A 57,465-nucleotide genomic window follows, 5' to 3' on the forward strand; every position below is an offset into this window, starting at 1 on the left:
AAATGAGTATCTTTTGAAAAAGTTCAACATTATGCGTTAGCGATTAGAAATCGCCTATCTTCTCGGGTAATGGCGTCGGCCGTGGCCGTCAGGGCGAGAATGGGAATGCCGGGGAAGTTTTCGCGGAGCTTAAAAAGCTGGGTGTATTCGGGGCGGAAATCGTGGCCCCACTGAGAAATGCAATGGGCTTCGTCGATTGCGAACAGCGAAACGCGACCGCGGGGGAGCAGGTTCTCTACTTCAAAAACCAGACGTTCGGGGGAGATGTACAGCAGTTTAAGTTCACCGCGGCAAAAGGCGCTGCGGATCTCGGAAGCTTCTTCAGTTGAAAGGCCGCTGTTCAGTGCCGCTGCGGGGATGCCGTTTTCGCGGAGACTGTCCACTTGATCCTTCATGAGGGCGATCAGAGGCGAAACCACCACGGCGCAACCATCGAAAACCAGGGCCGGAATCTGGTAGCAGATTGACTTGCCTCCACCGGTTGGCATTAGGGCCAAGGTGTCCTTGCGTTCAAGAACCTGTCTGATGACTTCGACCTGCTTGGGTCTAAAGCTGTCGTAACCGAAATATTCCTTAAGCTTCTGCTGTGCTGTATTAAAAAGAAGACTTGCCTGCTGATCACTCATGCAGGTAAATATAATATTTGGTGTACAAATGTGCAAGAGTCTTATTCGTCACGCCAGAAGGTGAAGGCCTTGCCTTCGATCTTCTTGCTGCGGTAAGTGCAGTTATCGATTCTACGGTAGTATTCCTCGAAGTCGATTCCTTCTTCGCCGTTTAGGAATGTTGCGCCCAGGCTAACAGAAATATTTAGGTTGTTCACCTTTTCGAAAGTAATCCTGCTGATAGATTCAAAGAATCTGCTGATAATCTGGATTCCCTGTTCCTCGTTAGAAACTCCGCTCACGAAGAAAATATATTCATCTCCGCCGAGACGCAATAGAATGTCTTCTTCGCGGAAAGTTTCCTTCATGGCATTGGCGACAGCGATAATAACTTCGTCGCCCATTTGGTGACCGTAGTTGTCGTTGATGTGCTTGAATTTATCTACATCGAATAGGGCCAACATACCGATTCGGTTTTCGTTGATGGCTGTCTTTATCTTGTCAATACCGGCCTGGCGGTTCAGCAGTCCGGTCATGGCGTCGGTTTCGGCTTTGGCAATCAACGTTGTTTCGATCTTTTTCTGTTCGCTGATATTTTCGACGGCGTAAATAACCTGGCTTGGCTTAACTTCGGTGTTTACGGGACCAATGGCGATAAAGCGGGCTCGGCACCAACCAAAATTCTTGCCCATGAATTCCTGGGTGATGGTGCGCTTGCCTCTGAGCCTGTCGGGTAGTGTTTTGGTGTTTACGAAATCCAGAATGCGGTCCAGGTATTCGGGAGCTGTGGTTGCCGTCATGGCCAGCGTTATTTGTCTGCTGAAATTTTCGTTGAAACTGTCTACGCTAGAATCAATAAAGTTGTTTGTTCTAATTGAGAAGAACGTGTCCGAGTCCAGGTTGATTTGGTGCATGGAAACGTAAATGTCCGAAATGGATCTGAGGTTGTGGGTAAGCTGATCCTTGGTGCTGAACTGGGATACGCGATTTTCAAAAAGCATTCGTTGGCATTTGTCGCGGACGTTGAATATGCCGACAATCATGCCGATGCCGCTATAGACGATGCAGTTGACGATTTCTGTTCCAACAATTTCGGCCGGCTTGACGGAACCGCAATAATAGAGGAAGATGAAATCGGCGATAATAGTGATAATTACGATGTGGATTGGTCGCATGACAAACAGCAGCGGCGAAACCACGTACATGGCCAATAGGGAGGTGGAGGGTTCGTCGCAGGATATCACAAGCGATGAAAACAGGCCGAAGCATAGGAGCATGGGGTAGAAGATGTGACACAAGATTCCGACAACGGTGTGATTTTTCTTTCCGACAGCAAATGCTATGGCGAGACTTACAATGGAGAACATGGCGAACCCTGCGTAGATGGGGGCCTTTTCCAACATGGCGGGGAGTCGGGTTGCAAAGGCGGCTATGCAGGTGAACGAAAAAAAGAAAGTCGATATGGCTGAATATACCAGCAGCGCTCTATGGTTATGATTGGTTTCCTTGTCTCGGATAGTATACAGATCCGAGTTGGTGAGGCTGGCTCTTATCAAATAATCAATGATATACTTAATCATAATTGCTCAAAATGTAAGACCATTTAATTTTAGTAAAAAGATAAATATCCACGTTTTCTATCTTTGATGTTGATGAAAAAAATGAACGTTTTAATCCTTGCCGCGGGTCTTGGAACCCGTTTGCGCCCGTTGACCAGCGATGTGCCGAAACCCTTGGTTCCGGTAGTTGATGCTTCTATATTGGAGCAGCAGGCGGTTAAAGCTAACGGTATTGGAAACGTAAGACTTCACGCCAATGCTCACTATCTGGCCGAACAGGTGGTTGCCGAGGGTAAACGCCTTGGTTTTGAAAAAGTGTGGGTGGAGCCCGAGATTCTTGGAACTGCAGGCCCCTTAAAGCGAATCTATAACGAAGGATACCGTGGGGGCTTGCTGATCATGAACGGCGATGCCTACTGCAGTTTTGACCTGAAGGCCTTTGTGGAAAATGCCAAGCGCACTTTTGCCTCCGCTCAGGACGGCTCTGCCCCTGGTGTGGCCCTGCTGGCTGTGGATTTCCCCAAGGTGAATACCTTCCGTGTGAATAAGGATGGACGTCTGGTGGGAATCGCTGGCCGTTTTGGTTCCGAAGAGGGTGCCGCCGCAACGTTCTCCGGAGTATCCTATTACAGCGACGAGGCTTTGGCCCGAATTGCTGACGGTGAATTTGACATCCGTGAATTCTGGAAGCAGGAAATTGCTGCAGGACGTCCACCTTTTGTGGACATGAGTCAGATGAATGCTACCTGGATTGACATGGGTTCTCCTGAAGGTCTGATGGCCGCTTGCCGTGCCCGCCTTGATGAACTTGGAGTGGATAGCTGGACTGACGAACGCGTTGCTGTGACCCGCGATTCTATCGTGTTTGCAGGAGCCACAGTGGGTGAGGGCGAAACTGTAGAAAATGAAATCCGCGGTAAGGGATTTAGCTGGAAGATTTAGATTTGTGTTGGAATGGTTGAATTGGCTGCGCGTCATTCTGAGCGTAGCGAAGAATCCATAGAAGAATTTGAATGATGAAGGATTGAAATGAGAAAGTTTAGAGTAGTGCTTGTTGAACCGGAACATCCTCACAACGTTGGCTTCGTAGCCCGCGCCATGCATTGCTACGCCCTGGATGAACTGTACATCGTTTACCCCAAGCGTAACAAGGTGATTGAAAATTCCTACCACACGGCAGCCAACAGCCATGACATTCTGGACAAGGCAACCATCGTTCATACCTTCCGCGAAGCTATTGGGGATTGCTCCTGTGCAGTCGCTTTCAGCCGTCGCATTTTCGGTAGTGCTATTAAGCATTGCATGGTTCCCGATCTGTCGGGCATGCTTCCTGATGATGGAACCATCGCTCTGGTGTTCGGTCGTGAATCCTGCGGCCTGGCTCTTGAAGAAGTGAACGCTTGCACCTACCAGTGCGAAATTCCCGTACCGGGCTTGATGAGCTTGAACTTGGGTCAGGCTGTTTCTATTTCTTTGTATGAACTGTGCCGTTCTGGTGCCTTGGCAAACGGTGAAGGCCGCGCCAAGCGTGGTTCCAAGGGAGCCTGCGAAACTCAGCCCGCAACCATCGACCAGATTAACGGATTCAAGAAGTTCCTGGACCGCTATCTCACCGGTCAGTATCATGATCAGGCCTGGAGAGATAACTTCCTGAACACTCTGCTCCAGAGACTACACCCCACCCGCAACGAACTTTCGGCCCTGTTCGGTTTGCTCCGTAATGTAGCCGGTAAGCCCGCTCGCCTGGAACAGGCCGAAGACCGCGCTGCAAAGGCCGCTGCCGCAAAGGCCGCCGCCGAAGCTGAAGAAACTAAGGCTGCTGCCGAAGAAGGAAAGGCCGGGTAATAACGCCGAACATTAAGAAATTTGAAAAATAGGTTACTAAACGGAGGTTTTGAGCCCTTTTAGTAACCTTGGTTTTAAATAAAGTAATGCTTTTGGGGCGAAATTTCTGTTCTAGAGGTTACTAAATTGCTGTAAATTCTGTTCTAGAGGTTACTAAATTGCTGTAAATAATGCGTTTAGTAACCTTGTCAAGAAAAAGAATTTGAAAAAAGCACAATCTTTTTGAAAATAAAGTAATAAATGGGTTACTAAATGGGTTGTTGACTTGGAAATAGTAACCCCATAACGCAAAAAGGCATCATTATGGCAATGAAAATCACCATCCAATATCTTGATGATTCCATTCCTCGTCTGGAATATGTGGGCGGTAAGTCCGACTGGATCGACTTGAGCGCCGCGGAAACCGTTACCCTGAAGAAGGGGGAGTTTCGCCTGATTCATTTGGGGGTGGCTATGAAATTGCCCGAGGGGTATGAAGCCCATCTGGCCCCCCGCAGCTCCACCTTCAAGAACTTCAAGATTCTGCAGACCAATTCTGTTGGCGTGGTGGACTCCAGCTATTGCGGCGCAAACGACTGGTGGAAAATGCCGGTCTATGCCACCGAAGACGTGACCATTGAGAAGGGCTCCCGCATTGCCCAGTTCCGCATTATGGAAATCCAGCCTACTCTGGAATTTGAGGAAGGCGAACTCTCCGACAAGGACCGCGGCGGCTTCGGCAGCACTGGCGTGAAATAAATTCGCTGCGTTGTCGTGAATTTGCTTTGGTACGGGGCAAACTTGGTTGAGGAAATAATGAAAACACTACTGATTCTTATGACGTTTGTAGTGGCGTTATCTTTTTGGGGGTGTGCGAGTCATGCGCCATCTGCAGCTCAGTTTATGAACGTAAAGGATGGTGGCAATGTTGTCGTTGGAGGGACGTTTCAAGTTGGAGACGTTTATAGTGGACATTATGTAAACGAGGATGATTATAGAGCTGATGAAGGAAAGGGTTTCCTAGATTTATCCCTTTATTTTACTGCGAAAAATTTTGTATTCGGACTCTCTTCAGAAAACGTGACGATTCAGAGTTTTGTTGGCTATCGTTGGAAAAATTTTGGATTGCTAGGCTGGTTTGATTTTAATCTTCCGGAAGAGATTGAAACTCCGATTTCTGGGGGCATGATGCTGGTTGAAGAAATCCATGTGACAGATAAGTTTAGAGTTGGTTTCAGCGAACACCTCTCAAGGAATGGCTATGCTGTAGATTTAAATGGGGGGGGCTTGGGTTCTCCTGCAACAGGTTATTATGCTGAGGTTGGCGCAGGAACTTATTTAGCTTATGGTGATTTTTCACTTGAAGTAAAGTATGGGCGTGACTTTACGGGTGCTATGAATCGATTTTACCTCATGACGCACTATAAAGTTTTGAATTAAAATTTTTCGTAAAACGATGTGATAGGTCTGCAAAATCATTTGCAGGCTTTTTTCTTTTTACAAATGTTTAACGAAAATTTTGGTGCAAGTTCCCTGAAAAATTCGTGTATAAAGGAGGTTCTAAACAAAATATAGGTGTATTGACAAAAGCAATACGTAAAGGTATATTATACATGAATATAAAATTCAGTGAACATGCAAAACAACGAATGCATGAACGAGGCATAACCGAAGAACAGATAATTCATTTCTTTGTGACGAATGAAGGCCTGCTAGGATTGAAATTGAGTGACAAAGATGAATCGAATCTTTTGGCGGATGCCTTGATTGACGGAAAGAAGTATCGCCTAGTTTATAATGCAGTAGAGGATATTCTTGTAACGGTATTCCCGTTGAAGTAGAGGTTTTATGAAGAAAAGTAAATCGAAAAAAAGTGCTTTGGATTTTGAGAAGGAATACGAAACTTTTGGGGATAATGCGGGAACGAAACTGGACTGCGGTTCTGTTGCAGAAGCTTGTGCCGAAATCAAGAAACGCATGATTTCCATGCGGGTGGAAACGGTCGTCATTGAAAAATTGAAGGTGAAGGCCAATAGGGTAGGGATCCCATATCAGACCCTGGCGGCAAGTGTCCTGAAACGCTACGCGGAAGGTAATTTGGATATCGAACCCGCTTGATGACTGCAGGTGTGGCGGGATCTCGGTGAAAACTGGAAATAACCCCAAAAATGACTAAAATACTACTTTACGAAAAATGTAAAACAAAAAGTGTAAAAACGTCTATTTTTACATAAAACGTAAAGAAAATGGTCGAAAATGGTGTTTTCTATCCAAAAATTGACAAAAAACTTGTGGTTTTGTTTTTCACTCTTTGTTATTTTTCAAGCGCAAAAATTAAAATAAACGATAAAAAAGCCTCTCTATAAGGACTTATTATGGCAAAAATCGCTATTCTCGGTTATGGTAACTTGGGCCGCGGCATCGAATGCGCTGTCAAGAAGACCAAGGACATGGAACTTGTTGCTGTGTTCACTCGTCGTGATCCGGCTACTGTCAAGATTCAGACCCCGAACATTCCCGTTCTCAACGTTTCTGAAATCGAAAAGTGGGCCGACAAGATCGACATGCTGGTGATCTGCGGCGGTAGCGCTACCGACCTTCCCAAGATGACTCCGGAAATGGCTGCAAAGTTCAACGTGATCGATACTTTCGACACCCATGCAAACATCCCCACTCACTTCGCCAACGTTGACGCCGCTGCTAAGGCTGCTGGCAAGATCGCTATGATCTCCGTGGGTTGGGATCCGGGTATGTTCTCCCTGAACCGCGTCTATGCAAACGCAATCCTCCCGGATGGCAAGGACTATACCTTCTGGGGCAAGGGCGTTTCTCAGGGTCACTCCGACGCTGTCCGCCGCATCAAGGGCGTGAAGAACGCCAAGCAGTACACCTGCCCGGTTCCCGAAGCTCTGGACGCTGTCCGCAGCGGTTCCATGCCGGAACTGACCACCCGTCAGAAGCACACTCGTCTCTGCTACGTGGTTCTTGAAGAAGGTGCTGATGCAGCATACGTCGAAAACGAAATCAAGACCATGAAGAACTACTTCGATGAATACGACACTACTGTAAACTTCATCAGCGAAGAAGAATTCAATGCAAACCACAGCGGTCTCGCTCACGGTGGTTTCGTGATCCGTACTGGCAAGACCGGCATGAACAACGAACACACTCACGTGATCGAATACAGCCTGAAGCTGGACTCCAATCCGGAATTCACCACTGCTGCTGTTATCGCATTTGCCCGCGCTGCTCTCCGCATGAAGGCTGAAGGCAAGACCGGTTGCTTCACTGTTCTCGATGTTCCTCCTGCATACTTGAGCGAACAGAGCGGCGAAGAACTCCGCGCTCATTTACTGTAGTTCGAAAAACGCATTTTTTACGCTCGGCACCTCCTTTAATGACCGCGCGGGTCTAGCGACCCCAATAGGTCATGCTGACGGAGGTCGGCATCTGATTTTGCGAAAAAGACCTGGGTTTTAGCCCGGGTCTTTTTGCTTATGCATTTGCATATGGTGTTCGCTTTTATTTTTCCGGGAAGACTCTTAGGTAGGGGTCTTCCATGGCGGTAACCGGGATGGTGATTGCCTGGTCGTTTTCGTCTACGATAATGGCAACGCCGGTAAGGTAGTTGATCCAGTAGTCGTAACGGCTTTCTTCATTTTCGTGTTTGTGGAATCGCAGGTCGATGGTATTTCGTTCGCAAACCGAAATGATGAACGGAATCAGGAACTGGTCATGGGAAATGGCGATGGTGATGTCGTGCATCTTGCTGTAGGTGAAGTTGTCCTTGATGAATTCCTGGATGCGGTCGTCTACGTCGTAGAATCCGGCCTGACATTCTCTTGAGACGTCCTCCTCGTAAGCGAAGTAGGAATAGGCGGACCAGCTCCAGCTATGCTGATTCTTGCAGGCGTTAGCCTGGGATTCATCCTTGATGAAATAGCTGTCCAGCAGGTCGGTTCTCTGTTCGTGATCGTCTGCGGAGGTGGCGGTAAAGGGGATGGAACTTTCTGAAAATTCCTGGCCTTTTCCTTCTGCGATTTTCAGCACGGTTTCCATGGTCCGGTAGACCTTGGTATGCATAAAGTAAATGGGGCCAAGGGGTGCCAGTCTTTCGCCCAGTGTAACGGATTGTTCACGGCCGTTATCGTTTAGACGTCCCTCCGTACCCGTGCTGCTCTTATTGCGCTCGGCATGCCTTATGACGTAGGCCACCTTCTCGTTTTCCATGACGCAGTTTACCACATCGGTCAACTGGTGGAATTGGTCCCTTGTGGCGCGGATGTTTTCGCATTCCGTGCTCATCTGTTTGCTTGAACTAGATGGGATTACCACGATAGGTTCGTTAAACTGGTATGAACTAGAGGAACTTTCTGGGGCAGGTTCGTCGAATAGGAAATAGCTGGAAGAGGATGGTTCTTGTTCGGGCTGATAAGGCTCGCTATATTGGGAAGAACTGGATACCTGCGCGCTGGAAGGTAAACTTTGCAGGAAGTCTTTGAAAAAAGGCTTTTGTGACGAGTCTGTCTGGTTGACTTCTAGGGAATCCTCGGTGAGGGAATCGTCTGAGACGATATTCGGATTGTAATACGAAAGTTCGTCGTCACAGGCGGCGAGTAAAAGGCATACGGCAAAAACCGATGCTATATAACAAGCATTTTTTTTCATTCAAGAACCCTTTGCTAACACCGTTCATAAAATTAGTATGAGTTCTTGGAAAAAGTTTTAGTTTTCCTGAAAATTTATAGATAAAATGGGGGGCGTTTAGCCGTTCGGGAATAAAAGTTTCACCTGTTCCGGCAAATCGGGGGTGGGTTTGCCGTTTTTCAGGAAGCAATGTTCCGAAGTTCCTGTGGCGCACAGCTTGCCCTCTACGCTCAGCTTGTAGGTGAACTTGAAGTGGTATTTGCCCTTGCGTTCCAGGGTGGTGTCGATATCCACGGTCTCGCCGAAGTGGGTGGAATTGCGGTACCTGACTGTCAGTTCCAAAACCGGGCAGGCGTACCCTTGTGCTTCAATTTCAACATAGCTGGAACCTAGGGACTTGAAAAATTCCAGTCGGGCCTGTTCAAACCAGATTGGGTAAACGGCGTGGTGTACGATGCCCATCTGATCGGTTTCGGAATAGCGGACTTCTATGTGGCTAGTGTGTTTGTGACTGCAAAGTTCCATAATCTTTTTTACCTGTCAGATTGCCTGCGTTTAAAAGGCCTGGCGTACGTTAAAAGAAATTCCCAGGTGGTCGAAGTCTACCCATGAAAAGTCGGCTCGGGCGAATAATCCTTCGCTTAGGTTCAGCCCCAGCAGTGCGCCTGCGCCCAGGGACTTGTGCCATTTGTTCCGCCAAAGGTCGCTGAAGTAATCGCCTGCCTTACCGCTTTCAAAAAATAGGTGGGCTCCCACGCGGTAGGCGAAGTACTTGCGAATTTCGGACTGGGAAATAATGGCCTGGTTGCCGTTGAAGTAACGGCTTTCTACTCCGCGGAATCGCTTGACCCCGTCGGGGCCGGCCAGCATGTCGAAGGGAACGTCTCCGTTGGTGCGCTGCCAGAGTAATCCCTGGGCGAAGGTGGCTCCCCAGAGTAACATGGTGTAACCGCGCAAATCAATGGATTCAACATCGAAGGTGTAGTCTCCCAGCTTGTCGCTGTAGAATTGCTGCTTCCATTGGGCCAGGAATCCGTGCTTTGTCCAGTTGATGTTGTATCGGGAGTCGTAGCTGATGGTGTAGCCTATGCCGTTGCGCCATCCAGAATGGGTGTCTGGTAATTCTAGACCGCTTTGGTTTTCGTTGAAGTCAATTTGAGAGTCTTCAAAATGGAATACAACGCCGTACTTGATTCCCCTGGGCATGCCGATGGAAGATTCCCAGGTGGATTCTAGATAAAATAGTTCTCGGTCGTAGTTGGTGAATATGTCAATGTCGGGGTTGTTCCCTGCGCCGAAATAGCTGGCGAACCAGTCCTGATAACGTAAGATGGTCCAGACGCTGATTTTGTCGTGGAACAGGTAGAAGATGGGCTCGATGTTGACCTGGATCTGGTCGCGGGTGGTGCGGAACATCGTAAGTCCGATTTCGTGAACCTTGTCGCCCCCTTCATTGGGTCTTAGAAACAGAAGGAACATGGCTCCATACTGTAGTTTCGTTTCTTCGGTGTAGCCCAGTACCGGTACCAATGAAAATCGCTGGAAGTCGTCTTGCACATCCTGGGCGTGGGCCAGGGAGAACATACAGAATATGGCGAAAATCTTTGTGACAAATTTCATTGTGCCCAAATATAGAATGTATGCCAAGATGTTGAAAATTTTTTTCTACATTTGACCTCCGTTGATGCAGACAGAAATGAAATTACCGCAAAATTTGACGGCGGCAAACAGCAAGGAATTGCTGCGCTCGTGTAGAAGGGCGCTCCGACAGGGAGCTCTTCGTCTTGATGGTTCTGAAATGACCTTCATGGACTATAGCGGTGATGCTTTTTTTGCCCTGCTGGCCGAGGTTTCTGCCAAGACTGGAAACCGTCTGGAGCTGCTCCATTTTAACGATGACATTAAGCAGCATCTGTCTGACCTGCGTAAGTTTACCATTCCCGAAAAAGACCGTCGCGAAACTACGAATATTTTCGAGGCCTTGGGTGGAGTGGGTTTTGACTTCATCAAGGAAGTGGTGCAGGTGTTCATCTTGTTGAACATGTGCATTTACTGGACCTTCCTGGGACCTTTCGACAAGGGCAAGCTTCGTTTTGGCGGCGTGGCCAAGCAGATGTTCCGCCTGGGTAGCGAGGCTACCGGAATCTGCTTCTTGATGGTGGCGCTGGTCTGCTTGACCATGGCCTTGCAGAGTTCCGTGATGCTCAATACCATCGGTGCCGGTTCTTATTTGGCCTCAGGTCTTGGATTCCTGATTTTTGCTGAAATTGGTCCGCTGTTGACCACCATCATTCTTGCAGGCCGTTCTGGTTCCTCGATTGCGGCTGAAATTGCCAACATGTCTGTTTGCGAAGAAGTGAAGGCTATCAAGACCATGGCTATTTCACCGGTGCAGTATCTGGTGGTTCCGAGATTTTTGGCCATGAGCGTTTGCACTCCTATCTTGAATTTCTGCGCTTCCATTTTCGGATGTTTCGCCGGCTTCCTGATTGGCTATTTCTGCTGCGACATTACCTTTACCAACTACCTCCAGGGTATCCGCGAAGGGATCGACCCCATGGTGTTTGCGAAGAGCTCCATTAAGGCTCTTGCTTTTGGTTGGCTTGTTACTCTTATTTCCTGTAATAAAGGTTTGAATGCCAAGGGCGGCGCCGAAGCCGTCGGCCTAGCGACAACCTCTAGCGTGGTGACTTCCATTGCCAGCATTGTTATTGCAGATACACTTTTTGCCTTCATTTTCTACTAGGGAGCAGTTATGGACGAAATTCTCAAAGTGGATCATCTGAAGGCGGGGTACGGTGGACGTACTATCCTCCACGACATTACCTTCGGTGTGCGCAAGGGCGAAATCCGTATGATTCTCGGTAGTTCGGGATGCGGTAAGTCTACCTTGTTAAATAACATCCTTAAGCTGTACAAGGCCCAGAGCGGAACCATTACCTATTTCGGTAAGACCTTCGGGGCCCAGGATGGGCTGGATGCCGAAACCCGTATGCGTACCGGCGTGCTGTTCCAGAGTGGCGCTCTGCTTTCGGACTTGACTGTAGCCGAAAACGCCATGCTTCCCCTGAAACGCAGCATGCCCTATATGCCCAAGAGCCAGATGGAAGCCATCGTTGCCGACCGTCTGGAAAAGGTTCATTTGCTGCATGCCTTCCATAGGTATCCCTCGGAACTTTCTGGCGGTATGAAGAAGCGTGCTGCCCTGGCCCGCGCCATTGCACTTAAGCCGGAACTTCTGTTCTGCGATGAACCGTCTACGGGTCTCGATCCGGTAACCGCACACTCTCTCGATGAACTTCTGCTGGAACTGCGGGACACCTTGGGCGTATCCATGGTAATCGTGAGCCACGAACTGGAAAGCATCAAGATCGTATGTGACCGTTTTGTGTATTTGAAGGAAGGCTACGTCCATTTTGACGGCACCTTGCAGCAGGGCCTGGATTCCGAAGATCCAATTCTTAAGACATTCTTTAGCCGTAAGAGTTCAAAGGAACCGAAATCCGATGACACTTACCACTTTAATTTTATTGACTGAGTCGGAGCATTAGATGGAAACCACTCGTTCTGAAAGAATCAAACTTGGCGTATTCATGTTCATATGCCTGGCGCTGATTATCGCCTTTTTGGGTTATGTGCTGAATCGCTTCATTAGCGCCGAATACGACAACTACTACACCGTGTTCAAGGGATCGGTCATCGGTCTTTATAACGAAGCCAAGGTCAAACTGAACGGTATCGACGTGGGTAACGTCACCGGAATCCAGATTGATTCCTCTAGCCTGGATCAGGTGGTGGTGAGCTTCAAGGTGAAGCATGGAACTCCCATTAAGCCGGGTACCCGTGCCGGCATGACCAACGGTCTTTCCCTCACTGGCGAAAAGCACATCGTTCTTTCGGGTGGTCACTTTAGCGAACCTAATTTGCAGGAAGGCGGTTTTGTTCCTGCTGAAGCTTCTTCTTTCGATAAGTTTGCGGACCAGGCTGGCGGCATGGTTGAAAAGGTCGACACCTTGCTCTCCAACTTTAGCAGCGTCTTTACTGCAGAGAATGCCGAGAACATCCGCATCACTCTGAAGAACATGGCCAACATGTCTGCGAACTTGAACCGCACCACTCGCGAAATGGCAAAGCCCATCGAAAGCGTGACCAAGACTGCTGAATCCATGCAGGCTGCCGCCGAGTCCATGAAGTCTGTCATGGCCAGCGTCGAAGAAGCAAAGATCGCGGCCAAGGCTGGCGAGAACTTGGATCTGCTCAAGGAAAAGCTTGATGCCATCGATACCAAGAGCATGAATGACAATCTTGCCCAGGCCATGGAGTCCATCAACAAGCTGGCCCAGCGTCTGGATGCGATGGTCTACAACAACCAGGATCAGGTGGGCGACGTGCTGACGGAACTGAACACCGTGCTTGAAAATCTGGATGAATTTAGCCAGAAGATCAAGAATAATCCCTCTGCCCTTATCCGTTCCGAAAACAAGAGCCGTAGACAATAAATTTTTATGATGACTGTGGGTAAGGCCTGCAGACTGTAAAAGGAAGGTTTGAAAATGAAGTTTGTTAAAGTCCTGACCGCCGTATTGGTAAGCCTCGTGGCCGGCATGATGACCGCTTGCATTGGCGGTGGTTCCAGCGAACCGACCCGCTATTACATGGTGGATGTAGAAAACATTGGCACTGTAGGTGCTGGCAATGCTTCCAAGACCGTTCAGGTCCGCAAGTTTACCATTGACCCGGCATACCAGCGCAGCAACATCGTATACCGCGAATCCGCCTACACCTTCATGTTCTATGATTTGGACCTGTGGGCCTCTCGCCCCGACCAGATGCTGAACAAGACTGCTGTAAAGTACATCGACCAGAGCGGCCTCTTTGCCAAGGGATCAAAAACCGCCAAGCCCGACTACGAAATTCTGGGCAACATCGATGCTATCGAAGAAGTGGATGAAGGCTCCAGCCGTTACGCCCATTTGGATATGACCTTGACCTTCCGCAAGACCGAAGGCGCTCCGCTCTTTGAAAAGGAATACAACGAACGACTGACCATGGACGGTTCCGAGCCCCAGCATGTGGCCCAGTCCATTTCTAAACTTTATGGCCAGTTCATGGAAGACTTCTTGAAGAACGTTTCCCAGAACATGGGCGAATAAGCGGGCGCAAAATGGGGAACCTGTACCGCGATGCCTTAAAGGCGCTGGACTGGGGCGAGGGAGCGGTTGTCATTGGACACAAGTCTCCCGATGGTGACTCTGTGATGTCAGCCTTGGCTTATGCCAAGCTGATGCAGTCTCTGGGATATAAGGCCGAGGCCAAGATGGCCGGAAAGCCGAACAACGAAACTTTGTTTGTGGCTAAGGTTCTGGGAATTGAACTGCCCGAAAATTTGCCTAGCGTTTCGTCTTGTTCGTTAGCGGATAGAAACTGCGGACCTGCTCGTCTAATTCTCGTGGATCACAGCGATTACGCCCAGGCCGTAGACGGGGCCCGCGATGCAAGAATCCTCCAGGTGCTGGATCATCACGGTATCGGAAACATTTCGGAATCCAAACTGCTTTATGCCAAGTATATGCCTGTGGGTTCTACCTGCAGTATCGTGTATACAAGCTACAGGGAACTTGATGTCGAAATTACGTCTGAGGTGGCGAAGATTCTTTTTGCGGGACTTCTGTCGGATACGTTAAACCTGAAGAAGGTGACCGTGACTGATGTAGACCGTGCCATCTACGAAGACCTGCTGGAAATGCTGGCCCGCGACTGGAATCTGGATAAGGATTGTGCCCGCCAGAAGGCGTCTGAAATTTTTGACGGAATGGTGGAGGCTGCCCACGACTTTAGTTCCATGACCTACGAGGACATCTTTAATTCCGATGCCAAGGATTACGTGATGGGAACCGCCAAGTTCCGCCTGGGTAGCCTGGATTGGCGTGACGTTTCAACCATCGATGAATTTGCGGATCGGCTGTTGGCGGTAATGCCTAACGTAGCCAAGGCTTCGGGATGCAATATGGTTTTCTGCCGTGTGGGTTTTGAAGAAAAGACCTACATGCTTTATGGCGGTGTAGATAGTACGTCTGCCCGGTTTGCCAAGGCCATTGCAGAACGTGCCTTCGGAAAATCTAAGCGGGAAGGCATTGTTTATTGCGAACGTCGCCTGAGTCGCAAGCTTGATGTTGTGCCGATGCTTGCCAAGGCCCTGTCCTAAAGGCAGAGAATCCCCTTCGCTAGCAAAAAATTAGCTGTTTTACCCCCTTGTAAACAAATTTTACAGTACAAATTCGCTATATAAATCTAAATTCGGGGCATGAAATTCGGATTTTATCGTTCCTTGTTAGTTTTCGGTGCTGTTTTTGGTCTTTCTCAGGCCTTCGCTGCTCCCGATGCCACCCATATTGAATATTTTGACTGCTGGATGGAAAAGGGTAGCGCCCTTGTTCCCGCTGAAAAGGCCCGTTTGAAGGCTACAGACGATTCCGGCATCTGTGGTTGCTTCAAAGTTCGCGAAAATGGCGGCTTTGGCTGGCGCGGTAACGATGATCCCAAACAGATTCTCAAGGTCTACGACCTTCCCAAGCCGCACGTCATGAAGTGCGACGACGGATCCTGCCTCAAGGGCAAGGCTCTTGAACAGTGCATGGATAACGTGCGTCAGACCGCTTTTGCCCTGTCTGAATTCGTCGATGGTCATCCTCTGGCCGGTGCCGTGCCTCTGGTCTTTGATGAAGGCTGGGATATGACTCCCTTTGGCGAATACTTCAACCAGCGCAAGGAACGTGCCCGCGAAATTACCTGCTTCCTGAACGTGCATGGTCGCCCCGATCTCCCTAATAGCGCCGACTGGAACAACTCCGGCATCTTCCACATGAAGGGCCTGCCCAAGAAGTTGCTTCCCGAAACTATCGCTCGCTTTAACGACTTTAGTGATGCCCGCTGCCTCGATGGAAACGAACTGACCGGCTTTGCCTACAACGGCTATAAGGAAAATGTTCGCCACGTAGACGACAAGGGCATACTGCAGGGTGAAGAAATCGGTTACATGAACGACCCCAACTATCCTTCTAAGCAAGGTGATGAATGGGGACAGGTGGCATGGACCGCTAACTATAAAAATGGTATGAAGGAAGGTACGGCTGTCTTCTATAAGTCCAGCGTCATGGACAAGGCCGAAAAGCCTTACTACTTCAAGCACCTTGAAGTCCCCTACAAGCAGGGCTATGTTGACGGTACTGTCCGTATGCTCAGCGACAAGGGCTTTGTCATGGCTGAAGTCTCCACCAAGCGAGGCGGTCTCCACGGCCGTACAACCGTGTTCAACCCCTTCAAGAAGAAGAACCTGGCCATTACCTACAATGCCAACAACCTGGATGGCTTTGTGGACTTTGGTGACTTCGGCGGTGTCTTCAAGGATGGTTTGCCCAACGGCATGATTACTTTCTGGTCTGTGAAGGATACCTGCTATGAATGGCTTCCCGGTTCCTCTGTGTGCTATACAGAACGTCTCAAGAAAAAGCAGTGGGGCGCCTACAACATGGGTATGCCCAAGGGCACCATGGAATGCTGGAATGGCAAGAAGGGCAAGGTTGATATGGACTGCCCCGACCCGATCCAGGATTCTCTGAGCCGCGACCCGCGTCAGATCGCTATCCGCGCTCTGGAACAGGTTGAAAAGGCCAAGAAGGAAGCCAAGAAGGCTCACGATGCTCTGGCCATTGCCGAAGAAGCCGTGGCTATCCGCAAGCAGGATGCTGCCATCGCCGATTCCAATGTAATCAAGGCAGAACGTGCCGCTGTTGTGGCCGATAGTCTGGCAAAGATTTCTGAAGCTGCCGCCAAGAAGGCCGCCGAAGAAAAGGCCAAGGCCGAGGCTGATTCTGCAAAGGCTGCCGGTGTGAATGCCGCCGCCGAAGCTGCTGCTGCTCCTGCTGCTGAAGATCCGAAGGCTGCCAAGAATGTCAAGGGCAAGAAGGGCAAGGCCGCTAAGGAATCTAAGGCTGCACCCAAGGCCGCCAAGGGCAAGAAATCCAAGAAGTAATCTCTCTCTGTCTTGGACGACGACGTGCCTGCGCGCCGGTGCCATGCCTGCTAAAAGTTTAAAAAGCGAGGTTCAGCCTCGCTTTTTTCGTCTGCAAAATTCGTCTGCAAAATTCGTCTGCAAAAAAAATGCGAGGATTTTTTCCTCGCGTTTTACAAGTCTTGAAAAGACCTAGTCGTGAATGGAATTTTTCAGATTCTCGATCATTCTTGCGAAGCTGGGATCTGTTTCCATTTCCTTCTTGATGCTCTTGATGGCATGAACCACGGTAGAGTGGTCCTTGCCGCCGAAGCGGGAACCGATGCTCTGGAGGCTGATGGGGGAGCATTCGCGCATCAGGAACATGGCGACCTGACGAGCCTTGGAAATTTCCTTGGTTCCGCGGCCGGATTCGATAAGCTTGGATTCGGGAACTTCGTACTGGTTAGAAACGGCACGGAGAACGGCGTCCAGGCTGACGCGACGGCGGGGGTTAGGTGCGAATTCGGTAGCCACCTTCTGAGCGATATTCATATCGATGTCGTGGCTCATGAGGCTAGACTGCAAAGTCAGCTTGATAATGGCACTTTCCAATGCACGGACGTTGCTGGCGATATGTTCTGCCAGGTAATGCAGAACTTCGTCGCTGATTTCCAGGTGGCGTTCTTCGGCCTTCTTGTGGAGAATGGCTTCGCGAGTGTCGACGTCAGGGGGCTGGATGTCCACGGTAAGGCCCCAGGCGAAACGGCTGACCAGACGGTCGGACAGGTTCTTGACTTCGGTTGCGGGAGCGTCAGAAGAAAGAACGATCTGCTTGCCGCCCTGATGTAGGGCATTGAAAATGGAGAAAAATTCGTTCTGAAGTTCGTATTTGCCGGACCAGTTCTGGATATCGTCGATCAGGAGGATATCCACTTCGTTGCGGTAGAAGTCGCTCATTTCGGTGATGCGCTGGTCGCGGAGGCACTTCATGTACTGCTGGGAGAAGTCTTCGGAAGTCAGGTAGCGGACTCGCTTTGTGGGGTCTTCTTCCAGGATGTAGTTACCGATAGACTGGAGCAGATGGGTCTTGCCCAGGCCGGAGGGGCCGTAAATGAAAAGCGGATTGTACTGGGTGCCGTCGGGGTTGCGGGCTACAGACAGGGCGGCGTTGAATGCCAGCTGGGCCTTGTCGCCAGGCACGAAGTTTTCAAAACGGAAACTGCTAGATAGGGGGATGCTAGACTTGAAAATGCTGTTGCTTTCGTCACGGACGGCGGTTACGGTAGGCTGGGGAGCCGCTTCCTGATTCTGGAATTCAAATTCCATGGGAGTTTCGTCGTGGCTGACTTCCTTCCAGGCGACGCCGATCAGTGCCTTGTAGGCGGCATAGACTGCAACATCAAGACCGTGGGGAACCGAAATGACAGCGTGACCGATGGTCTGGTTGACCAACTTGGTCTGAGCAAAATATGTCTTGAAGACTGTGTCCGAAAGCATCCCATGGAGATAGCTCAAACATCTTTCCCATTCGACTGTCATGATCTTCCTCTTCCTCGATAAGCAGCAACGCTTAATACAAATCTATCAACAATTGGCTTATAAATGTAGTAAAAATTGGATGGACTGTTGATAAGTTTGCTAAAAAATGGGAAAATTTTTATAAAAAATTGGGCTATAACTGTTTGATATTCAATAAGTTAGGCTATCGGGCCGGTGGGGGAGCCGGCTTTTTGGGGCGCTTGGCGCCGGCTTCAAGGGGTGCCCCTATGCGGAATTTTTTAAATTTGCCGTGTTATGGACATTCTTTCTAGTTTGGATTACTGGTTCTGGACCCCGATTTTTGCCTGGGTAGGCCTCTATCGTTGGTTTAATCGAATTTCTTACCCCACTTATTTTAAAAGTCAGATGCGCAAGGGCCAAAAATGGGCCTACATCCCGGCCTGGAAGGGCTATTGGGCTCTGTGCGACAAGGTTTTTACCCTGGCTGCGGCCCTGTTGTCGGCGCTTCCCGCCATTTGGATCGTAAATAGGTGGACTGATTCCCCATGGTACATGGGTTTTGCTTCTTCGCCCCTGTTTTTGGCGGTTGGCTTTGTTCTTTGCAGGGCCGCCAAGAACAAAACGGCCAAACTTTACCAGAGTGCTTACTTCCTTGAGTACCGCAAGGTGCGTTACAAGTACGAAGTCAAGGGAAACTTCAGGAACGAGGCTGACGTACAGAATCAGACTGTCTGGAGCTACACCAAGAAATTGAAGAATGCCGAGGCCCATGGTCGTCTGTGGAAGTATGTGAACGCCATGGCCAAGACTAAGAAGATTCCCCCCGACATTTACGCGGAGACCATGTATGTCTAACATTCTCGACCAGGCTGGTATGGGCGAGGCTGTGCTGACCGGTAAGGAGGCATGGGCCTATTCCGAAGACATCCTGCTGAAGGTATCCAGGACGTTCGCCCTGAACATTAATGTCTTGAAGGGTAAGCTGCACAAGAGCATCTTGCTTGCCTACCTGTATCTGCGAATTGCCGATACGGTAGAAGACGATCCTGATATGGTTGCCTCGGAAAAGGAAGTCATACTGGAAAAGTTCGCCAAGATTTTTAGATCCGCTGAACTGCGTGAAGAGGCCGTTTCTGAATTCGAGGGTTCTTTGCCGGCCAGCTGGCGTGCCCGCGCTACGGAACCTTATTTTGATCTGTGCCTGCATACCCATGTGGTGGTTCCCCTGCTCAAGGAACTGCCCGAAGTCTATGCCGCTCCGGTCCGTGATGTGACTGTTGAAATGTGCGGTGGTATGGCCAAGTTTGCCAAGCGTCAGGAAGCCGCCCTCAGCTCCGGCTGGTTCACTCTGGAATCCGTTGGCGATCTGGATGAATACTGCTACTATGTTGCAGGTATCGTCGGCAAGTTGCTGACTCACCTTTTTGCCGCAGACACCTGCCTGATTAGCGACGCCCGCAAGGCCGAAATGCAGAAGCTGGATGTTAGCTTCGGCCTGGCCCTGCAGGTTGCAAATATCGTAAAGGACTGCCGCGAAGATTCTGAACGCCGCGTGTGCTTTGTTCCCGAAGAAATCTGCCGCAGGCACGGTTTTGCCCATAGCTACGACATGTTCGTGGGCGAGGCCGGTTCCGCTCCCGCTGCAGGATCCGCAGGATCTGCCGACTTCGAAAAGCGTCGTGCTGCCGTCATGGGTGAGCTGGTGCAGAAGGCCTGGAGTCATCTGGATGATGCCATCGCCTATACCAAGCTGATTCCCAACATCAAGATGCGTACCCGCCTGTTCTGCCTGTGGCCCCTGTTCATGGCCGCCGAAAACATGAAGTTGATCGGCGACGGCTCCGCCATCTTCGCAAGCGACAAGAAGGTGAAGATTTCCCGCGATACCGTCAAGCAGATTGTGAAGTCCACCATGAAGCATTTCTACAGCGATAAGTGGATCGACCGAAAGTTTAAAGAGGTTCGAACCTAATGAAGTTCTATAACAAGTTGCCGTTCCATATTGCGGTTATCATTTTTAGTATCGTTTCTGACCAGCTTACCAAGCAGTGGGCCTTGGCCCGATTCACCAACGAAACCGGCGCTCCCAATCATGAAGTCATTAACGTGATTGGCGAACTGGCCCGATTCCAGCTGGTGTTCAATAAGGGTGCCGCCTTCAGTAGCCGCCCTCAGGACCTGATGCCCTTCTTGCCGCCCTGGCTGTTCTTCTTGCTGATTTCTGTTGTGGCTGCGGTGGTGCTGTTCTGGTTCTACAGAAGCATCGACAAACGCGACTATCTGAGCCGCCTTGGTGTGGTGATGATCATCGGTGGCGCCATCGGAAACTTTATTGACCGTATGCGCCTGCAGATGGTGGTAGACTTTATCGACTGCGATTTCCCCGACTTCATCATGACAAGATTTCCCACCTTTAACGTGGCGGATTCCTTTGTGACTGTGGGCGTCGCTCTAGTGATTCTTTCTCCGGTAATTTTACGCAAACTGCATAAACAAATTAAGGAAGAAGAAAAGGCCGCCAAGGAAGCTAAGGCTACCAAGGCGGAATAAGCCTAGTCCTTTACATTTTGCATGGACTCGAATTTGACCCAGGCTTCGGCCGGGGTCTTTTCTGTTGCTGTAGACAGCACGTTGTAGTCGACGGCGATCTTGTCGGTGTTGGTCAAGTCAAAGGCCAGGTCGTTCTTGTCTATGGTCTTGACCAGGTGACCGTTTACGAAGGCCTGTATGTTGCCGGAATCGGTTGTCTGTACCTTGACCTGGTTGAATTCCCCGATCTTGATGAATGAGGAATCGGCCGACAATTTCAAAATGTTCTTGCCGGGGTCGTTGATGGTGAACTTTCCGTCGGCGTGGACGTCAAAGCGGTAGTCATCATAACTGTTTTTCTTGAACAGCTGAATGCCCGCATAGTTCATGTTGTCGCCTATCTTGATTTGAGCCACAAAACCGCAGGCCACAAAGCGTGTGTAGTTGGCACTGAGGATCCAGTTCCTGATACTTTTGTTTGCCTTGCCGTCGCCGCTGGTAACGTGTATCACTCCGCTTTCCATTTCGAAGTTAGGGGAACTGTCGAAAGCGAAATCGACAGAAGACACATCTTCGCTAACGAAGTTGTTTGTGGGTTCACCCTGGGAGGGAATGTCGACGGAGTTTCCGTTGGCCGATGTGGAACTTTCGCCGCTGCAAGCAATAAGGAATGCGGCCAGTAGACTTAGATACTTGCTGTTCATGACGATTCCCTTTGTGAGACTGTTACTTGATTTTGATGGCGCGGACGCTGAACTTGCAATTCTTGTTTGAAGATAGTTCGGCGAAGGTTTCGTTGTAGTAACTCAAATGTCTAAAGTATGCCTTTTCCTGGTCCTTTTCTTCGTCGGTCCAGAAGTAGGCGTAATTGTTCAGATAGTTGAAGACCTTAAGGCTGCTCTGGGATCCTGCGGGCAATGCCTTGAATCCGAATGAGTCCTGGCCGGGAATACGTGTCCCAAGCATGCCGGTTTCGCACCAGTGCTCTGTGTTGGACTTTAGGGCTGTACCTGCCTGCAGGCCCGTGCTCTTCTGACAGAAGTTTTCCAGTTCGACAAAATCTTCGCGGGTGGGGAGGCGGAAGCCTTCGGGTACGGCAAGCTTTGCCTGTTCCCAGGTGTACAGCAGGCCGTAGGTGGTCGCCTTTTCGGAACTGTTGTTGTACGGGTTGGCGCCTTCTACCACGAATGCGAGATTCTCTGCCATCCATTCCTGGTTGCCGATGATGACCGTCTTGTAGGTGCGGCCGTCACGGGGGTCGGTAAATTCACTGGAAACCTTGTTGGCTTCGCTGGCGATACGGTTGAGCTCTTCCAACTTTTCGGGCGGGAGAATGTCCTGGTTGTTGGCTCCACAATGGGGGCAGTAGTTGAAATTGAAGGAAATATCCTTATGGCATTTCTTGCAGCCCTTGATCAAGGGGAGCGCCTTTTTACAATTCATACAGAAATGAGTTGTGGCGTCAGTAATCTCGGCATAACAGTTGGGGCATAAAATCATGATTTTCTCCAGTTCTTGTGCGCTCTTCTTAAAAGCGTCTATAGAAAGGAAAATAATATGTTTTCCCCCAAAAAAATCTAACGGACTAAAATAAATAACCCATATAATTGACTTTTTGAGCCGATCACACCCAAAATGGCACCCCATCGAGACCTGCTCCTGAGCGAATCAAAAACGAAAATTCTCCGCAGGCAATTGAAAAGACGGATGCTGGAATTTATCCGCCAGGCGGACGCTTACGGTATCGACATCGTCATTTCCTTTGATATCGAGAATGCCAATGCCGATCAGCTTGAACGCACGATGAACGATCTGGAGATGATTGATGCGACCGTAGAAAACGAACCTTGCTGATTTGAATATGAAGTGGATAATCGGATCGCTGATCGCCTAGAGAAGGGGTTTGTTTGATAAATATTTTTTCTATCTTTACCCCGTATGAAGAATGTAGATACTATTGCCGTTCTTGATTTTGGTGGCCAGTATGCCCACCTGATCGCAAATCGTGTCCGCCGCCTCGGCGTTTTCACCGAAATTCATTCCCCCAACTGCGACGTTTCCGAACTGGAAGGCGTCAAGGGAATCATCTATTCCGGTGGTCCCTCCAGCGTTTATGCTGCCGACGCTCCGGAATACAATCCCGAAATCTTGAACCTGCCGGTACCCAAGCTGGGTATCTGCTACGGTCATCAGCTTATCGCCCAGCAGCTGGGCGGTCACGTTGAACCGGGCAAGGTAAAGGAATATGGCATTGCCGACTTGATCGTTGGCGACGAAAAGTGCCCGATTTTGAAGGACCTGCCCAAGGCCTCCCCCATGTGGATGAGCCATGGCGACCAGGTGACCAAGCTGCCCGAAGGCTACCGCATCGTGGCAAGCACCAAGGACTGCGAAATCGCAGCAGTCGCTTTCGACGAACGCAAGATCTACGGCATCCAGTTCCACCCCGAAGTGACCCACAGTAAGTTCGGCATGAAGCTTCTCGAAAACTTCATCGACATTACCGGCGCACAGAAGACCTGGAACATGCACAGCTATCTGCCCCTGATTACTGCACGTATCCAGGAACAGGTGAAGGACCGCAAGGTGTTCCTGCTGGTTTCCGGCGGTGTGGACTCCACGGTGGCATTCGTTCTCCTGAACCGCGTGCTGGGCCCCGAAAAGGTTCTGGGTCTCCATGTGGATAACGGCATGATGCGTCTGGGCGAATCCCAGAAGATCATGGACTTCCTGAAGGCCGAAGGCATGAACAACCTTCAGATCCGCGACGCCAGCGAACACTTCCTGGCTAAATTGGCTGGCGTGACTGCGCCGGAAACCAAGCGCGGCATCATCGGTAAGGAATTCCTTGTCGTCAAGGACGAGGAAATGGCCAAGCTGAACCTTGACCCCAACCAGTGGATGATGGCTCAGGGCACCATCTACCCCGACACCATTGAATCCGGCGGCACCAAGAACGCCGACAAGATCAAGACCCACCACAACCGCGTCCAGGAAGTTCTGGACCTGATGGAAAAGGGCCTTGTGCTGGAACCGCTGGCCGACCTTTACAAGGACGAAGTTCGCGCTCTTGGCGAAGAACTGGGTATCCCCCACAATCTCGTCTGGCGTCACCCCTTCCCGGGCCCGGGTCTGGGCGTCCGCCTGCTTTGTAGCGATGGCGTCCTGAAGGACGACATGGTCGCATTCGACGACGTGAAGGACACTCAAGGCGGCAGCCTCGCCGACTACCTGAAGGCAAACAACATTTCTGGCCGCATGCTCCCCATCAAGAGCGTTGGCGTTCAGGGCGATGGCCGTACCTATGCACAGCCGTTCCTGCTGACAACCGCCGGCCTCTCCTGGAAGGACTGCGAAAAGTTCTCCACCGAACTTGCTAACCGCTTCAAGGCCATCAACCGCGTAATCTACCAGATCGGTACCGTGGCCGACGAAGACCCGAAGCTTGTGGAACAGTACGCAACCCGCGAGAACTTCGATACACTGCGTAAGTTCGATGACATCTGCACCACCTTCCTGCAGGAAAACAAGCTGTACGAAGAAATCTGGCAGATGCCTGTGGTATCCGTTCCGCTGCGCACCGCTGGCAAGCCCTGCATCGTCATGCGTCCGGTGAACTCCACCGAAGCCATGACCGCAAACTTCGCCGAAATCGACCAGGGCATGCTTGCAGGTCTCTGGCGCAAGTTCGAAGCAGAAGGCGCCGGTTCACTTTGGTACGACGTAACTCACAAGCCGCCGGGAACCATTGAATGGGAGTAATTTTTACTCTTCATTAAACATTAAAGCCGCAGGAAGAACTTCTTCCTCGGCTTTTTTTATTTATACGTATCTATACTATATTTGTGAAATGCATTCGCTTAAAAGAAAAACATTCCCTCTTTTCATCGCAACTCTTTTGATGATTCTAGTCGAGTTCTCCGCATGCAGTAACTCATCCGAGCCCGACGACATTAGCGGAAATTCAACAACCGAGCAAGGTTCTTCTAGCCTCATTGAAGCAGATATTCCAACATCCTGCCCCGAGAAGCTTGGTGAAAATGAAATTTGCGACCCTCGCGATTTCAAGATTTACCACACCACGGAAATTGGCGCACTGATCTGGACATCCGAGAACCTTCGTTACAAGGTCGAGGGTAGCCGCTGTTTCGAAGACAATGATTCAAACTGCGTCAAGTTCGGCCGTCTGTACAATTGGACGCAGGCCATGGATTTTAAACCCTATTTCCTGCGCAACACAGCCGAGGATTCCATCAAAAAGCCCTACCATCAGGGAATCTGTATGCCGGGTTGGCATGTCCCCGACACTCTGGAATGGAAATACCTGATGAGCTATACCGACATCATGAAAGAAGACCCTTACGGTTTCAAGGTTCTCCATGGCGGTTTTTACAACAACTATTTTTTCTCGTACTGGCCTGACGCAGACAGATTCATCACTTCTACCGAAAGTGATGAAATGGACTATTATGTAGACTACAATCAGGATACTTTCTTCGACGAAACGGTACCTCAATCAAGAGTGAACAGTTTCGGCGTCGACCCAAAAGACAACTCCATCAACGAATCCTCCAAATCCCACGGATTTTCTTTACGTTGCGTCAAGGATACCTTGCTCATGGAAATGATCATTCCCTCCAGTTCCTCCGTCGCATCCAGTTCCTCTATTGAGCTGTCCAGTTCATCAGAAGACGCCCCCTCATCCAGTGAAGAAGTCTGCGCCAGTGTACAAAAAGAGAGCTGGAAGTATCTGAGCTCCAAAGTAAAGTATGATGTTTTCCAGGATGACCGAGACGGCCATTGTTACAAGAGTGTCAAAATCGGAGACCAGGTCTGGATGGCAGAAAACTTAAACTATGTTGACTCCATCGCCCACCCCTTCTTTGCAGGGAAAACCCATTGTCTAGGCAACGACCCCGACAGCTGTGAAATTTTTGGACGTTTTTACACCCAGGTGGCGGCCATGAAGGCATGCCCCGAAGGTTGGCATCTTCCGTTCAGTGATGAAATCTACACCCTTCTGGAAACAGTAAGCGACGCCTCCCTTAAGTCAGCGGAATGGACTTGGCAAGAAAGCCCAGCAACAAACGAAAGCGGATTTTCCGCATTGCCCCTTGGAATATTCGTTGACGAGGCGAGCTATTGTGGCGATGCTTGCGACGTGATAGAAGAATATTTCTTTGGTTACGGAGAACTGGTAAATATTTGGAGCCGCCAAAAGTCTTTTCTCCCTGACGATGAATTCTCTTCCTATCTATTAATGTTCGATTACGCCAAGGAACCCGCAAGAGTCGACCTCGAAGAACGAATCATGGGAATGAACGTTCGCTGCGTCCACAACTAATTTGATTTTTGGGAGAGAAGGTTGTTTATATGCTAAACTATACGAAAAAGTCTTTTTGCACCTGCCTGCTTGCATCGATCCTTGCATCGGTCTTCCTTACAGCCTGCGGCGATAGCGACTCAGGAAGTCCGAATTCGCCGGAGGAAAACCAGGCTAATTCTTCCAACAGTCTGTCTATAGCCCAATGCGAAGATCGTTATGGCATTTCTGGAAGTAACTCCTGGTCGAAAACGATCACCGACTCATCCTTGATCAAGGACGTTGCCTGTTCCAAGACTACGGAATTCATCGACCAGAAGGGAGGCTTTCAGACGGTTTGTCACGAATTAACATACAATTCCGAATATAACCGCCTGGAGATATTCCTTTCGTCTGAATATGGCTATAGGAAAGTCTGGGTTACCCTTGACGGTTGTAAATACAAGTTAGGAAGCGACGGCGACTTCAACACCTTGATCGCAAAGGCCCCTGAATGGAAACTGGACGGATGCCTCTGCAAGGAAGAAAAGGGCGAGACCTATTATCGCAACAGCGCACCGAAAATCTTAGCGGAAAGTTCCAGTTCCATGGCCGAAGAGGAATCTTCCTCAAGCATGGAATACCCCAGGGAATCTTCCAGCAGCATCGCCTACGTGCCGCCCTCAGAAGCTGTCGCTGGAACCATGGTCGATAAGCGGGACAATCGCGAATACAAAACCGTGACCATCGGCAGTCAAACCTGGATGGCCGAAAATCTTGCATACGCCTATACGGAACCCACAAAGACACAGGACTCCTCCAGTTTCTGCAACAGTGAAGCTGAAGGAAATTGCGAAAAATACGGCCGTCTTTACCTATGGTCTGCTGCCATGGATTCCGCAGCCGTATTTTCAGAAAGCGGTAAAGGCTGCGGCTACGATTACAGGAAATGCGCTAACGAAGATAACAAGGGCACAGTCCGTGGAATCTGTCCCGAAGGCTGGCATCTGCCCAACGTCAATGAATATCAGGTCCTATTTACCGCCATCGGAGGACATAAAATACCGGGATATCCTGATTGGACCAATGTTGAAAAATCACTGAAGTCCCTTGATGGCTGGAGTGAATACAACAATCGCGACGCAAACGGTTATGACGACTACGGATTCTGCGTGCTACCGGCCGGCCGCGCCGATGACATAGGAGAAATCAATCCCTATGATCAAGGTGGCGTAGCCTTTTTCTGGACATCCGATCGCAGAAATGATTTCGTGGCCGAAATCATAACATTCGAAAATTGGACCCCGAACGTTAGCAATAGCGGAGTAGGCTCAGATTCATTTCTTTCTATTCGTTGCATAAAGGACTAGCAAATTCTATGAAAAACATAAGGTGGTTTACACTTGTTTCCTTTTTGTTCTGCACATTTACGGCCTGCACAGACAGCGGCATGACCCCCGAAGAAAAGGAAAGAGAAAAGGAACTGGAAGCCTATCGTGCTGAGCGAGATCTACTCGACAGCATCGTTGGAGGGATGAGTTCCGTCATTCGATTAAACCATTCCAGCGGAGGCAACGGAACACATATTTCCGATGGATTCCGCCCCTCCCGCAATACCGATACCACTATCGAAATCAATAAGTTCGTCAAGGATATGATCGTAGAAATTCGCTTTAGCGATCCTACGGTCTGCAATTACAAAAACACAAAGTTTTTATTAAACGGCAAAGAGATCAAAGGTGAACAATCTTCAGACTCTTACGGAGGACTCCTTTTCAGCGACATTTTCGAAAAGCAGGATGAAACACATCGTCTGGAAATTCAGTTGGATTCCGCCAACTGTGGAAACCTGAAGGAAACCTACACGTTGGTTCCATCAAAAAATCCAGGTGAAGCTCACTTTACAGAAGTCTGCTACAACTACGATGACTATTTTAGCACTTACGTAGAGGGATATTTCTACTCCAGGGTCATTCCATGCTACTACGGAGGTTTTTATTCCACCTACGTAGATACACTCCAATCCAGATGTTTCCTAAAAACCGAATCGGAATCCATGGAACTGAAGATTGATTTTGAAAAAGATTACGACATCATGAATTCCAGTCGCTATCAGAGAGGTGAAGTATCTCTTGACAGCGCCACCTTGGTCAACTTCCTGAATGGCGATACCAGCGCAACGTTGTCCTGCGCGCTCATTTTCCAGGACTGGCTTGTACCCGCACAGGTTAATAAGGAATTCAAATACTACAATCATTCCATCCATTTCAAGAAAGCGGAAAAACTTCGTCTATTAGACCTAGTCGTTAATGATTATAATATAAGTACAGTCGAGCCCTCCAATTTGGTGAGTTTCCTATTCACACGAACCACCGTAAAGGGGGAAAAGATTTTCGCTTCCGAATCCTATGGACTGTACCATACAACATCTCTTGGAGTCATGCATCAAATGCGTTGGAAAGATGTCTATGACGGACTCATCGACGAAAGCACCTCCGAAGACTCGGTGCAAGTCCTTGCAGTCGCCTGGCCCACAGGCGCCACCACAAAAGAAGAAGATGAACTCTTTACTATACTTAGGTATATCCGCTCGGAAGAAGATTCCTCCGTTTTTGCCACAACCCTGGATTCTGTCATGAACGTGGTAACCGACGAAGCCGGCAACATCAAGGACAAGTTCTACTTTATGGACGCCAGACGTATTCCCGGATACGACATAAAGGATTATCAGTAGCAAGACATGTCAGCCTTTACACCTGTAATCATCATTCTTGTTTGCATTCTCGGCCTCCTGTTACTGCCCGTGGTTCTAGGCTGCGGGCTACTGGTGTTCTTTGTTGGCAGCCTCAGCCTGAGCAAGACGCAAATACTCAGCAGATAAGTTTCCGCACCCAAGGTCAATACACTTGTCTGTCTCATGTACGTCGTACTTGTACGGACTGCCGCGATCCAAAATCGCGGGTATGCATTGCCAATTTCGAGCAGCGGACGCATCCAAATGCCGCCACCAATCAAATTGGCTAGCAACCATTTGATACAAAGATGCGTATGTGCTATTGACGTCACACGGCATCACAGCCATCAATACATTATTCAGCATAGGCTCGACCGAGCCGCGCGACTAGCGCTTGAGCAAAGCGAAAGCGCAATGGGAAAAATTTTTCCCCTTAAAGAGAAAGCCGCTGGATCTGATTGATCCGCGGCTTTTTTTACGAGTTCAAATTCTCGAATTTATGCCAACAGTTCGTCGGCCAGCTTTTCCATCTGGGCGATGTTTTCGTCCTTCATGGCGATTTTGATGCTGACCTTGTTCTGGGCGATGGTGATGTCCTTGGCGGCTTCGAACATAGTGGCCATGTTCTTGGCGGCGGCGGGGGCCCAGGAACCGTTTTCCATGAAGGCGATGGTGCGCTTCTGGTAGTTGCGTTCCAGCAGGTGGTCGATGAATTCGCGCATCTTGGGGAACACGCCGGTGTTGTAGGTGGTGGTGGCCAGAACCAGCTTGCCGTAACGGAAGGCGTTCTCGATGCATTCGTAGGTGTCTTCGCGGGCAAGGTCAGAGACGACAACCTTCTTGCAGCCCTTGGCCTTCAGGATTTCTGCCAGCTTTTCTACAGCCTGCTTGGTGTTGCCATAGACAGAGGTGTAGGCGATCATGACGCCTTCAGATTCCACGTCGTAGTTGGTCCAGATCTTGTAGTAGTTCAGGTACTCTTCTACGTTGCCCACGATGGTGGGACCGTGGAGGGCGCAAATCTTTTCTACGGGAATGTCAGAAAGCTTTGCAAGCACAGCCTGGGCGTTGGCGCCGAACTTTCCTACGATGCCGAAGTAGTAGCGGCGGGCTTCGCAGGCCCAGCCTTCCGGGTCTTCAACGTCGTTAGCGCCGAACTTGCCGAAAGCGTCTGCTGAGAACAGAACCTTTTCGCTGGATTCATAGCTCATGATGACTTCGGGCCAGTGGACGTTGGCGGCAGTAACGAAGTTCAGGGTGTGTGCGCCCAGTTCCAGCTTGGTGCCTTCGCCGGCTACAACCTGACGATCGGCAAAGTCGGTTCCAAAGAAGTTCTTCATCATGGTGAAGGCCATCTTGGAAGAGACGATCTTTGCGGCGGGATACTTTTCCATAAACAGTTTGATGTTTGCGGAATGGTCCATTTCCATGTGGTGGACCACCAGGTAAGCGGGCTGCTTGTCGCCAATGGTCTCGGCGATATTCTTAAGCCATTGTTCTCCAAAATTCTGGTCTACCGAATCCATCACGGCGATCTGTTCATCCATGATGACGTAGGAGTTGTAGGCCATGCCCAGGGGCACTTCGAACTGGCCTTCGAAAAGGTCAATTTCGTGGTCGTTGACACCAACGTACTTAATAGAGTCGGTCACTTTCATTTCGTAAGAGAACATGGTTAAACCTCCTTGTATTCTTCGGTTGTTTCAGATGCTGTAGACATGCGGCGGGCAAGTTCGATAAGGGTCTGCACGCCAAAGCCGGTGGCACCGTATTCGGTGTACTTCCACTTCTTGGTAACGAAGGCGGTGCCTGCAATATCCCAGTGAGACCAGGCGGTGTTTTCGGGTACGAATTCCTGCAGGAAGAGGGCGGCGCTGATGGCACCGGCGTCGCTTCCGGTGTTCTTGAGGTCTGCAAACTTGTCCTTCAGGGCATCGGCGTATTCTTCTTCCAGAGGCATGCTCCAGAACTTTTCGCAGCAGGCTTCGCCGGCGTTGATGACGTTCAGGGCCAGGGCATCGTCGTTGCTGAAGAATCCGGTAACGGCATAACCCAATGCGCGGACCATGGCGCCTGTGAGGGTGGCCAGATCGATAATGTGGGTGGCTCCGATGAGGCCTGCTTCGGCCAGACCGTCAGAAAGTACAAGGCGGCCTTCGGCGTCGGTGTTGTCTACCATGACTGTCTTACCGTTCTTGGCGGTAAAGATATCGCCGGGGAGCACAGACTTGTTGCCGATGGCGTTTTCGGCCAGGCAGCAGATGGCGCTGACCTTCATGGGCAATTTCAAGGTGGCGATGGCCTGGATGGCTGCCAGAGTGGTGGCGGCACCGCTCATGTCGCTGATCATTTCGGGCATGGATTTGGGCGGTTTGAGGCAGAGGCCGCCGGTATCGAAGGTGAGACCCTTGCCAACGATGACCAGGTGGTCGGCGGAGCTGCGGTCTCCGCGCTTGCCTGCTGCAGCCTTGGTGCCGTCGTAGGTCATGGTAATCATGTGGGGTTCGTGGGAGCTACCCTTGCCAACGGTAACGTGGCCAATGAAGCCTTCCTTTTCCAGCTGCTTCATGTCGCGGACCTTGATGGAAAGGCCCGGAGTATACTTGGCGATGGTCTTGGCGCGTTCGACGAACTCGGCGGGGTAAAGGTCGCTGGCGCAAGTGTTGATCAAGTTCTTGGTCAGGGCGATGGCCTTCTGTTCGATGGCTACGTCTTCGGCGATGGCCTTGAATTCGGCAACGTGTTCGCCGGCGACGATTTCGAAGGTGACCTGGAAGTTTTCTTTCTGCTTGCTCTTGTAGGCGTCAAACTTGTAATCGGCGTAGTGGAGGCCGTGGGCGATGGCCTTGAACTGTTCGGGGGCGGCATCGGCAAGCATGATGCTTACTACGGGAATCTGGCGGGCCATGGCCTTCTTGGCCAGGCGATAGGCGGCCATGCGCAAGTGGTCCAGATTAGAGATGCCACGCTCCTTGGCGGCGTTGACGAAAATGGTGGAGGTGCCATCGATTTCCAGAAGTTCCAGGTCTTCGAAGGGGCCTTCCTGCATGCCGGCCAGAACGGATTCTACCTGCTTTTCGGCGGTTTCGGAAAGGACGTTGGAGAACTGGATGGACTGCTTGACAAAAAGAAGGGCGGACACATTGGCCTTGCCCGACGGAGTTTTAACAATATTCAATTTCATATGTCATTAATGTAGTTAAAAAATGCTATTATATTCCATGTAAGAACAGGAGGTTTTATATGAATCTTAAGTATGTTGGAATTGTGTCTGCACTGGCTCTTTCTGCAGCCTTTGCCCAGGAAACTGCTGCTCCTGCAACTGAAGCCGCTCCCGCTGCCGAAGTGGCCGCCCCTGCTGAAGTTGCCGCTCCTGCCGTAGAACCGGCTGTTGCCCCCGCCGAAGCCGCACCCGTTGCAGCCCCGGCTCCCCAGGTAGCTGAACCGGTCGCTGCCCCCGCTCCCCAGGAAGCTGAATCTGCCGATGTGGCTGTTGCCCCCAAGGCCGTCCGTGGCGAAGATGCTGCCCCCGCAGCAGAAGTTGCTGAACCCGTCGCTGCCCCTGCCGCTGAACCCGTTGCAGCTCCCGCTCCCCAGGTAGCCGAACCCGTTGCGGCCCCCGCCCCCAAGGCTGTCCGTGGCGAAGATGATGCTCCCCGTACCGTTTACTACGAAACCGTCTACACCCGCGAAGATGGTACCCCCGTGCGCACTGTCTATGTGGCTCAGCACAGGTCCTCTTCTAAGGATACCGTTTCTATGGATCAGCTGATGGGTCTTGTTCCCATGCAGTTCAAGATCGGTGCTCATGGTTCTATCGGTTCCTATTACCTGACCGGTGACAAGTGGGACGATGATGACTACTATGGCATTTCCTGGCGCGCAGGTTTGATGTCCATCATTCCCCTGAATGATTACACTATGGGTATCAAGCTGGGTGTAATCTTTGAACGCAGCAAGTCTAGCGAAACTTACGACTACTACGACAACAACAACAAGGCTGTTCCGGTAAGCTTCAACTTCGACCAGATGAAGGTGAACATTCCGGTACTCTTTACCTTCAAGGGTGCATCTTCCAACCTTTACTTCGATCTGGGTGCCCAGATTTCTATTCCGGTGAAGGATGAACTGAAGGTGTCTTACAAGAACGGTCAGGAGAAAATCAAGGAAACGACTGACTTGATGGATGAAGATTACCGCACGAACATGGACTGGAGCCTGGTCTTTGGATTCTCTGTCATGGCTCATAAGCGCCTGTCCATCGACGTGAAGGCCGATGTGGGCCTGTCTGACCTGTACGAAGGTTACAGCGAATTCCCCAGCCTGGACCTGAGCTGCTCCTCCTTCGGCATTGGTCTTACCTTCTACCCGTTCTAATAACTCGTAAAAAAGGAACGATCGCTTTATGATCTTGCCTATCCTTGCCCTGGTGGCTGGCATTGCCGTTCTGGTCTGGAGCGCCGACAAGTTTGTGGATGGCGCCGTTGGCGTTGCTGAATTCTGTGGTATGTCTACGCTCCTGATCGGTATGGTGGTGGTGGGCTTTGGTACCAGCGCCCCCGAAATGGTGGTGTCTGCCCTTTCTGCCTTGCAGGGGAATCCTGAGCTGGCCTTGGGTAACGCATATGGCAGCAACATTGCGAACATCGCTCTGATTCTGGGCGTTACCGCCCTGATAACCCCGCTGGTAGTCAAGCGCTCCGTTCTCAAGAAGGACTTGCCGATCCTTATCGGTGTGATGGCCCTGGCCATTATCCTTGTGGCCGACGGAAGCGTGACCCGCATGAACGGCATTGCCTTTTTGGCTGTGTTCTTTGCTGTCATGGGCTATAACATCGTAAGCGAGATGCGCGGCTCCAAGACCTTGAACGCAGACGCTTCTGCAAGTGCCGCGGATGATACCGACAACGGTTCTTCAAAGAGTCTGGGCAAGTCCATCTTCTGGTTGCTTCTTGGCCTGGTGCTTTTGGTGGTCAGTTCCAAGATGCTGGTGTGGGGCGCCGTTGAAATCGCCCGCAGCCTTGGCATGAGCGACTTGCTCATTGGCCTTACCATCGTGGCTATTGGAACCTCTTTGCCGGAACTGGCCAGCTCCATTGCCGCCGCCCGCAAAGGCGAAGACGACCTGGCCGTAGGAAACATTATCGGCTCCAACCTGTTCAACACCCTGATGGTGGTGGGCATCGCCGCAACCCTGGACCCCATGGAAGCCGTGGAACGAGACATGGTGACCCGCGACCTTCCCCTGATGGCTGTACTCACCCTGTCGTTGCTGGTGCTGGGCTTCCGCCGCAAGGGCGATGGCCGCATTAACCGCATTGCCGGCGGTGTCTTGCTGGCCATATATGTGGGTTACCTTGGATTGCTTATTGCCCAGGCCTCTGGCGCGATTTAATTTGAAATAGGCTTCGCCTTTTTTGGGGTGAGAGTCAGAATAGAAAAGCATACTTTTAAACAAAGGGCTCCGCAAAAGGGCTCCGCAACTGCGGAACCCTTTTAAAGTTTATGGAGCAATAGGAGCGTCTATAACGCTGACGTGAACTGCCTACGGAACCGCTACATCGGCGGGAAGAAGATGTAGGCGATGGCGATGGCTGCCATAACGCCCACGGCATCGGCAATCAGGGCGCAGGTCACGGCATGGCGGGTCTTCTTGACGCCTACGGAACCGAAGTAGACTGCGATGATGTAGAAGGTAGTGTCGGCGGCTCCCTGGAACATGCAGCTTAGGCGGCCGGCGAAACTGTCGGGGCCCAAGGTCTTCATGGCGTCGATCATCATGCCGCGGGCACCGCTTCCGCTAAGGGGTTTCATGATGGCGGTGGGCAGGGCCGGAACCACATCGCTGCCGACACCGATCATGTTCAGCAGGGCGGCGATGCCGTTCATCAAGAGGTCCATGGCGCCGCTGGCACGGAACACCGCAACGCCTACAAGGATAGCTACCAGGTTGGGAATGATCATGACGGCGGTGTGGAAGCCGTCCTTGGCGCCTTCTACGAAGGCTTCGTAAGCCTGCACTTTCTTGTAGCAGGCCAGACCCAAAAAGGCCACGATAACGCCGAACAGTACGAAACCGCTAATGAACAGGCTGCTGGCGCCAATGGCTTCTGCTGTCAGGTGGCTGAAGTAGACCATGATGGCGATAACGCAGGCCGAAAGACCGCCGAGCCATGCCACCGTTACAGGGTCCTTCAGCTTCACCTTCTGGAAAAAGCTCAAGGCCACAATGCCCGCGATGGTACTGAAGAATGTAGAGAGCAGCAGGGGGAGGAATACGTCACTGGGGTTGGCCGCTCCCATCTGGGCGCGGTACGTCATGATGCTGACAGGGATCAAGGTCAACCCGCTGGCGTTCAGCACCAGGAACATGATCTGGGAGTCGCTTGCCACGGACTTGTCTTCGTTGGGGTTGATTTCCTGCAGTTCCTTCATGGCCTTCAGACCCATGGGGGTGGCCGCGTTGTCAAGGCCCAGCATGTTGGCGCTGATGTTCATGAGCATGGTGCCCACCACAGGGTGACCCTTGGGAATCTGGGGGAACAGTCGGCTGAACAGCGGCTGCACGATCTTGGCGAGAATCTGCACGGCACCAGCCTTTTCACCAATCTTCAGAATGCCAAGCCAGAGGCTGAGAATGCCGGTGAGGCCGATGGCTATTTCGAAGGCTGTCTTGGACATGTCGAATGCGCCCAAAATGGCTTTGTTGAAAATTCCGGTGTCGCCGAAGGCCAACCATTGAACGATACAGGCGACGAATGCACCAAAAAAGAATACGAGCCAGATAACATTTAAAACCATGGGCCTAATTTTAGAAAAGATTGCACAAAAAAAATGGAACCGGTTTTCACCAGTCCCATTTTTGAAGTTTAAACGATTCGATTTAAAGTAAAATACTTATTTCTAATCGTATAGGCCAGAAATTGCTGCGCTTACAATCAATTCGAGTTCTGCGCAGGAGTATTCGGCAGCTTCACCACCTACGTATACAGTGGCACCTTTGATTTGGCAGGACTTGCTGCCCTTGCTGGTGCACTTACCAGAACCCTTGCTTCCTTCGAATGCTTCGCAGAAGGCACCGTACTGGTTGTAGATTTCTTCAGAGGCTTCGACGCAAATGGAGAAGTCTTCACCGTTTGCACTGCAGTTGACGAAATTTGCGTTGCTTCCGCCGTCAAAATCTTCGTCACCTGCTGCAGGGACGTCTTCGGTAGGACTGCTAGGAATGGTTTCCTGGAAGTTGCCGGAGGCCTTGGACACATCACCATCACCGGAGCAGCCAACGAAGGCGGCCATGGCGGTGGCGACAGCGATTGTTACGAGAACTTTCATGACAACCTCAAATTAGAAGTGGATGAAGGCACCCAGGTTTCCTGCGAAGTTATCCAGGGAACTGGTCTGGCTAACAGAAGCTTCGAGGACGAAGTTCTTGAAGGAGAAACGAGCACCAGCGTTTGCGTATGCAGTGGAAGTTGCAAGACGAATGGTGGAATCGTCTTCGGTATGGAGGTTAGCCTTGTTTTCTTCGCCGAGACGGTCGAAGATGACCCAAGTGAAGCTTGCGCCACCGAAGAACATCCAGTTGTCGTTCAGGGTGATTTCTGCCAGCATGTTGGGGGTAGTGTAGAGACCGAATTCAGAACGGTTGTTCTTGGAGTCATCATCCTTGATTTCATCGTACATCACGATGGGGAGGTAGGTGTTGGTACCGAGGAACAGCTGAGCGTTAGCTACGCTTGCAACGGGGAATGCAAGGTTGAAGTTGGGGGTGATTGTGAATCTGGATTCCGGGTTGGTGACTTCGGTAGACTGGTTTCCGGTAGAGGTTTCTTCGGTGCTTGCATGGCGGATGAGAGAAAGACCTGCAGACCAGGCGAGGCTCTTGGCGGAAGGTGCGTTAGAAACGACGGCAGAAATTCCGATATCCCAATAGTCGCGGTCGACTTCAGTCTGATCGTTTTCGGTGTCGGTTTCATCCTGGAAGGTTTCCCAGAATGCGTGTGCGCCGAATTCCAATGCGCCCAGGTTCATAGAGAAGTTCACGCCGATGTTGTCGCCTGCGCCGGTGGTAGAGGCGTCAGATTCAGCGGTGCCTGCCTGAGTGGAAACTTCGTGGGAGGTGAAGGTCTTGCTCAGAGCCAAATCAACGGTAACACCGAGGCCACCAGTTGCGATACCGGCGGTGAGCATTGCGGGGCCGCCGTTGTTGGTGTACTGCATCAAGTAGGTCATGCCACCGCTAGCGAGAGAGACAACGCCTTCTCTTGCAGACGGCTGAACGTACAAGAGGGTACGGCCTGCCATCTTGTGAGGCATAGACATATCGCCATTGATGGTAGCTGCAGCAGCTTCGTTGCCTACAGCGTTATAGGCATTGGCATGCAGAACGTTGAAACCGGTTGCAGGAGCTGCGGCTGCCTGTGCGGGAGCTGCTTCTGCAGTCTTGTCCCAGGAATCTTCTACAGCGGGAGCTGCGGGTGCCGGAGCAGGTGCCGGAGCGGCTTCAGCCTGTTCTTCGGCAGCGGCGGGGGCTGCTTCTTCATATTCGTCGTCATAGTCCTGAGCGACGGCTGCGGAAACTGCAAGAGCTGCAGCAACGGAAACGAGTTTGAAATTCATATATACTCCTTAATTAGTTTGAGCTACAATTTAGCATATAATTTGCTTTTTTTCGAGGTTACGGAGAAGAAAAAAAACATTACGGGCTTTTTTGTAGCATTTATCAACAAAAAACGATTTTATTTGTGTTTTTTTACAAAACAAAAGCGGAACTCCCTAGGGAATTTCGCCTTTGTAAATTGGTCTAACGAAGTGATTACTTCTTAGGCTCAATCTTTTCCATGCCGCCCATGTACGGACGCAGCACTTCAGGAATCAACAGGGAGCCGTCCTTCTGCTGGTAGTTGTCGCAGATGCCCACCATGACGCGCGGAGTAGCAAGGCCAGAACCGTTCAAGGTGTGGATGAAGGTGTTCTTGCCGTTGATCTTGGTCTTGATGTTTGCGCGGCGGGCCTGGTAGTCTTCGAAGTTGGAGCAGGAAGAAACTTCAAGCCACTTCTTTTCTACAGGGGCGTAGACTTCAAGGTCGTAGCACTTTGCAGCGCCGAAACCCAGGTCGCCCTTGCAGAGTGCCAGACGGTGGTAGGGGAGGCCCAGCTTTTCCAAAAGCATTTCGCCGAAGCGGGTCAGTTCTTCGTGATCTTCGTAGGAGTGTTCCGGATGAGCGAAGTAAACCATTTCAACCTTGTTGAACTGGTGCAGGCGCAGGAGGCCGCGGGTGTCCTTACCGTAGGAACCTGCTTCACGACGGAAGCAAGCGGAGTAGGCGCAAATACGCTTGGGGAGTTCGGATTCCGGAATGACTTCGCCAGAGTAGAGGTTGGTCAGAGGAACTTCTGCAGTGGGGATGAGGAACAGATCGTCATCCTTGTCGCAGCGGTACATGTCTTCTTCGAACTTGGGGAGCTGACCGGTACCGCGCATGGTGTTACGGGTAACCAGGTACGGAGGAGTGAATTCTTCGAAGCCGGCCTTCTGGTGTTCGTCCAGGAAGAACTGGATGAGGGCGCGTTCCAGGCGGGAACCAAGACCACGGTAGACCGGGAAGCCGGAACCGGAAATCTTTGCGCCACGTTCAAAGTCGAAAATGCCAAGACGTTCGCCGAGGGTCTTGTGGTCGACGCGGGCGAAGTCATCGTTCTTGGTGTAGTAGTCGAAAGGAATCGGGCCGTCCTTTTCGACCTTATTGTCGCTGGAGTCCTTACCTTCGATGGAGCGGGGAGCGATGTTGGGGACGTGCATGAGCATTTCGGTCTGCTTGTATTCCAGATCCTTCAGCTTCTTGTCCATTTCGTCGATCTTGTTGCCCAGTTCGCGGGTAGCGGCCTGAGCGGCGTCGGCATTTTCGCCCTTCTTCTTCAGTTCACCAATGAGCTTGGACTGAGCGTTACGTTCGCTCTTGAGGCGTTCCACTTCGGTGAGGAGGGGGCGGCGTTCTTCGTCGATGGCGAGAACATTGCGCAGGCTCACGGTAGTATACTTCTTTTCGGTTTCAGCAATATAATATTCCGGATTTTCGCGGATCTTCTTAATGTCAAGCATTTTATGCCTCGGTTAGATAAAAATTTTCGGATGTAATAATAGCAATTATTTTAGGATAATTTTCTGCGTATTCCGTCCCGCTTTCACAATAAACGTTCCTTTATGGCCAATCTTTATGTCTAAAGAACCGTTTGCGTATACCTTTTTGATGTAATTCCCATTCAAATCAAAAATAGAGACGTCTCCGGTGTAGGTTTTTAAGGCCGTGGTCTCGTGCAAAATTCCTGTTTCTTCGTTGTCCGATACGTTATTTGCAGAGGAACTGCTGGAAATGTCTGCCGAATTGGAACTGTTGGCGGGTGTTTCGTTGCCGCTGGCCGGTCTGATTGATTTCGCAATAATGGCTGCCAGTTCGTATGCCCCATTGGCATTGGGGTGGACGTTGTCATTCAGCAGCCATTCCGGCTTATTGAAGGATTCGTGGAGGTCGATGAGTTGTACGCCCTTGTTGGTGGCCACTTCCTTGATCAGGGGGTTGATGACGTTCACGATAACGGTGTCTGTAATGAACCAGTCCCAGTTGTTGGCGTAGGGCTGCAGGGTGGCGTAAATGGTGGGGGCCTGGGGCTGGTGGGCGAAGGTGTCGATAAGGGCCTCGTAGTCCTTCTTCATTTCGTCCAGGAGGTCTGCCCGGGAATAGCCCTTGGAATCGTAGGCGTAGTAGTTGTACCCCGTGGAACTTCCTGCACCGTCGTGGAAATACTTGCTGTCGTTGGTTCCCAGTTCAATGACCACGATGTCGGGCTGGAATTCGTAGGCTTCCTTGAATTTGGGGGACGTCCAGTAGGATTCGTTAGATTTTTTATGGAACATCATACCGGAATGCCCGAAGTTTCCCACTTCGAAGTCATCGCCTAGCATAATCTGCAGGTTTTGCGGATATGTTTTTTCGTCCCAGTTTAAGCCGTATCCGAATGTGATGCTGTTGCCGACGCAGGCCACCTTTGTGGCGAAGGCTCCAGATGCCGTGAAAATCGAGATGGCGGCGATGGTGGTAAGTTGTCTTAAATCCATAGAAATCCTCATACGAAACAGAAAATAAAAAATGGCTGCGGTGTTGTTGAGGTTTACATCATTTTTTTATAGGTAGCAGTAATAATTTGAATGCCTACATATATATTCCAAATTGGAATGGGAATTTAAAAGGAGTGCAAAAAATGAGAATTCTTCCCCTGCTAATGATTGCCGCAACCGTTTCTTTCGCCCAGTGGGGTGGTGGCGGTGGAAAGTCCATCAACGATTATAAGAAGGTGTCTGTTTCCGGGCGCGACATCCATGTGTACGCCCCGTCGAATCTGGCGCCGAAGAGCCCGCTGCTTCTTTCGCTGCACGGCATGGACCAGGATCCCAATTACCAGCAGGATATGACCCACTGGGAAACTGTGGCCGATACGGCTGGTTTCGTGGTGGTGTACCCTAGAGGCGGTACGGGAATGTCTACCTGGGATATCCAGGGCGATAAGGATACCAAGTGGGTGACCGAAATTATTAACCAGATGGTCAAGGATTACGATATCGATACCAAGCGCGTCTACCTTTCCGGTTTCTCTATGGGAGGTATGTTTACTTACCACGCCATGAGCAAGATTGCCGACAAGATCGCCGCTTTCGCTCCCTGTTCCGGCCCCAATGTGTATGGTGCGTCCAAGGCCATGCGCCCGGTTCCCATTTTCCACCCTCACGGAACCAATGACGATGTGTTGCAGTATAGCTCGCTGGAAAGTTTCCTGAAGAATTATCGTGACCAGTTTAACTGCCCGGCTCAGGCCGAAGTCACGGAAAACTATCCCAATAGCGAAAACCGGGCAACCCTTTACAGCTGGGGCCCTTGCGATGATGGCGTCTATATCAAGCACCTGAAACTTCAGGGCCGTGGTCATAGCCCGTCCAAGGCCGATGTTTCCGACATCTGGAATTTCGTGAAGCAATACTCCCTGGATGGCGTGGCTGAACCGATCGTGGTTCCCACCAATAGGGATACCGTTTTCAACGGTACTTTCTCTGATTCCCTGAAGTTGGCTGGTTGGTCTCTGACCGTTCATAGCGGTGACGGTACTTTCAAGTTTAACGAAGGCAAGGGCGAAATCAATGTGACCAAGGTGGGTACCAACGCCTACGACGTACAGGTGATTCAGAACGGCATGCATTACGAAAAGGGCAAGAGCTACAAGCTGACCTTTGATGCCTATGCTTCCGTTGCAAGGACTCTCGAAGTGAACCTGGAAAAGGATACGGACCCGTGGACCAGCTACCTGGGCGAAGCCGCCACCTTCGACCTTGGCACAACATCCAAGACTTATGAAATCATGTTCACCATGAACGAACCTACCGATGAAAATGGCCGTATTTCCATTAATGCTGGTCTTGCCACAGGATCTGTGTTCATCGATAATGTCAAGCTGACCGAAGTTACTTCTGACGAGGTGGGCTTGGCCAAGAACCGTCTTATGCTGTCTAGCGAAACCTCGTTCCGCGTGTACAACTTGAAAGGGGCTTTTGTATGTAAGCTCAATTCTCGCCCCGGTGAAATTCAGACTCGACTGAATTCCATGAACCTTAACAAGGGCTTGTACATTGTGAAAAACGGCGCTCTAAACAGGATATTCTCTGTAAAGTAGGTTGTTTTAACTAAATTTAAGAGCGATGAAGTATTGCCTGAAAGTCGCTCTAGCTTTTTTGTGGCTATGCACCCTGACGGTTCTGTCGGGGTGTTATAGCTTTACTGCGAGTACGCTTCCCAGTCATATCAAGACGGTGAACATCCATGAAGTTGACGATAAGACTCTGGATCCGGTGCTGGCAAACGACATCTATACCGCTGTCGTAGATATGTTCAAGAAGAATGCCGGTGGCGTTCGCGTTATCAAGTCCGAGGCCAATGCCGACTTCGAGGTGACCCTGCTGTCTTATACCAACAAGCCCATGGACTATAACAGCAACAGCGATGTGGAATCTTACCGCGTAACGATCCGCGTCGGGGTCAAGTTCTACGACAACGTCAAGGAACGAATCATCTACGAAAACAAGTCTCTGTCTGCCGAAGGAACCTACGACGTTCAGGCCAACGAAACCGAAGACCGCCACGGTCAGACAAGAGCCATCGAAAAACTCCAAGACCTGATCATCACCAACGCCCTGGCAAAGTGGTAGTCGCTCCGCGACGATTTTAAATGAGGGCTGCCCTGGCAAAGTGGTAGTCGCTCCGCGACGAATTTTTAAATAAAGTCTTCGACTTTTACGGGGGCTTCGTTTAGGAGGGCTTCGGTCAGGGTGCTGCCTTTGTAGGTCAGCTTTAAGCTGAAGAAGGGTTCGCCGCGTTCCAGCAGGGCCAGGAATATCAGGTCGCCGTCCCAGTGGGGGAGTTTCGCCACGTCGGCCTTGGGAACCCATTCCAGATTACCTTCGTCGCATTCCTTGATTTCGCCAGTCCATTGGGTGGCGGTAAAAAGGTGCATGAATTCCGTCTGGTCCATGCCATCGCTAATGAAGGTTACGATACCGCGATACTTGGGGCGCACCAGGGTAAGCCCGGTTTCTTCCAGGGCTTCGCGCTTGATGCAGTCTTCGGGGGATTCCCACTCCTCGAACTTTCCGCCGATGCCGATCCACTTGTCCTTATTGATGTCGTTCTTTTTCTTGACGCGGTGGAGCAGCAGGTACTTGTCGTCCTGTTCGATATAGCAGAGAGTGGTGTTTATCATGGACCCAAATTTAGCTTAGTGGGTCACCTGGCGGTAATAAGCTTCCAGCTTTTCGCGGCAGTTCACGAAGCTTTGCTTGAGGCGGGGGTCAAAATGCGTACCCATGGAACCCATGATAATCTCGTTTGCATTGGAGAAAGACATGCGTTCCTTGTAGCAACGGCGACTGACCAGGGCGTCGTAAACGTCGGCCACGGCCATGATGCGGGCTTCGAAGGGAATCAGTTCCCCGGCCAGTCCATGGGGGTAGCCACTTCCGTCGAAACGTTCATGGTGGTAGTGGGCTACGTTACGGGCAATCTGCACCAGGTACGGGTCTTCGATAGAAGAAAGCAGGTTCTCTACGATGACGGCGCCCTTGGCGGCATGGGACTTCATGATGTTGTATTCTTCGTCGGTGAACTTGCCCGGCTTGCGCAAGATCATGTCGTCGATGGCGATCTTACCGATGTCATGCATAGGGGCGGCAACGATCAGAGCCTCATAGAATTTCTTGGGCAAGTTGAAACTGGGGTCTCGCTGCATCTCTTCGGTCAGGATGGCCACAACCTTGCTGGTACGCTTGATATGGCCGCCGGTATTGGAGTCGCGGCTTTCGACCATGCTGGCCATGTTCACGATCATCTGTTCCTGGATGGCGTGAATCTGGGAGGCGTTGCTCTTGGCCAACTGCTGCAGACGGTTGTTGTCGCTACCCAGCATCTGCACGTAGCGGTGGTATTCCGTATCTTCTTCGATTTTGAATAAAGTTGCGTAATCCCTGTCGGAATTGCCGGACTTCTTGACGGTGCACTTGAAGTGCCGGTCGCCGGTCTCGAATTCCTTTTCGTGGATGACGTTACCCTGGCGAATTTCGTTTGCCCATTCCTTAAAGAACTGCACGACACCGGGTTTGTTAGGCAAGGTATGGTCTACACGGCATTCCAGCAATTCGGGGAAATGGTTGTAGGCGATCTCGTTTCCGCCCAGGAATTTTTCGCTGGTAGAAATGGAAGCGTAGCCGTTGGCGTTTCCTGCTTCCAGGGAGCGGAGTACGCTTTCGCTGATGTCATAGTGTTTGACACGTTCGCAGATATACAGTAACAGGAACTGGTCGAATACATAGACCGCCGGCATGATCAGCATATCGTTTTCCATGAAGCGGGCCAACAGGAAAGAAGCGATAGTGGAAGTTTCGATCAGGGCCAGGGCGAACAGGCTCTTGTAAGAGACGTTCTTCTTCTTGAAGAAGGTGTGGACGATAATGCTTACGTTTGCGACCAGGTAGACAAGGAGCATGACGTTGAACAGGTCATGACCCCAGCCGTAGTTCTGTACTACATAGTTACCCACACCGCTGGCGACTGCATAGGCAAAATCCTTATAATAGAGGTCGCTGTAGCCGATGGTGCAGACCATGCCGAAGATGGCAAAGCTGAGCAGGAACAGTACCAGCTGATAAGCCTGCTGGAAACGGACATGGCACACCTGCAAGATGGCGCAGAACAAGAAGAAGGGGAGGAATGCAGAACCTGCATAGCTCATCTTGACGGCCATAATGGCGCCGTCGGCCGTCTGAGACAAAGCCAGGAGCAAAAGTCCCGCGCAGCAGATGAATAGAGCGAAGAATAACAGCGAATAAAGATGCGTGTTTCTTCCGTAGTTACGGAAATGCAGCACGTTGTTGATGGCTGCCAGAACGCACATTGTTATTAAATACCCAATAATCATACACAAAACTTCCTGAAATCAAATGTAAAAATTCAAAAACGAAAGTCCGCCTGCTTACAGAAATATGTTGCTAATATTATGTGTTGAGAAGTTTACAACACTTGGCCGCACAAACGATTGACTAGCAAACCACTTGGTTCTTGCCGTTTTTCTTGGCTTGATAGAGCAACCGGTCAGTCCTTCTAATCCACGGTCCCAATGACTCGTTGGCTATGTGCATCGAAACACCCACAGAAATGGAAAAGTGGAAATTTTCCGTGTCGGAATGGACTTCTCGCTTCCTGATTTCTTCAAGCAAGGTCTGCATGATTTGTGGAGATACCTTGGAATTATTGCCGCTGACCAAAAATTCCTCGCCACCCCAGCGGCTGATAACGCAATCCTTGCAAATCTTTTTCATCTGGTTGGCGAGAATCATCAGAACCTGGTCGCCAATGTCGTGACCGTAGGTGTCGTTGATTTTCTTGAAGTTGTCTACATCGATCATGGCCAGCCACTGATTGGATGCCGCATTCTTATCGGCTAAAATCGGATCCAGTCTTGACATCATGTAGTATCTGTTGGCAAGCCCGGTCAGGGCGTCAAAATCAGCCTGCTTGATCAGCTTTTCTTCGGTCTTGATAATCAGTTTAGACGTTACCTGTGAGAAGCTGACCAAAAAGAAACACACCGCTCCCAGATTCATGCACAGAAACGCCAGCTTGACTGCCCCGCCGATCTGGTAGATTGGCCCTGCATAAACGGAATAGAGGGAGGAAACCATGCAGGAAATGACGATGAAAACCGAAAAGAGATTGGGCTTCGGATCGGGCTGCTTAAACTTCTTGGCCATGTACCGGATGTGGTAAATCAGGGGGATGGTGGACATGGCGTACAGCTGGAATCCGTAATCATAGCCGAGACATATGGTACAAATGAACATGTACAAGGTAAGCATGGTGTAGGTGGTCCATGTGACCTTGGTAAACTGTTTTTTGCGGATCCAGTAATAATGGAAAAAGTAGAAGCAGGCTACCGGGATGGAATAGTAGGCGAGGAACGTGGCGCCCATGAAGTAGTAAAAGGCCATCATCACGATGACCAGCACCGTAAGCACGGTGTTCACGACAAAGGCTGCCTTCTTAAGATCGTTTAGATTGGAAAGCATTAGACGACCACCTGGTTCTTGCCGTTTTCCTTGGCCTTGTACAAGAGCTTGTCGGCCCTGGTAACCCAGGTATCCAAGGTGTCGTTGGGTGTCTTATGGGTAACGCCGACCGAGATGGTAAAATGGATGTTACCGTGAGGGCTCTGTACAGAAACGCTCTCGACTTTTTTTACCAGATTTTCTAGAAGGGTCTGCGGATCTCCCTTGCCGCAAATCAAGAATTCCTCGCCGCCCCAGCGGCTGACTTCGCAGTCCTGGCAAACCTTGCGCAATGTTTCCGCCAACTTTTCAAGAACCCGGTCGCCGGTGGCGTGGCCGTACTTGTCGTTGATTTTCTTGAAGAAGTCGATGTCCAGCATGGCCACCCAGATGTTCTCGGAACTGTCGGTGAATTTGTTAGCCTGTCCGTCGGACTGTTCCTGGGATTCAAAGATTTCCTTCAGGTAGTCCTGCATCCTGTAACGGTTGGCAAGCCCGGTCAGGGCGTCAAAGTTAGCTTGCCTTCCCAGCATTATCTCAAAATCGATAATCTGGTTGATGGTGTTGCTAGAAAAGAAAATCAGGAAGTAGCACACAATGCAGATGTTCATCCCCAAAAAAATCAGGGGCGGTAGGCCGCCGATATGGTAGATGGGCCCCACCTTCACTGTGTACAGCGAAGAAATTAGGCTAGAAAGGAGGATGATGATGGAAAATCCGGCGGCCTTGGGGTCCCGCTGGTTGAATTTCTTGGAAATGTACTTCAGCTGGAAAATCAGGGGGATGGTGGACATGGTGTACAGCTGGAACCCGTAATCGTAGCCCAGGCATATGGTGCAAACGACCATGTACAAGGTGAGTAGGGCGTAGGTGCTCCAGGTGGATTCCACCATCCTGCGATTCCGGATCAGCAAGAAGTTGAAGGCGTATCCCAGGGCGATGAAGATGGAAAAGGTGACCAGGATATGGGCGCCGATGGCGTAGTAAATGACCATCATGATTAGCGTCAGGGCGATCATGAGGACGTTCATTCGGTTGGCGATTGTCTGGTTTTCTTGCAACCCTTTCTGGTTGGTGTCGGACACGATATGCATCTCCTTTCTTCTTGTAAAGAAAAGTAAATAAAAAATGACGGAAAATGGAGATTTTTGGGGGCCTGCATAAAAAAAGACCCGCCAAAGACGGGTCTTTTTAACTGTCTAACTGTTAATATGTGATGTTTATCAAACGCGAATGGTTTTCTGCGTTTTTGTTAATGCACTCCGTTGCCTTCGGGGACGTCGCAGGTGACAGCCTTGCCATCGATTTCCAGTGCGATGGGGGCGGCGCCTTCGCCTGCGGTGCAGAACACTTCGCCGTTCTTGACGGAGAGAGCGATCTTGTCGAAATCCTTCAGCTTCAGTTCGCGAGGTTCGCTGGGCTGAACACCCTTGAACAATGCGCGGTCACCGGGCTTTGCGCCTTCGGGTACAGCCACCAGGCGGCACTTGTGGGATTCTGCTTCCAGGTCGCCTGCGAAGAGCATGCCTGCGCTCATGATACCGCGGAGGGGGGCCGGCTTCAGGTTTGCGAACAAGAGAATCATACGATCCTTAAGTTCGGATGCTTCGTAGCTAGCCTTGAGGCCGGAGCAAACGGTGCGGAGTTCGCCTTCGCCTGCGTCCACCTTCAGAACGTAGAGGGATGTTGCATCCGGATGGTCAGCCACTTCAACGATCTTTGCGGCGCGGAGGTCCATGGCGGCAGGAACATCGGCTGCGGTCAGGGGCTTGTTCTGCTTGGGCTTCTGCTGCTGTTGCTGCTGCTGGGGCTTCACTTCTTCTTCGATGCGGGGGAACAGGGGCTTGCCTTCACCGAAAGCTTCGCCACCCTTCATGAGACCCCAGACCAGGTCTTCAGCGCTTTCGAACTTGGTGCCCAGCATCTTGAGGCCTTCTTCAGCCTTGGTGGGGATCACCGGCCACAGCATGCAGAGGCTGAGGCGCACGGCTTCTGCGGCCACGTAAAGAACGGTAGCCAGTTCATCCTTGAGGGCCGGGTCCTTGGCCAGCTTCCAGGGAGCCTTGATTTCAAAGTAGCGGTTGATGCTACGGACCAGACTCATGATATTTTCGATGGACTGGGACAGGCGAGCCTGGGGCAGGTCCTGCTTGATGTCTTCGATGACCTTCTTGGCCAGGTTCATTACGTCGTTGGCGGCGTCATCCATGACCACGGCTGCGGGGAGCTTGCCTTCGAAGTTGGTGAGCACCAGCTTGTGGACGCGGTTCAGAACGTTACCCAGGTCGTTTGCCAAGTCGGCGTTAATGCGACGGACAAAGGAATCGTGGGTGAAGTTTGCGTCCTGGCCAACCACCATTTCGCGGGCCAGGTAGTAGCGGAAGGCGTCGTCGCCGTACTTTTCCATGTAGTCCATGGGCTTTACGACGTTACCGGCAGACTTACTCATCTTTTCGCCGCCGTTCACCAGCCACCAGCCGTGGGCCAGAATATGCTTGGGCAGAGGAATGTCCAGAGCCATGAGCATGGTGGGCCAGTAAACGCTGTGGGTGGTCAAGATGTCCTTACCGATCAGGTGGTAGGTGGCGGGCCAGATGGGGGTGCCGTCAGCAAAAGTTTTGTGGAAAGCGGTGGAGGCGCTCACGTAGTTGAGCAAAGCGTCGAACCACACGTAGGTCACGTAGTCGCCATCGAAAGGCAGAGGAATGCCCCAGCTAAGGCGAGCCTTCGGGCGGCTGATGCAAAGGTCGTTCAGCGGCTGACGGAGGAAGCCCAGGATTTCGTTACGACGGTAGTCGGGAACGATCCAGTCGGGATTGGCGTTCAAATGGTCGATGAGCTGCTGCTGGTACTTGCTCATCTTGAAGAAGTAGTTCTTTTCCTTCAACCATTCCACCGGGCGGTGGCTAATGGGGTCGCACTTGTTTTCGTCCAGTTCGTCTTCGCCGAAGAAACGTTCTTCGCCAACGGAATACCAGCCTTCGTATTCCTTGGAATAGATTTCGCCCTTGTCCCAGAGCTTCTGGAGGCATTCCTGAACGTAAGCCTTATGTTCGGGATAGGTGGTGCGGATAAAGAAGTCGTTGCAGATGCCCATCTTCTTCCAGAGATCTTCGAAGTGATGGTAGTATTCATCCACATGGGCCTGGGGGTCCACTTCGCGCTTGGCGGCAGCACGCTGCACCTTCTGGCCGTGTTCATCGGTACCGGTCAAAAAGAAGGTCTGGTAGCCAAGAATCTTGTGGAAACGAGTAAGAATGTCTGCAAGGACGGTGGTGTAGGAGTGCCCGATATGGGGGGCATCATTCACATAGTAAATCGGGGTAGTAACGTAAAAGTTCTTCATATGCGCCCAAATTTAAAAAAAGACCGGGGGCGTGGCCTCGGTCCTATTATAAAATTAGCTTTTTATAGTTGCTTAACCCATTAGAAAGTCAAGTCTACGCCAATACCCACCATCTGGTTTTCACGATCGTAGTTGTTCTTGCCGTAGGCTTCCTTGTCGCCCTTCCATTCGTAGTAGAAACTGTGGAAGTAGCCCAGGTTGATCTTCATCCAGTCGGTGGCCTTGAAGGCGATACCGCCGCCGTAGCTGTTGGCATCGACGTTCATGTTCATTTCGGTCAGGTACTTGTCGCTGACTCCAATGCGTGAGAACTGGGCGCCTGCGCTAAGAGTCAAGCGGGAGATGATATCCCATTCGAAGCCCACCAGCATTTCGTTGGTGCTTTCCAGGTACTTGTCACCACCGTTTGCGTAGTTGGCGGCGGCATCAAAGAACCTGTGGTAGCCAAGTGCGCCGCGAACGCCCTGCACGAATTCGAACTGGGCGCCTACAGAAAGGTAGCTAGGCATGTCGGCATCGGTCTTTACGCCGTCTGCATAGTTGGGGAAGGAGGCGGCCAGCTGCTTGGGCATCTTCTTGGTGTCGTTTTCAAGTTCCATGCGGGTGCGGTATTCGAACTTGGCGGCGACAGTCAGGCGCTTGTAGCGTACGTCCATGCTGAGGATCGGGGTGACGCCGTAGCCGGTCTGGTCCACGTCCATTTCGGCTTCGCCCATGCCGAGTTTGGAAAGGTCTGCCTTGACCTTGTAGTTGTTGGTGGCGTAGTTGAAGCGGGCGCCTACGTAACCTGAAATGTAGTCGTTAAAACGGTAGGCGGAACCCAGGGTCCATCCGAAGATGTAGCTGGAACCTTCAAGTTCGGCGCTGCCGCCGATGTCGCTTAGCAGCATGCCCTTGGTAAGGGGATTACTGAGGGTGAATGCGTCAAACATGGGGAGTCCGTCATCGTAAGTGACGGTGCCGCCACCACCGGCGATGGTGAATGCGCCAGAAACGGTCACGTTGTTGTGGTGCCATGCGGCCAGGAAACTGGGCATGCTGGGCACGAAGGCTTCGCCTACATATTCCTTTTCGGCGCCGGTGGCGAAGGTGGTGTTGATGATTCGCTTCTGCCAGACGGTCTGGCTGTTCAAGGAGATGTTCCAGGTCTTCTGGAATTCGGTGGTTCCTGCCGGGTTGGTGTAGACGGCGTCCACATCGGTGGAGGCATCGCGGGCGATACCACGTACGAAATGGGCGGTCTGGTTGGTGTTATGGGTGAGGCCGCCTGCAAAACTGGGGGTAATGGCGCAAGGAATGGCCACGAGGACTGCCGCAAATAGCTTGGAGGTGCGGTTCATAAGGATGTTTCCTATGGTTGAAAAGTCGTTTTTGATGGTCAAAAACTCTCGCCAAAGATAGAAGAAACAGCTGATATTAATAATATAGAATGCTTATATAAATATTACGTAAGAAACAAAACACAGTTTCCGTGAAAAAAGTAAGAAACTGGCGTCAGGGTGTAAATTCGATACAAAGTGCCCCAAAAGTTCTTTTAACCGGCTTTGGTTCATTTCCCATCAGTATCTTGAAAATCTAGTTGCTAAATTTTTCGCTCTAATTGTTTTTCTAACTTGTCCTTTCGTGGATAAGATTAGAGATATTATTTCTGAAAATACTTTGATGGGGCAGCTGGTTACGCTGTTCTTGGTGATTGTGGCCATTATCATTCTTGTTTGGTCCTTTCACAAGGTGATCGGTCGTATGACCAAGCGCGGGCTGGACCCGGCGGCGGTGCCCCTGATAACAGATCTGTTCAGGTATTCCCTGTATGTAATAGGCCTTCTTGTAGGGCTGAATATTTTTGGCGTGAATACCAATGGAATTTTGGCCATGATCGGTGCCGCGAGCCTTGCCATTGGCCTTGCCCTTAAGGATACCCTGTCAAATGTGGCTTCGGGTATTTTGCTTTTGTTCCTTAACCCTTTCAAGGCTGGGGATTACATCGAATGCGGAAATGTCAAGGGAAAGATCGGTGGTATCGGGTTGTTTAATACGACCCTCAAGACGACGGATGGCCTGTATGTCTCTGCCCCGAACAGTTCCCTGTGGGGTGCTCCCATTGTGAATTTCAGCCGCAATAAGGTTCGCCGACTGGATTTGTCCGTTGGGGTCGCCTACGGCGCTTCCTTGGACGAGGTGTTTGATATTTTCCGCAAGATGGTCGCCGCAGAAGATCGTTTCCTGAAGGATCCTGCCTCCGCGATCTTTGTTGAGAATTTGGCCGACAGCAGCGTGAACGTTTCGGTACGCGTGTGGGTTCGTGCCAGTGATTTCCCGAGCCTTAAACGGGAATATCTCGAGAAGATAAAGAAATTGCTGGACGAAGGCAAGATTGAAATCCCCTTCCCCCAGCAAGTGGTTTACCTGAAACAGGATTGACTTTTACTCTAGACTACATTTCGTGGAGGTTGTAGCCTAGCATGACTCGGCCGCCGTTGTTGGCAAATCGGGAAATCTCGATGGTGATGGGATCGTTTGTGACGGTCTCGAATTCCACCATTTCGAAGGTGTTGCCGTAGGACATGGAACGGTAATATTTCTTGGAACCGTTTGCCTGGGGGACAGCAACACTCAGGTCCAGATCTTGCTGAATTCGACCGTTTGCAATCTGGTAAATGCCGGAGTTCAGCCAGGAAATGGCGAGCTTGTATTTTTTACCCTTGACCAGGTTCTTCTCGACGAACTTGATGGGTCCATTTTTGAAGAAGTCGTTGTTGTCGCCGATCCAATAGCGGGAACGGTTGCCCTTGATCATACCGCTGAAATTGGGACGGAACATGCCTACTTCAGACCCGCCTCCGTTATAGTTGTCCTTGGTGTAGCGGTTCCTGAGGATGTCGCTAAGGCCGGATGTGAGCAGCAAGGCCTTGACAACTTCGGGATGCCACTTGTAGAACGGATTCTTGGAAATCAGGTCGGTCACCATGGCTGCGGCCAGGGTGGGGGCGGCGCTGGGGTTGGCGGTAACGGCATCGTGGTCTACGAACTGGCCTGTCATAATCTGGGTCACCTTCTTATGACCGTTCAGGTACAGGTAGGTCATGGCGGAGATTTCGGGCTTGACATAGCTGTATCCGTTCTTGAAGTACGGGTTTACATCGTCGTGGGGGAGCATTTCGCCATTGTAGTATTGGTAGGGGGCTACGGAAATGGCGTTGTTGGCCAGGGCGAAGTTGTTCCTTTCGGCCATGGTTGCGAAGTCGATGGTTCTGTTATGGTAGATGAAGTCGTCCAGGATGGCGGCTTCTTCGTCATAGGTCAGCTTGTAGGCTTCGTTATCCTTGAAGATGTAGCCGAAGTAGGAATAATCGTGGACGCCGACGGCAAGGTCTTCGTTTCTGGGGCTATCGGGAAGATAGGTGTAGAAGTCCACGCTGTTGGCGCATGCGGCGTCAAAAAGGTACACGTTGGCAAAGGGCGCGATGTCCATGGCCAGAGTTACGTTGTAGGTTAGTTCCTCGGTCCTGTTGTAGCCGCGGCTCATGCTGAGGTTACATCCTGTCTTTTGCGTAAAGTTGACGTAACCGGGGAATGCCGTACCTTGGCTCATAAAGAACATCCTGGTGGCGACACCGACATAGCCGTTGTCATGGGCGTAGTTTCGAATGCCGTAGACGGAGTTCAGGCCGTTCTTGGTCATGTACATTTCGTTGTTGACCCTGTAGAAGCTGCCCTGGTAATCGTACATGTCGGCACCGAACATGACGGAGTAGGGTGTGGTCTCGTAGGGATATATACCCCTGTAACGGACCTTGATCTGGGGCGTATCATAGTCACCGACTACGGAAGTGTAGTGGTCTTCGAAGTCCTGGACCCTGGTCTTGAATTCGCTAAGGGGAATGTTGGAGCGTTCGTTGAAATCGAAACGATCCGCGTAACCGGTACTGTTGTCGTTGGTGAAGGAGGCGACGACATATCTGCCCAGGCTGGGCTCCTGTTCATTGGGGTTGTAAAGGTCTGCCATGCTGTTGTACAGGCCGCTGTATCTGGTGGCCAGTGGCGTAGCTTCCTGGACCTTCGCCTTTTTCAGAAGGACGGGCTGTTTCTGGTTTGAACCCAGGGCTCGTCCAAGGACGTCCCTTTTTAGCCGGACAGTATTTTCGGAGGCGGAGGCGCACAGGGCCAACGAACCTACGACTACCATTGTTGTAAGTTTTTTCATCTTTGTTCCTTTGTTTGTTACCCTACACAAAAAGATGTGTAAAAACTAATAAATTATACAGTTGTTTCTTAACTTGTACTAAACTATACGTTGTTTTTGTTTACAACAAAGAAATAGAACTTCTGGATGGGCGCAGGATTTTTTTGGGGAAAAAGAAAAAGGCTTCTGGAGTGAACCAGAAACCTTTGAAAATACCCGGATCGCGATTCGAACGCGAGTCTGATCCTTAGGAGGGACCCGTTCTATCCAACTGAACTATCCAGGCAACAACTACGGCGGGGCCTTAGGCCTACTGCCATAAGCGCAACCAAATATAGTATAATTTTTTTGTGGGCGGGAGAAAATACTATCTTTTTGAACGTGAAGAAATCCTTTGTTGTTCTTATCGCGATTTTTGGCGTATTGCTCCTGCTGCCCTTTACTGTGCAGACGGTGGTTGATTTTTGTGGTACCTCCGATGAAGAGGCTGATTCTTCTGTTTCTGGCGGTCCGCGGCTCTTGTCCTTTGACATTTTCAAGGATACTTTTTACGGGCCTTTCAAGCGTGAGGCATCCATGGTGGATAACGCCCGCAAGTTGAAGGCTGCCTGGCATGACGCCCGTGAGAACGTTGCTGCCGGCTCCAATGAGGGGGAACTGTCCCAGAATCTGGAACCTGTGGTAAATGCCCTTTCGGATCTTGAATCTGCGACTTTTGCGGTAAATACTTATGCGCAGCTGGACACGGCTGACGATGACTACAAATTGCTCCGCCGTGCTGACACTCTGTTGTATGTTCTGGAAGATGAACCGGAACATTTCCCGGAACTGGATTCCTGTTTGCGCGTGATTACGGAACGCTTTAGTGATTTTTCTGTATTGCGCGCCTTGGATGGTATTAGACGTTATGGTGTCTGGAAGGGAAGCTATCTCAGGGCTTTCGAAAAAACTGTGGAAAATGAAAATGCCTTGGTTCTGGCCATTCGTCCCAAGTACCAGCTGACGGTGTGGAAACTGTTCAGTGAGCCGGGCGAGAAGGTGGTCCTGGGGAATAATCCAGCAGATCTTTCTTCTGACCCGTGGCTTTATTACCGCCAGGATGTGGAATTTCTGGTTCAGCCGTCTCCGTTTGATGAACGCGCAGCCAAGTTAGACGATCCCATTAAGGCAATCCAAAAATTTAGGGACCAACTGAAGGCCAAGGGTGTGGAACTTCTGGTGGTGGTGGTTCCTGGTAAACCCAGCATCTACCCGGAACGACTGACCGGAGATAATGATATTAAGCCTGTGATGGGTGGCGGCGACTATAGAGGTCATGGCAAGACCGTTCTGGATAGCCTTACTGCCCTGGGCTTCAATACGGTAGACCTTTACACTCCCTTGTGGGCGGCCAAGGCCAACGATGGTGAACTGGGTGCCCTGTACTTGAATGACGATACCCACTGGACTCCTCGAGGCGCGGAACTGGCTGCCTGGGAAATCTACACCAAGGTTCAGAAGATGGTGGAAGATAGTCTGGTTGATGTGGGACCGGAATCTATAGAGTATGATGTTCAGGATAGTGCCGCAGACCGTATGGGTGACATCGGAGAAATGAGCGGCCTGAACAAGTTCAAAGTGTTTAAGTCCCAGAAGGTGATGGGCCATGTGGTTGTCCCATTCAAGGATGATTTCCGCAATGCGAAGATCCTGATTCTCGGGGACAGTTTCAGCCGAATTTACCAGACGGATTCCCCGGTGAACGCCGGCTGGATCGCACATTTCGCCAAGGACATGAAGCGTCCGGTGGCAAGCATTGTAAGCGATGGCGGTGCAAGTACTTTGGTCCGCGAAAAGCTGGCTCGTCGAGCTGGTGTGCTGAAGGGCAAGAAGCTCTTGATCTGGGAATTTGTGGAACGCGATCTGCGCTTTGGCGCAGAAGGCTGGAAGACGGTAGACTTTTAATCAAGGAAGTTGTGTATGGCAAGACGTGGAACTCCCACTCCGGGACAGGCAATTTTGGAAGGCATCGAATGGCTTAAGATGGACAAGGCTGAATTCGCCCGTCGCATCGGCGTGTCTATGGAAATGTTGGAAGCCCTGATTGCTGGAACCCAGCCCATTACTGCGGACCTGGCTTCTGCACTGGAATCTGTAACCGGCAGCCCCGCCGCCTACTGGAAAATGCTGGAACGTAAGTCCCGTTGTGCTTTTGCCAATGCTACGTCTGGAGCCTCGAACTTGGAGCCGAACAAATGAATATTACTGATGCTGTATCCTACATGTGTGACTTGGCCAAGAAAGAGGCTCAGCAGTTTGATGTAATTGCTTCTACTTCCCATTCCGAAGGTCTGTCCGTTTTTCAGGGACAGGTACAGAATACAGAAATTTCTGACTCCGTCGGTCTCGGTGTCCGCGTAATCAAGGATGGCCATCCGGGTTATGCCTATACGGAACGTCTGACCAAGGAAGCGGTGGCGCAGACTTTGAAGGATGCTCTCTGTCATACTCAGTGGACGGAGTCCATCGATATCCAACTGCCCAAGCCTGTGGAAATGCCGGATGAATATCCCAACTACAACCCGGCCCTGGAATCCCTGAACTTGCAGCAGATGAAGGATTTCTGCATCGATCTGGAAAAAGAGACCTTCGCGAAGTCCAAGGAAATTGAAAATATTCCGTACCTGGGTGCGGATATGACTTCGGGTTCCTCGGTAATTGCAAATAGTGAAGGCGTGTTTTATAAGGGCAAGTCCAATTCTGCATCCGCAGGGGCTGGCGCAGTTGCAGTCCGTGATGGTATCAAGAAGCTTGGAAACTTTGTGAAGTCCGGTCGCGACTGGAAGCAGTTCAGTATCGATGAAATCGCGACGAAGACTGCTGACTATGCCACGGAACTTTTTGGTGCCAAGAAAATCGAGGGCGGCAAGATTCCCGTGGTGTTCTCGGAAAGAGTTTCTGCCCGCATTGTGGGAATGTATTGCTCCGCTTTCGAAGCCGAAGCCATGCAGAAGGGACAGTCCCGCCTGGCCGGCATGGAAGGTCAGATGGTGGCTGGCGAAAAGTTCTCCATCGTTAACGACCCTCAGGGCGAATTGTTCCAGCACAAGTACCGCTGCGACTCCGAAGGCTGTGTGGCCAAGCGTGTGGAAGTGGTAAAGAACGGCGTGTTCAACGAAGCCCTCTACAATCTTGAGACGGCGGCCAAGGCTGGCCGCGAGACCACCGGCAACGGCGCCCGCGATTTCGGCAGCAAGATGGGGACTTCCTTTAACAACTTGCTGGTTCCCGCAGGTGAACTGACTACGGCCGGTTTGCTGAAGCTGTTCCCCAAGTGTCTGCTGGTTGTTCGCCTGGAAGGTGGCTCCGGCTGTAACGCCATTAGCGGTGAACTGTCTATGGGCGCTCACGGTTTCTGGTGCGAAAATGGCGTCATCCAGCATCCAGTAGATGGCGTGACCCTCAGCGGCAACTTCTTCGACATCATGAAGAACGTGGTGGATGTGGGTAGCGAATACCGGGACCCCTTCGGAACCTACATGGTGCCGGCATTAGCCGTAAGCGAACTCAGCGTTAGCGTTTAAAAAAACGAGCCTGCGGGCTCGTTTTTTTTTAGTTATGAGTTATGAGCTGTGTGCAGTTAGCTAAAGTAAGGCGCCTTCGGCGCTATTATAATGACTCTTTGCTCAATGCTGAAAACTGATGGCTGAGTAGGGCGCTTCCGGCACGATTATCTAGCTCAAAGGAGCCGCAGGCTCCGCCCCCATCCCTCGTACCTCACACCTTTGCTTGCTTCTTCTGACGGTAGATCATTACGATCAGCCAGATGAGGCCGCTAAGGACCATGACGCTGCAAAGCGTCTGGCCTCGGCTCATGCCGAAGAGGTCGTTACGTCCAAGGTGTGCGTCAGACTTTCTGAAGAACTCGATGAAGAAGCGGAAGAGGCCGTAGCCCATCAGGTAGAGGCAGGGCATCTTGTCTTTGAGCAGCGGGATGCGCCTCAGGTTGTACAGGAGCACGAACAAGATAACACCCTCGAAGCACATTTCATAAAGCTGGCTGGGGTGGTGGAGGATAGGGTTGGCCAGTGAGCTGTCGTGGGCCAGGGGGAAGTACATGCCGATGGCGCTTGTCGTCACTTCACCGTAAAGTTCCCCGTTGATGAAGTTGCCCCAACGGCCCCAGGTATAGGCCAGGGGAGCTGCCAGGAAGCACAGGTTCAGGCCCTGCCAGACATCCATCTTGTTTCGCTTGAGACCGATAATGGTAAAGACGATGCCCAGGATGAGTCCGCCGTGGTAGCTCATGCCGGCGATACCGCTAAAGTGGTATCCCAGGGCGTCGTGGGTCATGGGCAGCAGGATTTCGGTGGGGTTGGCCAGGTAGTAGCCAGGCTTGTAGAAGATCACATAGCCCAGTCGTGCGCCCAGGATGATACCGGCGATAATCCAGGTGAACAGGCTGTCGAACTGGTCCTTGGTGTAGCCCAGCTTGTCCTTCTTGTTGATGTGCCACAGCGTAAGGTAGGCTGTGACGAAGGCGAAGATGTACATGATGCCGTACCAGCGCACCGGGAAGTTGCCAAGTTCAATGGCGGTACCGTCAAAGTAAGTGGGAATCAAGT

The 57,465-nt window shown here is 51.0% G+C and carries 52 protein-coding genes, 1 tRNA gene and 1 pseudogene (1 of these 54 only partly in view); 30 read left to right on the forward strand and 24 right to left on the reverse strand.

The window, feature by feature from the left end; translation table 11 throughout:
- Positions 1-56: 56 nt before the first annotated feature.
- A pseudogene (locus tag B7992_RS05755) lies at positions 57-626 on the reverse strand (RecQ family ATP-dependent DNA helicase); the annotation flags it as partial.
- A gap of 41 nt (positions 627-667) precedes the next feature.
- Positions 668-2,185 (reverse strand): GGDEF domain-containing protein, encoded by a 1,518-nt coding sequence (locus B7992_RS05760; protein ID WP_073236569.1) that lies wholly within the window; start codon positions 2,183-2,185, stop codon positions 668-670.
- An 81-nt stretch (positions 2,186-2,266) separates the two neighbouring features.
- Between B7992_RS05760 and B7992_RS05765 the strand changes: the two genes are divergently transcribed.
- The 7 genes from B7992_RS05765 (at position 2,267) to B7992_RS05795 (ending at position 7,347) form a co-directional block, all read left to right on the forward strand.
- Entirely contained in the window at positions 2,267-3,106 is an 840-nt protein-coding gene (locus tag B7992_RS05765; protein WP_088665815.1) for a sugar phosphate nucleotidyltransferase, read from the forward strand.
- Positions 3,107-3,193: 87 nt separating this feature from the next.
- Positions 3,194-4,009 (forward strand): RNA methyltransferase, encoded by an 816-nt coding sequence (locus B7992_RS05770; RefSeq protein WP_073160421.1) that lies wholly within the window; start codon positions 3,194-3,196, stop codon positions 4,007-4,009.
- A 309-nt stretch (positions 4,010-4,318) separates the two neighbouring features.
- Entirely contained in the window at positions 4,319-4,747 is a 429-nt protein-coding gene (locus B7992_RS05775; protein ID WP_073286975.1) for a dUTP diphosphatase, read from the forward strand.
- Between the two features lie 57 nt (positions 4,748-4,804).
- Positions 4,805-5,428, forward strand: coding sequence for a hypothetical protein (locus B7992_RS05780; protein ID WP_141100381.1), 624 nt, complete (start codon positions 4,805-4,807; stop codon positions 5,426-5,428).
- Between the two features lie 173 nt (positions 5,429-5,601).
- Positions 5,602-5,829 carry a DUF4258 domain-containing protein gene (locus tag B7992_RS05785; RefSeq protein WP_141100382.1) on the forward strand — a complete coding sequence of 76 codons (228 nt, stop codon included), beginning with the start codon at positions 5,602-5,604 and terminating at the stop codon, positions 5,827-5,829.
- A 7-nt stretch (positions 5,830-5,836) separates the two neighbouring features.
- Complete coding sequence (locus tag B7992_RS05790; protein WP_101478955.1) at positions 5,837-6,106, forward strand: hypothetical protein; 270 nt, start codon at positions 5,837-5,839, stop codon at positions 6,104-6,106.
- 254 nt (positions 6,107-6,360) lie between these two features.
- Positions 6,361-7,347, forward strand: coding sequence for a diaminopimelate dehydrogenase (locus B7992_RS05795; RefSeq protein WP_175549719.1), 987 nt, complete (start codon positions 6,361-6,363; stop codon positions 7,345-7,347).
- A 163-nt stretch (positions 7,348-7,510) separates the two neighbouring features.
- Here the strand turns inward: B7992_RS05795 and B7992_RS05800 are convergent, their stop codons facing one another.
- The 3 genes from B7992_RS05800 to B7992_RS05810 form a co-directional block, all read right to left on the reverse strand.
- Entirely contained in the window at positions 7,511-8,656 is a 1,146-nt protein-coding gene (locus B7992_RS05800) for a histidine phosphatase family protein (protein WP_141100383.1), read from the reverse strand.
- A 96-nt stretch (positions 8,657-8,752) separates the two neighbouring features.
- On the reverse strand, positions 8,753-9,160 hold the full coding sequence (locus B7992_RS05805; protein ID WP_073160431.1) for a thioesterase family protein: 408 nt from the start codon (positions 9,158-9,160) through the stop codon (positions 8,753-8,755).
- 30 nt (positions 9,161-9,190) lie between these two features.
- The gene (locus B7992_RS05810) at positions 9,191-10,255 is read right to left on the reverse strand and encodes a hypothetical protein (RefSeq protein WP_073160523.1); all 1,065 of its coding nucleotides are present in this window, start codon (positions 10,253-10,255) and stop codon (positions 9,191-9,193) included.
- A gap of 76 nt (positions 10,256-10,331) precedes the next feature.
- Here B7992_RS05810 and B7992_RS05815 point away from each other — a divergent pair, with 76 nt between their 5' ends.
- The 6 genes from B7992_RS05815 to B7992_RS05840 all read left to right on the forward strand — a co-directional run bounded on the left by B7992_RS05815 (position 10,332) and on the right by B7992_RS05840 (position 16,667).
- On the forward strand, positions 10,332-11,381 hold the full coding sequence (locus tag B7992_RS05815) for an ABC transporter permease (protein WP_254794942.1): 1,050 nt from the start codon (positions 10,332-10,334) through the stop codon (positions 11,379-11,381).
- Between the two features lie 9 nt (positions 11,382-11,390).
- Positions 11,391-12,173: an ABC transporter ATP-binding protein gene (locus tag B7992_RS05820; protein ID WP_073160435.1), complete on the forward strand. Its 783-nt coding sequence runs from the start codon at positions 11,391-11,393 to the stop codon at positions 12,171-12,173.
- A gap of 13 nt (positions 12,174-12,186) precedes the next feature.
- The gene (locus tag B7992_RS05825; protein WP_073160437.1) at positions 12,187-13,134 is read left to right on the forward strand and encodes an MlaD family protein; all 948 of its coding nucleotides are present in this window, start codon (positions 12,187-12,189) and stop codon (positions 13,132-13,134) included.
- Positions 13,135-13,188: 54 nt separating this feature from the next.
- On the forward strand, positions 13,189-13,788 hold the full coding sequence (locus B7992_RS05830; protein ID WP_073236587.1) for an ABC-type transport auxiliary lipoprotein family protein: 600 nt from the start codon (positions 13,189-13,191) through the stop codon (positions 13,786-13,788).
- Positions 13,789-13,799: 11 nt separating this feature from the next.
- Positions 13,800-14,840 (forward strand): DHH family phosphoesterase, encoded by a 1,041-nt coding sequence (locus B7992_RS05835; RefSeq protein ID WP_088665772.1) that lies wholly within the window; start codon positions 13,800-13,802, stop codon positions 14,838-14,840.
- A gap of 99 nt (positions 14,841-14,939) precedes the next feature.
- Positions 14,940-16,667: a hypothetical protein gene (locus tag B7992_RS05840; protein ID WP_073160443.1), complete on the forward strand. Its 1,728-nt coding sequence runs from the start codon at positions 14,940-14,942 to the stop codon at positions 16,665-16,667.
- 171 nt (positions 16,668-16,838) lie between these two features.
- On the opposite strand, the gene dnaA is transcribed toward B7992_RS05840, so the two are convergent.
- Positions 16,839-18,167: a chromosomal replication initiator protein DnaA gene (gene dnaA / locus B7992_RS05845; RefSeq protein WP_073236598.1), complete on the reverse strand. Its 1,329-nt coding sequence runs from the start codon at positions 18,165-18,167 to the stop codon at positions 16,839-16,841.
- Positions 18,168-18,422: 255 nt separating this feature from the next.
- On the opposite strand from dnaA, the gene B7992_RS05850 reads away from it, so the two are divergent.
- From B7992_RS05850 to lspA, 3 genes are read left to right on the forward strand one after another with little or no spacing between them, the layout of a single operon-like run.
- Positions 18,423-18,983, forward strand: coding sequence for a hypothetical protein (locus tag B7992_RS05850; RefSeq protein WP_073160447.1), 561 nt, complete (start codon positions 18,423-18,425; stop codon positions 18,981-18,983).
- Positions 18,976-20,100: a squalene/phytoene synthase family protein gene (locus B7992_RS05855; RefSeq protein WP_073160449.1), complete on the forward strand. Its 1,125-nt coding sequence runs from the start codon at positions 18,976-18,978 to the stop codon at positions 20,098-20,100. The genes B7992_RS05850 and B7992_RS05855 overlap by 8 nt, the downstream gene beginning before the upstream one ends.
- On the forward strand, positions 20,100-20,678 hold the full coding sequence (gene lspA / locus B7992_RS05860; RefSeq protein ID WP_073160451.1) for a signal peptidase II: 579 nt from the start codon (positions 20,100-20,102) through the stop codon (positions 20,676-20,678). Before B7992_RS05855 ends, lspA begins: the two co-directional genes overlap by 1 nt.
- Positions 20,679-20,680: 2 nt before the next feature.
- On the opposite strand, the gene B7992_RS05865 is transcribed toward lspA, so the two are convergent.
- The gene (locus B7992_RS05865; protein WP_088665773.1) at positions 20,681-21,361 is read right to left on the reverse strand and encodes a hypothetical protein; all 681 of its coding nucleotides are present in this window, start codon (positions 21,359-21,361) and stop codon (positions 20,681-20,683) included.
- Between the two features lie 22 nt (positions 21,362-21,383).
- On the reverse strand, positions 21,384-22,157 hold the full coding sequence (locus tag B7992_RS05870; RefSeq protein WP_175547678.1) for an FISUMP domain-containing protein: 774 nt from the start codon (positions 22,155-22,157) through the stop codon (positions 21,384-21,386).
- 135 nt (positions 22,158-22,292) lie between these two features.
- On the opposite strand from B7992_RS05870, the gene B7992_RS16300 reads away from it, so the two are divergent.
- From B7992_RS16300 to B7992_RS16585, 6 genes are all read left to right on the forward strand, one after another.
- On the forward strand, positions 22,293-22,511 hold the full coding sequence (locus B7992_RS16300) for a hypothetical protein (RefSeq protein WP_139258415.1): 219 nt from the start codon (positions 22,293-22,295) through the stop codon (positions 22,509-22,511).
- An 84-nt stretch (positions 22,512-22,595) separates the two neighbouring features.
- Entirely contained in the window at positions 22,596-24,419 is a 1,824-nt protein-coding gene (gene guaA / locus B7992_RS05875; RefSeq protein WP_088665775.1) for a glutamine-hydrolyzing GMP synthase, read from the forward strand.
- Between the two features lie 139 nt (positions 24,420-24,558).
- Complete coding sequence (locus tag B7992_RS05880) at positions 24,559-26,001, forward strand: FISUMP domain-containing protein (protein ID WP_176421861.1); 1,443 nt, start codon at positions 24,559-24,561, stop codon at positions 25,999-26,001.
- Between the two features lie 29 nt (positions 26,002-26,030).
- A complete protein-coding gene (locus B7992_RS05885) occupies positions 26,031-27,329 on the forward strand; it encodes a fibrobacter succinogenes major paralogous domain-containing protein (RefSeq protein ID WP_088665777.1) in 1,299 nt (432 codons plus the stop codon).
- Between the two features lie 8 nt (positions 27,330-27,337).
- Positions 27,338-28,693: a hypothetical protein gene (locus B7992_RS05890; RefSeq protein WP_139259219.1), complete on the forward strand. Its 1,356-nt coding sequence runs from the start codon at positions 27,338-27,340 to the stop codon at positions 28,691-28,693.
- Positions 28,694-28,699: 6 nt separating this feature from the next.
- Positions 28,700-28,840 carry a hypothetical protein gene (locus B7992_RS16585; protein ID WP_158236594.1) on the forward strand — a complete coding sequence of 47 codons (141 nt, stop codon included), beginning with the start codon at positions 28,700-28,702 and terminating at the stop codon, positions 28,838-28,840.
- 350 nt (positions 28,841-29,190) lie between these two features.
- On the opposite strand, the gene B7992_RS05895 is transcribed toward B7992_RS16585, so the two are convergent.
- Both B7992_RS05895 and B7992_RS05900 read right to left on the reverse strand, forming a co-directional pair.
- Complete coding sequence (locus tag B7992_RS05895) at positions 29,191-30,366, reverse strand: FprA family A-type flavoprotein (protein WP_217653124.1); 1,176 nt, start codon at positions 30,364-30,366, stop codon at positions 29,191-29,193.
- A 2-nt stretch (positions 30,367-30,368) separates the two neighbouring features.
- The gene (locus B7992_RS05900; RefSeq protein ID WP_088665778.1) at positions 30,369-31,877 is read right to left on the reverse strand and encodes a M17 family metallopeptidase; all 1,509 of its coding nucleotides are present in this window, start codon (positions 31,875-31,877) and stop codon (positions 30,369-30,371) included.
- Positions 31,878-31,936: 59 nt separating this feature from the next.
- Here B7992_RS05900 and B7992_RS05905 point away from each other — a divergent pair, with 59 nt between their 5' ends.
- The gene (locus tag B7992_RS05905; RefSeq protein ID WP_088665779.1) at positions 31,937-33,070 is read left to right on the forward strand and encodes a porin family protein; all 1,134 of its coding nucleotides are present in this window, start codon (positions 31,937-31,939) and stop codon (positions 33,068-33,070) included.
- Between the two features lie 28 nt (positions 33,071-33,098).
- The gene (locus B7992_RS05910; protein ID WP_088665780.1) at positions 33,099-34,088 is read left to right on the forward strand and encodes a calcium/sodium antiporter; all 990 of its coding nucleotides are present in this window, start codon (positions 33,099-33,101) and stop codon (positions 34,086-34,088) included.
- 161 nt (positions 34,089-34,249) lie between these two features.
- Here the strand turns inward: B7992_RS05910 and B7992_RS05915 are convergent, their stop codons facing one another.
- The 5 genes from B7992_RS05915 to B7992_RS05935 all read right to left on the reverse strand — a co-directional run bounded on the left by B7992_RS05915 (position 34,250) and on the right by B7992_RS05935 (position 39,809).
- Positions 34,250-35,494 carry a nucleoside recognition domain-containing protein gene (locus B7992_RS05915; protein ID WP_073160463.1) on the reverse strand — a complete coding sequence of 415 codons (1,245 nt, stop codon included), beginning with the start codon at positions 35,492-35,494 and terminating at the stop codon, positions 34,250-34,252.
- A 102-nt stretch (positions 35,495-35,596) separates the two neighbouring features.
- Entirely contained in the window at positions 35,597-36,025 is a 429-nt protein-coding gene (locus B7992_RS05920; protein ID WP_088665781.1) for a hypothetical protein, read from the reverse strand.
- A gap of 12 nt (positions 36,026-36,037) precedes the next feature.
- On the reverse strand, positions 36,038-37,312 hold the full coding sequence (locus tag B7992_RS16925) for a hypothetical protein (protein ID WP_073286430.1): 1,275 nt from the start codon (positions 37,310-37,312) through the stop codon (positions 36,038-36,040).
- 196 nt (positions 37,313-37,508) lie between these two features.
- On the reverse strand, positions 37,509-38,795 hold the full coding sequence (gene serS / locus B7992_RS05930) for a serine--tRNA ligase (protein ID WP_088665782.1): 1,287 nt from the start codon (positions 38,793-38,795) through the stop codon (positions 37,509-37,511).
- A gap of 45 nt (positions 38,796-38,840) precedes the next feature.
- Positions 38,841-39,809: a GDSL-type esterase/lipase family protein gene (locus tag B7992_RS05935; protein WP_176421862.1), complete on the reverse strand. Its 969-nt coding sequence runs from the start codon at positions 39,807-39,809 to the stop codon at positions 38,841-38,843.
- Positions 39,810-39,952: 143 nt separating this feature from the next.
- Between B7992_RS05935 and B7992_RS05940 the strand changes: the two genes are divergently transcribed.
- Both B7992_RS05940 and B7992_RS05945 read left to right on the forward strand, forming a co-directional pair.
- Complete coding sequence (locus B7992_RS05940) at positions 39,953-41,413, forward strand: carbohydrate binding domain-containing protein (RefSeq protein WP_088665784.1); 1,461 nt, start codon at positions 39,953-39,955, stop codon at positions 41,411-41,413.
- Between the two features lie 25 nt (positions 41,414-41,438).
- On the forward strand, positions 41,439-41,945 hold the full coding sequence (locus tag B7992_RS05945) for an LptE family protein (protein ID WP_073160477.1): 507 nt from the start codon (positions 41,439-41,441) through the stop codon (positions 41,943-41,945).
- 65 nt (positions 41,946-42,010) lie between these two features.
- Here B7992_RS05945 and B7992_RS05950 read toward each other — a convergent pair whose 3' ends face one another.
- The 6 genes from B7992_RS05950 to B7992_RS05975 all read right to left on the reverse strand — a co-directional run bounded on the left by B7992_RS05950 (position 42,011) and on the right by B7992_RS05975 (position 50,060).
- Positions 42,011-42,496, reverse strand: a complete 486-nt coding sequence (locus tag B7992_RS05950) for an 8-oxo-dGTP diphosphatase (protein WP_073160479.1) — start codon at positions 42,494-42,496, stop codon at positions 42,011-42,013.
- A gap of 15 nt (positions 42,497-42,511) precedes the next feature.
- On the reverse strand, positions 42,512-44,206 hold the full coding sequence (locus B7992_RS05955; RefSeq protein WP_088665785.1) for an HD domain-containing phosphohydrolase: 1,695 nt from the start codon (positions 44,204-44,206) through the stop codon (positions 42,512-42,514).
- A gap of 121 nt (positions 44,207-44,327) precedes the next feature.
- Positions 44,328-45,353 carry a GGDEF domain-containing protein gene (locus B7992_RS05960; RefSeq protein ID WP_088665786.1) on the reverse strand — a complete coding sequence of 342 codons (1,026 nt, stop codon included), beginning with the start codon at positions 45,351-45,353 and terminating at the stop codon, positions 44,328-44,330.
- Positions 45,353-46,426 carry a GGDEF domain-containing protein gene (locus tag B7992_RS05965; protein ID WP_088665787.1) on the reverse strand — a complete coding sequence of 358 codons (1,074 nt, stop codon included), beginning with the start codon at positions 46,424-46,426 and terminating at the stop codon, positions 45,353-45,355. The genes B7992_RS05960 and B7992_RS05965 overlap by 1 nt, the downstream gene beginning before the upstream one ends.
- A gap of 158 nt (positions 46,427-46,584) precedes the next feature.
- The gene (metG, locus tag B7992_RS05970; protein ID WP_088665788.1) at positions 46,585-48,678 is read right to left on the reverse strand and encodes a methionine--tRNA ligase; all 2,094 of its coding nucleotides are present in this window, start codon (positions 48,676-48,678) and stop codon (positions 46,585-46,587) included.
- Between the two features lie 80 nt (positions 48,679-48,758).
- Complete coding sequence (locus B7992_RS05975) at positions 48,759-50,060, reverse strand: OmpP1/FadL family transporter (RefSeq protein WP_141100384.1); 1,302 nt, start codon at positions 50,058-50,060, stop codon at positions 48,759-48,761.
- Between the two features lie 241 nt (positions 50,061-50,301).
- Between B7992_RS05975 and B7992_RS05980 the strand changes: the two genes are divergently transcribed.
- On the forward strand, positions 50,302-51,099 hold the full coding sequence (locus B7992_RS05980) for a mechanosensitive ion channel family protein (RefSeq protein WP_141100385.1): 798 nt from the start codon (positions 50,302-50,304) through the stop codon (positions 51,097-51,099).
- Positions 51,100-51,112: 13 nt separating this feature from the next.
- On the opposite strand, the gene B7992_RS05985 is transcribed toward B7992_RS05980, so the two are convergent.
- Both B7992_RS05985 and B7992_RS05990 read right to left on the reverse strand, forming a co-directional pair.
- Complete coding sequence (locus tag B7992_RS05985; RefSeq protein WP_141100386.1) at positions 51,113-52,882, reverse strand: hypothetical protein; 1,770 nt, start codon at positions 52,880-52,882, stop codon at positions 51,113-51,115.
- 192 nt (positions 52,883-53,074) lie between these two features.
- Positions 53,075-53,147: transfer RNA gene (locus tag B7992_RS05990), tRNA-Arg, on the reverse strand.
- A gap of 95 nt (positions 53,148-53,242) precedes the next feature.
- Here B7992_RS05990 and B7992_RS05995 point away from each other — a divergent pair.
- Genes B7992_RS05995 through B7992_RS06005 form a run of 3 tightly spaced genes read left to right on the forward strand, consistent with a single transcriptional unit; the run spans position 53,243 to position 56,424 of the window.
- The gene (locus tag B7992_RS05995; RefSeq protein ID WP_088665816.1) at positions 53,243-54,805 is read left to right on the forward strand and encodes a hypothetical protein; all 1,563 of its coding nucleotides are present in this window, start codon (positions 53,243-53,245) and stop codon (positions 54,803-54,805) included.
- A 15-nt stretch (positions 54,806-54,820) separates the two neighbouring features.
- A complete protein-coding gene (locus B7992_RS06000) occupies positions 54,821-55,099 on the forward strand; it encodes an XRE family transcriptional regulator (protein ID WP_073286382.1) in 279 nt (92 codons plus the stop codon).
- Positions 55,096-56,424, forward strand: coding sequence for a TldD/PmbA family protein (locus B7992_RS06005; protein WP_088665791.1), 1,329 nt, complete (start codon positions 55,096-55,098; stop codon positions 56,422-56,424). The genes B7992_RS06000 and B7992_RS06005 overlap by 4 nt, the downstream gene beginning before the upstream one ends.
- Before the next feature lie 193 nt (positions 56,425-56,617).
- On the opposite strand, the gene lgt is transcribed toward B7992_RS06005, so the two are convergent.
- Positions 56,618-57,465 carry the 3' portion of a prolipoprotein diacylglyceryl transferase gene (gene lgt, locus B7992_RS06010; RefSeq protein ID WP_073160499.1) on the reverse strand. The gene runs 19 nt beyond the window's last position, so 848 of the gene's 867 nt are visible here — the last part of the coding sequence; the start codon falls outside the window, past its right edge; it ends in the stop codon at positions 56,618-56,620.

It is taken from the genome of Fibrobacter sp. UWH1, assembly GCF_002210365.1.
Lineage (GTDB): Bacteria > Fibrobacterota > Fibrobacteria > Fibrobacterales > Fibrobacteraceae > Fibrobacter.

Excerpts from the sequence above, each read along its gene's own strand:
- B7992_RS05865 (WP_088665773.1), bottom strand. The coding sequence starts at position 21,361 with ATGAACAGCAAGTATCTAAGTCTACTGGCCGCATTCCTTATTGCTTGC.
- B7992_RS05785 (WP_141100382.1), top strand. The coding sequence starts at position 5,602 with ATGAATATAAAATTCAGTGAACATGCAAAACAACGAATGCATGAACGA.
- metG (WP_088665788.1), bottom strand. The coding sequence starts at position 48,678 with ATGAAGAACTTTTACGTTACTACCCCGATTTACTATGTGAATGATGCC.
- B7992_RS05835 (WP_088665772.1), top strand. The coding sequence starts at position 13,800 with ATGGGGAACCTGTACCGCGATGCCTTAAAGGCGCTGGACTGGGGCGAG.
- lspA (WP_073160451.1), top strand. The coding sequence starts at position 20,100 with ATGAAGTTCTATAACAAGTTGCCGTTCCATATTGCGGTTATCATTTTT.
- B7992_RS05815 (WP_254794942.1), top strand. The coding sequence starts at position 10,332 with ATGAAATTACCGCAAAATTTGACGGCGGCAAACAGCAAGGAATTGCTG.
- B7992_RS05945 (WP_073160477.1), top strand. The coding sequence starts at position 41,439 with ATGAAGTATTGCCTGAAAGTCGCTCTAGCTTTTTTGTGGCTATGCACC.
- B7992_RS05940 (WP_088665784.1), top strand. The coding sequence starts at position 39,953 with ATGAGAATTCTTCCCCTGCTAATGATTGCCGCAACCGTTTCTTTCGCC.
- dnaA (WP_073236598.1), bottom strand. The coding sequence starts at position 18,167 with ATGACAGTCGAATGGGAAAGATGTTTGAGCTATCTCCATGGGATGCTT.
- B7992_RS05895 (WP_217653124.1), bottom strand. The coding sequence starts at position 30,366 with ATGTTCTCTTACGAAATGAAAGTGACCGACTCTATTAAGTACGTTGGT.
- B7992_RS05790 (WP_101478955.1), top strand. The coding sequence starts at position 5,837 with ATGAAGAAAAGTAAATCGAAAAAAAGTGCTTTGGATTTTGAGAAGGAA.
- B7992_RS05955 (WP_088665785.1), bottom strand. The coding sequence starts at position 44,206 with ATGATTATTGGGTATTTAATAACAATGTGCGTTCTGGCAGCCATCAAC.
- B7992_RS05960 (WP_088665786.1), bottom strand. The coding sequence starts at position 45,353 with ATGCTTTCCAATCTAAACGATCTTAAGAAGGCAGCCTTTGTCGTGAAC.
- B7992_RS05870 (WP_175547678.1), bottom strand. The coding sequence starts at position 22,157 with ATGATTTTATGCCCCAACTGTTATGCCGAGATTACTGACGCCACAACT.
- B7992_RS05825 (WP_073160437.1), top strand. The coding sequence starts at position 12,187 with ATGGAAACCACTCGTTCTGAAAGAATCAAACTTGGCGTATTCATGTTC.
- B7992_RS16300 (WP_139258415.1), top strand. The coding sequence starts at position 22,293 with ATGGCACCCCATCGAGACCTGCTCCTGAGCGAATCAAAAACGAAAATT.
- B7992_RS05800 (WP_141100383.1), bottom strand. The coding sequence starts at position 8,656 with ATGAAAAAAAATGCTTGTTATATAGCATCGGTTTTTGCCGTATGCCTT.
- B7992_RS05985 (WP_141100386.1), bottom strand. The coding sequence starts at position 52,882 with ATGAAAAAACTTACAACAATGGTAGTCGTAGGTTCGTTGGCCCTGTGC.
- B7992_RS05810 (WP_073160523.1), bottom strand. The coding sequence starts at position 10,255 with ATGAAATTTGTCACAAAGATTTTCGCCATATTCTGTATGTTCTCCCTG.
- B7992_RS05950 (WP_073160479.1), bottom strand. The coding sequence starts at position 42,496 with ATGATAAACACCACTCTCTGCTATATCGAACAGGACGACAAGTACCTG.
- B7992_RS05820 (WP_073160435.1), top strand. The coding sequence starts at position 11,391 with ATGGACGAAATTCTCAAAGTGGATCATCTGAAGGCGGGGTACGGTGGA.
- B7992_RS05855 (WP_073160449.1), top strand. The coding sequence starts at position 18,976 with ATGTCTAACATTCTCGACCAGGCTGGTATGGGCGAGGCTGTGCTGACC.
- B7992_RS05965 (WP_088665787.1), bottom strand. The coding sequence starts at position 46,426 with ATGCATATCGTGTCCGACACCAACCAGAAAGGGTTGCAAGAAAACCAG.
- B7992_RS05840 (WP_073160443.1), top strand. The coding sequence starts at position 14,940 with ATGAAATTCGGATTTTATCGTTCCTTGTTAGTTTTCGGTGCTGTTTTT.
- B7992_RS05915 (WP_073160463.1), bottom strand. The coding sequence starts at position 35,494 with ATGGTTTTAAATGTTATCTGGCTCGTATTCTTTTTTGGTGCATTCGTC.
- B7992_RS05880 (WP_176421861.1), top strand. The coding sequence starts at position 24,559 with ATGATTCTAGTCGAGTTCTCCGCATGCAGTAACTCATCCGAGCCCGAC.
- B7992_RS16925 (WP_073286430.1), bottom strand. The coding sequence starts at position 37,312 with ATGAATTTCAAACTCGTTTCCGTTGCTGCAGCTCTTGCAGTTTCCGCA.
- B7992_RS05920 (WP_088665781.1), bottom strand. The coding sequence starts at position 36,025 with ATGAAAGTTCTCGTAACAATCGCTGTCGCCACCGCCATGGCCGCCTTC.
- B7992_RS05780 (WP_141100381.1), top strand. The coding sequence starts at position 4,805 with ATGAAAACACTACTGATTCTTATGACGTTTGTAGTGGCGTTATCTTTT.
- B7992_RS05910 (WP_088665780.1), top strand. The coding sequence starts at position 33,099 with ATGATCTTGCCTATCCTTGCCCTGGTGGCTGGCATTGCCGTTCTGGTC.
- B7992_RS05760 (WP_073236569.1), bottom strand. The coding sequence starts at position 2,185 with ATGATTAAGTATATCATTGATTATTTGATAAGAGCCAGCCTCACCAAC.
- B7992_RS06005 (WP_088665791.1), top strand. The coding sequence starts at position 55,096 with ATGAATATTACTGATGCTGTATCCTACATGTGTGACTTGGCCAAGAAA.
- B7992_RS05890 (WP_139259219.1), top strand. The coding sequence starts at position 27,338 with ATGAAAAACATAAGGTGGTTTACACTTGTTTCCTTTTTGTTCTGCACA.
- guaA (WP_088665775.1), top strand. The coding sequence starts at position 22,596 with ATGAAGAATGTAGATACTATTGCCGTTCTTGATTTTGGTGGCCAGTAT.
- B7992_RS05765 (WP_088665815.1), top strand. The coding sequence starts at position 2,267 with ATGAACGTTTTAATCCTTGCCGCGGGTCTTGGAACCCGTTTGCGCCCG.
- B7992_RS05905 (WP_088665779.1), top strand. The coding sequence starts at position 31,937 with ATGAATCTTAAGTATGTTGGAATTGTGTCTGCACTGGCTCTTTCTGCA.
- B7992_RS05830 (WP_073236587.1), top strand. The coding sequence starts at position 13,189 with ATGAAGTTTGTTAAAGTCCTGACCGCCGTATTGGTAAGCCTCGTGGCC.
- B7992_RS05805 (WP_073160431.1), bottom strand. The coding sequence starts at position 9,160 with ATGGAACTTTGCAGTCACAAACACACTAGCCACATAGAAGTCCGCTAT.
- B7992_RS05900 (WP_088665778.1), bottom strand. The coding sequence starts at position 31,877 with ATGAAATTGAATATTGTTAAAACTCCGTCGGGCAAGGCCAATGTGTCC.
- B7992_RS05850 (WP_073160447.1), top strand. The coding sequence starts at position 18,423 with ATGGACATTCTTTCTAGTTTGGATTACTGGTTCTGGACCCCGATTTTT.
- B7992_RS05935 (WP_176421862.1), bottom strand. The coding sequence starts at position 39,809 with ATGGATTTAAGACAACTTACCACCATCGCCGCCATCTCGATTTTCACG.
- serS (WP_088665782.1), bottom strand. The coding sequence starts at position 38,795 with ATGCTTGACATTAAGAAGATCCGCGAAAATCCGGAATATTATATTGCT.
- B7992_RS05775 (WP_073286975.1), top strand. The coding sequence starts at position 4,319 with ATGAAAATCACCATCCAATATCTTGATGATTCCATTCCTCGTCTGGAA.
- B7992_RS06000 (WP_073286382.1), top strand. The coding sequence starts at position 54,821 with ATGGCAAGACGTGGAACTCCCACTCCGGGACAGGCAATTTTGGAAGGC.
- B7992_RS05885 (WP_088665777.1), top strand. The coding sequence starts at position 26,031 with ATGCTAAACTATACGAAAAAGTCTTTTTGCACCTGCCTGCTTGCATCG.
- B7992_RS05770 (WP_073160421.1), top strand. The coding sequence starts at position 3,194 with ATGAGAAAGTTTAGAGTAGTGCTTGTTGAACCGGAACATCCTCACAAC.
- B7992_RS16585 (WP_158236594.1), top strand. The coding sequence starts at position 28,700 with ATGTCAGCCTTTACACCTGTAATCATCATTCTTGTTTGCATTCTCGGC.